Source organism: Weissella confusa, from assembly GCF_004766315.1.
In the GTDB taxonomy this organism is placed as follows: domain Bacteria; phylum Bacillota; class Bacilli; order Lactobacillales; family Lactobacillaceae; genus Weissella; species Weissella confusa_A.
Genome location: NZ_PVSN01000026.1, coordinates 1 through 57,671, shown reverse-complemented (window position 1 = coordinate 57,671; position 57,671 = coordinate 1). Strand labels below are relative to the sequence as shown.

The window sequence follows — 57,671 nt, the reverse complement described above, 5'->3', positions numbered from 1 at the left end:
AAATTGATGACAATAAAATACCATTATAATCGGCTGCGTTCGCGCCGTACGTATATACATAGAGCGAACCACTGACACTAAAATCATTCTTAGTATCCAGCGCCGTATTATAAACAACCAATCCTGTTTGCTGTTTTCCATTCGACAAGCTGTACCATGAATAATTATTATTACTGTTCGTAGACTGATAGCTTGCACTTCCCTTAACGATATAATCGGCGGTCTCTTTTCCAGTTGACGTCGTTGATCGACTTGGCACCGCCGTCGCCTTATCAATCGTCGTACCAGAAACCGTTGCCGCAGCTGCCGGCTTAATCGCCATGTGAACAGCTGCTTCAAACATTTCGTCAACTTTGTCAGTAACACCACTTGCGTCACTCGCCGCTGCAATTCCACCTAGCATCGCTAATGTTGCGATTCCTTTGACCAGCCATTTTTTCTGGCCACCATCTTCAGCTATTTTATGTAACTGGAGATCCCCCGTAACTTGAGATTTCATGTTCATTTCCTCATCAATACTCTAATATTCTTGTTATACCGCCAGTATAAAAAACGAATATGATGCTAACGCAATAAAACAACGCCAAAACGACACGAAAAGTCTGAACAGAATACGGTAAATATTTCATTTATGTGAACAAAAAATCGGTCGAGACACTCACTGCCCCGACCGATTTCATCTACTACTATTTTTGCTGACGTCGTCGCATCAACATGATGAGCCAAAGAATAATTATGAGCAATCCCCCGATAATGCCCAACATAATCTTTAGCCAAATTGGTAGCTGTGTCGCTTCAGCAACCGCCCCACCAACTTGCTGCTTAGCTGTCACAGTCAGCCCATCATTAAAATGCCATTTGCCTTGATTCGTCTTCACGTCCGTCACCACCCGATACCGACCGGCTGCTAATGACTGATCAAGCACTGTCATGTGGTGATACTGGCTATCTGGCGCAAAACGCAACCCCACTTGCGTTTTATCCAAAATCAACTTGTCGCCCCGATACAAGCGTGTCCGCACCTGCATGTCATGTTGAAATGCCGGCATCGGATTCACAAGCGTCGTTTGCAACACGTTTTCACCAGTAACCGTTTTGGTTTGCGCCCCCACAGAACGCATCTTAGCTGGTACATCCCCCTCGCGATTACAAACTAAGACCGCAACTGTATAAGCATATGACTGCTTAATTTGAACACCAGATTCCCCCGAATCATTTAGTGTTTTACGTTCAGCAAATGTTAAGCCCCCTGCTTTTATCCCATCAAATTGGTTTGCCGGCATATGAATGGTCGTTGCGACCAATTCTTGGCCATGCAGTGGTAGTGTAATGCTCTTTGGCACCGCAACAAGTTGTCGCCAAGCTTTTGATTGCGCCGTTTCATAATCGACGACCCCGTTACGATTGGTTGTCGCCTGGGCTGATTTGATATCAACCGTGAGTGGCTTCTCCGTTTCGTTCGTCAATAAAACCTGGACTTTCTTCACTTGATTAGGTGCCAAAATTAAATCGAAATACCCTGTCGTTTCTGGACGCTGTTCGGCAGCTGCCATGACGCGAACTGCAAACGGCATTTCATTCGCTGACGCTGGTGTTTCCCCGAACATCACCGTCAAGATCATTACAACTACTCCCCAAACCAATTTCATCTCATTTACGCTCCTGTTGGTGCTGCGAGGAGCTTATAAACTACCTCACTTGAATAATTACCGGCCAACTTTTTCGCCTGACCCGGTACCGTTAACTTAACATCCGCCATCGATAAAGATGATGTGCCATAGCCATCACCAGCTTTAGCACTGGCCAACCGGGCAAACTCCCCATTCAATGTGATTGCATTCTTTGATGGCATCACTAAAGTGCCTTCAACTGCTGACTTAACCGACATTTCGCCCACGTGTAGCTTAGCCCCCTTTAGCTCAGCGCCAGATGCATGCATGAATGGCGTTACTTGGCGGATTTGCAATTCCCAACCATCTAACTTTTCACGTTGGTCAGTCACCTGAACGTGATTGGCAACTGCCTGACCCGCAAACGTATCGCGCTTAGCCGAATAAGACCGATCCATCAAACTCACTTTTTGGATTTCAAAACGCCAAGGTGACGCGTAATCAATCGTCAATGGCATCCCCGTCTCACGCATATTCGCTGGTACCGCTGGATCTTTGGTTTTTGCATCAGTCGGATTTACCCGATCAATAACGATTGGTTCTTCAACCCCCGCAAAGCTTACCGTCGCTGGCACTGTGGCCGTCTCATCCTTTTCAGCTGAAAAAATCGAGCCACCAGTCAACATCGTTAAGCCAACCGTCAATACCGCCAAAGTCGCCCGGCACTTAAACATCATCATGTCAAATTCCCCCATCTTCTATCCCTATGGTCCTGCGACCAATTTAATCTCAAGCTCGGCTTCATAGTCACCGAGCGGTATAACCTCGTGGTCAGCAATTTGCATCTCAAAACGTGTTGCATGCGTTTGTCCCACTTGACCACTCAATATCTCTTGAAACGATTCCGTTATGTTTTGTTGATTCGCCATCAACTGCGGTGAAATGGCTTGTCCGGTTACCCGATTTGTAAACAGTCGCGCCAATCGAAGCTGCACTGCCCAGGATTTCAAAATACTCCCCTGTACTGTCAAAATACCTGTGCCAGGCAGTGCCGTCGTTCGAACTGATTGACCATATGGTTTAACCACGTTGCCAAACGAGACTGGTGTCATGACCACCTTCATCGGTTCTTCAGCCGGTAAAGGGTGCGCCGTTAGTCTATTCAAACTGTCCACCCATGCCGAAACAGCATAGGGTAAATCACTTACGGTTTGCCCGTTACCACGCCCTTTCACGCGCAGTGATTGGATTGAAAATTCTGTTGCGACTGAATTAGTCGTTGTACTGTGTGCGATAAGCTGTTGTAGTTCAAAAGTGCCACGATTCCGTTGATACACAAGTCCCCTCTCCTGTGTATTAACGAAAGCCAATTCAGCTGGTGCGACGATTTTTAGCACCGTCGGCTGACAAAATTCAATCAATGCGGTGGTGCTCGACCCTGTGACAGATAATCGTCCGGCCTTTTTCACCTGTAATCCGCCACCACTCACACCGTTTTGATTTTTATAAACGACGGTCTGTTGTTGCAACCCGGTCAATTGTAATTGGCCACCCGATTCTACCGTCACCATTGCAGCATCCGTGTTTTGCCAAAGCAATGCTGGCTGGATGCTCGCAATATCAACTTGGGCACCATCTTGAATAACGACTTGATCAAAACCCATATCAATCGGGCCGACGTTTGGACCATCACTTTGTTGGAGAACAGATACAGAAATATGCGCCCCCGATTCTACGGTTAACTGCCCACCACTGTCTGTCGCAAAAACGTGACCGCCCGTTTGACCAAAGGCTTCGACAAATCCTTCTGATGCAATTTGAATATTTGGTGCGGTAATCATGTCACCGTGTGATCTGTGTAATACCAATTGACCTTTGATAATGACCTCGTCAGCCACTACCATGCGACCCTGATAACCAGGACTCATGAACACATTACTGTCAGGCAATGCCTGGACCCGCCGTGCGTTAATTAAAGGTGTCTCATCGGCACCTGACAACCACAATTCCCCAGCTAACTTAATTTCTCCCAAACTCGTTAGGCTAACCGGTTGCTTGTTCTGTTCAGGCGCAAAAGCTAATTCATAGCCATCGCCTATTAATGTGACATCCTGTGTCCGTGGTTCTAATCCTGTCGCAAGGTCGTCAACAAAATCCGCTTCCAACCGGATTTTCTGATCCGGTTCGTCCAAATGCCAAGCTTGCTCGAATTCGCGCATCGTTTCCACTTGATGCTCAGCAGCGTGCAAATCATGACTAAACCACATACTTATGACACCCAGCATAACGCCGAATATCAGTCTTCCAATTCTCATCTCACTCCTCCCGTTCAACAAATAGGAATCGTTTACGTGCTTAACTTTATCGGATAGCAACAAACTTCACCACGTCGTTTTTTTCTGTTTTTTTCAAAAAAATCTACTTTTTCTTTGTAAGGTGTTGAAAATACTAAAAAGGCCAGTGAAATAATCACTGACCTTTAAATCTGTCTTTTGTAAGTAATACAGCTTGCTCGATGAATTGGGCAAACATTGTTTCATCAGGATAGCGGGTCCAAATGAAGCCTGGCGTTACACCAAATTGCGAAATTTCAACATCCGATATGTAGAAATCGGTATCTGGACGGAATTCATGCGCCACTATCACATTAATCATCGGCGAACGCTTCAACCGATCTTGAACCAATTCTTCAAGTGCCGGCAAATTCGTCATATCAATCACCACGATAATCGCCGGTAAGATGGATTGTTTTGATAAATTCCGAATCATCGCATCTAAATATTCTTCGAATAAAGAATTAACCAGTACCTGCTCATCAAACCCAATTTTCTCCGCCAGGTTATGGAGTACCCGCAAAACAAATGCTGTATGAATTGGAAAGTCACGTTGTGCAATTTCCAATTCAGGCGTTGGGCGATACCCGTAAACGCTAAAATACGCTGTCCGCATATTGGTTGCTGAGAGTTGTAATGTCACGCGATTCAAGATGCGTTCCGAAAGTTCCTGGTTAAATAACGCTTGGTACTCCGTCTTAACAATGGTTTTAAATCGCGCCAATTTTTTCTGAGCCACTTCCGTCAATAACGATACTGGTACGCTCGATGCAAACCCAGTTGAATACAGGCTTGCTATCGCAAAGTCAGCTTCACGTTCCAAAACAGCTGTTGGTAAAGACACAAACGAGCACATTAACTCAATTAACCCAGCTCGTGTCGCCTGGTGCTCAGCGTCCCAATTGACTGAGTCCGTCAACAAGGCTGGAATTTCCTCAGGTAATAGATGATGATCGTTAATTAAGCGATAATACCAGATGGTAAATTGCATGCGCATTGCTTGTTTTGCCGTTTCACGTAACGGAATATTAAATATATTCGCAATTGCATGTACGGCTTGCTCAGTTCGATCGCGCATTTCTGGTGGAAATGGAATCTCATGGTTACCATAGGCTTGCCGCATCAACCCGAAGAAAAAGATGCGGATAGTTGTTTCATTACCGACTAATCCGTTATGCAACGTCAACTTGATATTTGCTTTTTTCAGAACGGCGGCAATTTTACTTTTGGCTGCCCGCGCAATCGGCACACTCGTGTGGTAAGTTTCGGCAAACTGTTCATACGAATCGAACGTTCCGGTAAAAATAACGCCGAGCAATTGCCAAACCACTGATTTTTGTCGGTAATCAAAAGCAACCGTTTTAATATCGACCAACACCGATCGATCAACGATAACCGCTTTTTGCTTTTCGTCATAAATATACGCGGTTGGTTCATTTGGAAAATACACCACTAAGTCATCGAATAGCATCGTAATCGTCGATAGCGTTCGATATCGCGACCACCCCAGCGATGTCACAATGCGCTTAATTGGTAAAAAACTATCTGTCCGCGTCGCTAAATAGGTCAGTAACGTTAATTTGTCTTGCTCTTTCTTTTCTAACACCCACGTTAATTCATCCATCCCCACACGCCCCCCAATCCTTGTATTTAGTGTACGGAACACACGAATTTAGTGCAAGGGGAGACACTTTTTGAAGAAAAGTCGACTTTTTTTGAAATTAGGTGTTGCATGATAAATATCCATCTGGTATATTATTATCTGTTGTTAAGAGCGGTAAGCAATTAACAAAGTTTCATGGCCCATTGGTCAAGCGGTTAAGACTCCGGTTTTTCACACCGGCATCCAGGGTTCGACTCCCTGATGGGCTATTACTTTTAACGAAGTAATCAATAAACAATTTCATGGCTCATTGGTCAAGCGGTTAAGACTCCGGTTTTTCACACCGGCATCCAGGGTTCGACTCCCTGATGGGCTATTGCCTTTGTCGATTAGGCATTCAACATTTTCATGGCCCATTGGTCAAGCGGTTAAGACTCCGGTTTTTCACACCGGCATCCAGGGTTCGACTCCCTGATGGGCTATCTTGATAGACATCCAGTTTACTGGGTGTCTTTTTTGTTTCATTTATTCAACTTGAAACAATCAAAAATCATGGTTTATAATATTAAATATTGTTATGGAGCTATGGCAGAGTGGTAATGCAGCGGACTCGAAATCCGCCGAACCGGTGTTGAGCCGGCGCACGGGTTCAAATCCCGTTGGCTCCTTCCTAAAAAAGCACGTTTCGAAATTACTTCGAAACGTGCTTTTTGTTTACTATTTTTCTGCTTATTTACTTCTCTTCGGTATCGTCGTTTACTTCAGCAACTTGCGCTTGCTTTGCCCAGCGCATACCAAGATAAACTAAGCCAACAAATACCAAGACCGCGACTGACCAAATAGCTACTACTGCTTGCGTACTCAAGCCAGCAGCTCGCTTCAGGAAGTCATTCTTATGCTTTACTTCCTTAGCTGGCGCCTTGGCCGTCGTCTTCGACTTCACTGGCATGTCCACTTCCAATGGTCCGTGCAACGGATCATTAACGGCTCCGTGATGCAACGTTTCATTAGCAGCTGCCGGCACTTGCTTAGCTGGTGCTTGGGTTGCCGTTTGCGTAGCCGCCGGTGTTGTTGCCGTTGGCACGAACACGACCGTTGATACAGCTGGCGTCACAGTTGTTGCGGCTGGTGTCGTAGCTGCCGGTGTAATCGGTGTACTTGGCGCTGGTGTTGGTGTTGAGCCACCGCCATTATTTGGTGCTGGCGTTGGTGTCGTTTGGACGATCAATTGACCAGTAGCTTCACCACCAAATACACCCTTTTCTACGTCAGCCGGTTGACTAACCTTCACGCTATATTGACCAGCGGCCAACTCACCACCGTTAAAGGTCGTATAATCTGAACCGTTTTGGCTAAGTGATACCGTTACCGGTTGACCATTACCAGCGATGTACAAGTCGGTCGAGTTAATCTTCTCATTTGCTAACTTAGTAGCATTTACAACTGCCAAGTTATCATCCTTAAATGACAATGGCGTACTTGAAACTTCAATTCGCGTTGCCGTTTCACCGTTTGGCCCCTTCAATGACAATGGTCGCGTGCTGTAATTTGCGGCATCGCTCCAATCCGTATCATTCTGATCATAATCAACACGCCATGATGTCGCCCCGACAATCTTATCCAAATTGCCTGACAAAACACGTCCTGGATTGTAGATAGTCGCCTCCCCGCCAATTACACCATCCGTCGACTTACCTGCCAAAATCAATTGATTCAAACGGGTCGCGTCATCTTTTCCAAGGGTGATAGTTGGTACAGTCTTGCTACCATCCTTGTGCGTCAAGGTCACCGGCTTAGCAAAATCTCCTTCAAGTTGCATCTCGCTGGCCATACCCGGCGTGTCCTCTGCGTAGACAGCCAATGCGTCACGAGACCCGCCCAACAAGTTGGCAGTTCCAGCTACCGACGTAATACCTTGCAGGGCACCCTTTACCACTGAAGGCTTCTCACCTTGGAAGTAAAGATGCGTTTGTTGATTGGCAGTTGAAGCAATTGACGTCCCCTCGCCATTTGGATTCAAAGTCACGCCGTTCAAATAAAGATCGACCTGACCATCTGCTGTTTTCGTTTGTTTTACAGTCCCACCTGCAAAAGTCACCGTGTCATCAATATTTGAAAGCACCTGCGTTCCGTTTGAAATTTTCACCCCGTAGTCCGCCGCTGAAACACTTTGTGCCGCTGGTAATGTAAGTAGGCCTGCGAAGGGTACAATCACCGTCGCCAACATTGCCCCTCTAAACAACCTAGTCACTTTTTCCATTGTCCCCACCTCTTCTAAAAATTGCTTCGTAACTAATTTGTAACAATAGGATACGGCCATTTACTCTATATTTCACGTGACAACCCTTAAATTCATAAAACGTTCACATAATTCACAAAATAGTCGGAAGCATACAAAAAGACGACCTACACAGACCGGAAGTGATCTGTGTAGGTCGTCTTTTTTGTCGTTATAAACTCGAATCTTATCTCTATCTAATGTAGCAGATTTTTCAAGTTTTCGCTAATGTTTTAACAGTGATTAACGCTTAACACGGCGCCCATGGACTAAGAAGTACCAAACCAAGGCAATGATTGCAAAGGCAATCATCAACTCATACAACCCCACAAAGCCAATAGTTGGTTCAATCAAACCAAGCAAGTATGGTCCGACACCAAATGCCAAATCAAAGAAAATAAAGTACGTTGATGTGGCATATGACATACGCTCAGGTGGCACAATCTTCGCAATTGTTGCTTGGGCGGCTGATTGGAAGTTTCCAAACCCAACCCCGATGAAAATCGCAGCCAACACAAAGACCCAAACGTTTGTGACATGGCTCAATAGCACAAAACCAATGGCTAACAAAATCAATCCTGGGTAAATGATGTAGTTTTCGTTCTTTTCATCAGCCAGACGACCTGTAAATGGTCGACTAATGAAGATCACCGCCGCGTAAATCAAGAAGAAGCACTCAGTCACTGATGACATGTGTTGTGCCTTCATAAAGAAACTCAAGTAACTTTGGATGGCTGAGTACGTCAACGTGGCAATGAATAAGGCAATTGCCAATGGCACTGCCTTAGGCTCCAAAAACTTCTTAAGGCCGGTTGGCTTGTCAGCCGTTTCAACCTTTTTAACTGTGTGGGCCTTAATATCAACCGCCTGCTTGTGAATCAAAATCGTTGCCAAAAAGGCCAACGCAGCAATCACGGTTTCGACGTTAAACAAGAAACCATAGCCAATCTTGCTCAAGGCCAATCCCAAGAATGGACCCATTGCTGTGGCAATAACTGTACTCAATGAGAAATATGAAATTCCTTCACTGCGACGCTCTTCCGGTACAACAAACACAACTGCCGTATTTGTAACCGTCCCGATTAGTCCAATCATCATTCCTTGGACAAAACGTAGTACCAATAATGAAATCATTGACGTTGTGACGTGATAAGCCAGCATACTAGGAATCAATACAAAGGCCCCGACCATCATCATCGTCTTAGTTGAAAAGCGTGCGAGCACCGCACCAGACATCATACGCATGACGAGTGAGCCAATAACCACGATACCAACTAGCAAACCACTACTTGCTGTTGATAGATGGAGCACATCGACTGCATATGGTCCAACGGCAACAATCAAACTGTAAAACGTCATCAAAACTAGGAAGTTAATCAGCGCAATTTCAAGAAATGACTGGTTAAATATCTTGGTTTTTCCGGAATTCATAAAAACCTCTACTTTCGAAAATAAACAAATAAGTGCCCTTTTTGTTGTGATTAACAAAAAGCGTCGCCTTAGAAAGACGACTTATCTACTTTACGCTTATTTTTAGGAAGTAGCAAACTTAAGTGACCATTCCGTTTGACGCGTCCTTTTCAGAAGCAGATAATGAATTATAGTCTAATTAGAAAGAAGCACATTCATGTCAGCATCTACACCTATGTACCAAGTCATCAGTTATCTGAATGATTTGGGTGGGAGCTATGTCTCCCTATTTGCGCCAGACGCCATTGTCTCTGATGTTGCTTCAAAGCAAATCAGTGTCGGGTTGCCTGACATTCAAAGCTATTTTAAGCAATACTTCTTTTCGCATAACGTCCAAACGAGTATTCACTCCGTCGAACCTTTAAATGACGAAGTCCTAGCTCACGTCACCTTCCACGGTGATTTTTCTGACAAATTCGCCCCGGACGGCAATGTCGATGCCACCATTGAATTGGCCGCTACTGGTCACAAGATTCATAAGATGATTATCAAACTAGACGCTGCCTAATGTGGTATGCTTAGTTTACTAATTAATAGAGAGTGAGCAAACACATGGCCACGTATAATTTGACAGACATCCTCGACATCGTAAAGTTGTGGGGTGTTGATTACCCAAACAAGCAAAAGAACCGTGTTAAGTACGACGCGTTCAAGAAGGATCTCCGCAAGAAGATTGAGGAAACATTCGATACCGAGGCTGATGCTTTAGCAGCCGTCACGCCAGAACTAGCCGCACCGGTTAAGCCAAACCCAGTAACTGGTCAAACGACTACTTACTCAGCTCGTCACATCGTTTGGCTGTTCGAACAACCCCTTTTCTTGGTTTGGGTGATTAAGCACAGCGCTCGCCAAGAAGCTTTGCTACCTTTGTTGAAGGCTGAAAAGACGCGTTCTGAAGTTGGCGATACGGAAGAAAACGCCGAAGCAATCATTAATAACTGGCACTAAAAAATAGGATGGTATCTTGAGAAAATCGAGATACCATCCTATTTTGTTTAATCGATAATACGCAAATCCTTTGATGAGTGCGTGAATGAATCAGCACCTGTCTCTGTCATGACAACTGAGTCTTCGATACGAATTCCCAAGTCACCAGGAATGTAGATACCTGGCTCAATTGAGAAGGCCATACCTGGTTGCAAAATCAAATCATTGCCAGTCGCAATTTGAATTGACTCGTGGACTGATGACCCAATACCGTGTCCTAGACGGTGCACGAAGTACTCACCGTAACCAGCCTTGGTAATAATATCACGGGCAATTGCATCCAACTCACCGGCAGTCATACCAGGCTTCGCTTGTGATTGGGCAGCCAATTGGGCTTCCAAGACAACGTTATACACGTCGCGTTGGTGATCAGAAACTGACTTGTAGGCCACCGTACGCGTTGCGTCTGAAACGTAACCTTCGTAAATCGTTCCCAAGTCAAACAAAGCCAAATCGCCGGCCTTCAACAAGGTTGAACCAGTGTCACCGTGTGGTTCAGCTGCGTGCGCACCGAATTGAACCAACGTCTCAAATGACATCCCCACAACACCCATTGACTTCAAGTCATATTCCAACTTGGCCATCACTTGAAGCTCTGAAACGCCTTCTTGCAATGCAGCAAAGGCAAATTCAAAGGCACGATCCGCATCATCACCAGCCTTGTGCATCTTAGCAATTTCGTCTGGTGTCTTAATCAAGTGCATTTCAGTCATCAATGGTGACAAGTCAGCCACAAACTTGGCTTCTGGTACAGCCGTTTGCAACAACGCAGCACGGTCCAACGTCATTTGCGCCTTTTCAACGGCCCACTTCGTTGCGTGCGTCGTGTGTTGCTTAATGTAGTTCGCAATCATTTGGTATGGTTGCTCGTGGTCTTGGTAACCGTAAACAGGATGCGTCCAACCAGCACCCTTTACCGCCTCAACTTCTAGTGCTGGCGCAAAAATAAATGGCTCATCTTGTGGAAAGACAACCAACGCCAAAACACGTTCGATTGGGTCAGATTCAAAGCCTGTCAAATAGGCAATTGAATGAAAATCTGAGAAGTAGGCGACGTCCAATTCATTGTCGTTCAACCATGATTGGATTTTTGTAAGTTTTTCAGTCATCTGAATTCCCCTCTTGTTTCACTTTTCTATCATTGTACACTCATTTTCAGAAAATGACGCAATAGACCGATTATTTATGCTAAACTATTAACTTGTGATGTATCGAATGTTCTCATGAAAACATTTTATGAAAGCATGATACAATAACCTTGTAACCGTTTGCAGATATGCAATTCGGTAAATGACTGAAAAGTTATGAAAACGACAAAAATTCTGTATGAGAGATATTTAAAGGAGCATCAGCATGGAAAAGCAGACCATCACGATTTATGACGTGGCCCGCGAAGCGAAAGTCTCAATGGCGACCGTTTCACGTGTTGTCAATGGCAACGCCAACGTTAAGCAAGAAACGAAAGAAAAGGTTGAAGCCGTTATCGAACGACTTGGTTACCGTCCAAACGCCGTTGCCCGTGGCTTGGCCTCACGTCGTACGACGACAATTGGTGTCGTAATTCCTGACGTGACCGACCACTACTTCGCTGAATTGGCTCGTGGAATCGATGACGTCGCTGCCATGTACCACTACCAAATCATCTTGGCTAACTCAGATGAATCTGACACCAAGGAATTGCAAGTTTTGGAAAACCTATTGAGCAAGCAAGTTGACGGTATCATCTTCATGGGTAATTTGATTGACGATGATATCCGTAAGGAATTTGCTAAGGCTGATGTACCAATCGTTTTGGCGGGCTCAGTTGATGACGTAACTGATCAACCTTCTGTAAACATTGACTACACAAGTGCCATCGGCGAAGCAACGACCAAGTTGTTGAAGAACGGTCACAAGCGTGTTGCCTTTGTGACGGGAAGCTTGGATCACGGTATCAACCGCGAATACAAGCTTAAGGGTTACATGAACGCTTTGGCTGTTGCTGGTGTTGATTACGACGAATCACTTGTTATTCAAGGTGATTACGACTATCAATCTGGCTACCAAATGGCTGAAATGGTCCGTGACGCTAAGGCAACAGCCGCTGTTGTTGTTAACGACGAAATGGCTGCTGGCTTGTTGAACGCGATGACTGATGCTGGTGTTAAGATGCCTGAAGACTTTGAATTGATTACCAACAACTCAAAGTTGGCTGTTATGACGCGTCCACAAATGTCTTCAATTACGCAACCTATCTACGACCTTGGTGCCGTTGCTATGCGTATGTTGACGAAGTTGATGAACCGTGAAGAATTGGCTGTTAAGAACATTATCTTGCCACACGGTTACGTTGATCGCGACTCAACGAAGCAATAATGATAATGAAAAAGGAGTAACGACCGCAAAGTCGTTACTCCTTTTTTTGCACACAATTAAGCTTCTTCTGACAAGCCCTTCTTGTTCGTCTCAGACAAACCACCCTCGGGTTCCAAAACTTCAGCCGTTACTTGCTTTGCTTCTTCAACCGTAACTGGTTCTTCCAAGTCTTCAAATGCTTCTGACAATGAAGGTGCCGTTGGATCCAAGACGATATCAATGTCTTCATCTTCAAGCTCAGGTGCTACCTTAGCACGGACATGATCCTTCACTTCGCTAGCCTTTGACTTTGCTTGATCAGCCAAGTCTTGTGCTTGCGCCTTCAAATCATCAGCTTTCGCACGCAAACCGGCCGTCTTCTCGTCAGCTTGCGCCTTAAGTTCATCGGCCTTGGCACGCAAGCCAGCCGTCTTCTCATCAGCTTGCGCCTTCAAGTCAGCTACCTTACCATCCAAACCCTTCTCGGCAACGAAATCGTCAGCGCGATCACGAACAGATGCCACCGCATCAGTTGCTGCATATGTGTAATCAACAGCCTTGTCGCGAACGTCAACAACGATGTCGTCAACCTTAGCCTTCAACTTTTCTTGTTCTGCTGGTGACAAGCTCTTGAAGTAGGCGTATCCAGTCGCAGCTGCTACACCACTAAACAACAATCCTGCCAAAAATCCTTTTCCCTTAGACATGGTTAATACCCTCCTAATTTATATCTGATTACTTTGTCGTTGATGATTGTGCCTTGCGCGCCTTGCGGAATCCATTAACCGCTGAGAACGCTGAAGCAACACCAGCCCCACATGAAGCAGCCGTTGACTTAACCTTCCCCGTCAAGTTGTGCGTTGCCGCATTCAACTCAGACACAGATGTCCCCAAATCTGCCACCGCTTGGAAAGCCGGATCAATTGTCGCTACCTTGCCATTAACATCGTTCAACAATGTGTTTGCGTTAGCTAAAATGTCGTTTGCCTCACGTGCAATGATATCCACATCACGCGTAATGACCCCCAAAGTGCGTGTCAATCGAACCAAGAATAGCCCGATAAACAAGACCAACAACAATACCGCCACCGCAATGATAATCAACGCGATTTGACCTGCTGTCATAGTTATTCCTCCAAGTTTCTTTATAGGTCCTATTCTAACTGTTTAAGCGCTTCCTTTCAATGAAAGTGATTTTAATGATATACGGCTGTATTGTGTATGAATTACGCATCTTATCAAAATGTTTCGGTTTTCCTTCACAGACTCTGTCGCAAACGGCACAAAAACGTTACAAACGAGTTAAAAACCCTTAAAAAACATTGAACTGCTCACAATTTTTTGATAAATTGATAAGCGTTCGTTTGTGCACAGAAATGTGCAAACATTTGTTCTGGTTAAACAGTTAAAAATTATTTTCACATTTGGAGGAATTATGGACCACTCATTAGTCGTACGTTTGTTCGCCGAGTTCTTCGGAACAGCGTTCTTGGTTTTGTTGGGTAACGGATCAGTTGCCAATACCGAGTTGAAGAATACAAAGGGAGCTGAAACTGGTTGGTTGAACATCGCCGTTGGTTACGGAGCCGGTGTTGCCATCCCAGCTATGGCTTTCGGTGCTTTCTCAGCTCAAATCAACCCTGCCTTTACGTTGGCCTTGGCCGTTGTCGGTGACTTCCCATGGTCAGAAGTTTTGCCTTACATCATCGCGCAAGTTTTGGGTGCTATGTTCGGTCAACTTTTGGTTGTCGCTGCCTACAAGCCATACTTCGATTTGACGACAAACGTTGACGCGGTCTTCGCCCCATTCTCAACGACTGACGCTGCTAACTCACGCTTCAACGGATTCATCAACGAATTTGTTGGAACATTTGTTTTGGTATTCGCCGCTTTGGGAATCACGTCATCAACTGAATACAAGGGTATTGCCGGTTTGGCATTGGGTGTCCTTGTTGCAACGTTGGTTACGTCATTGGGTGGTGCAACCGGTCCTGGTTTGAACCCTGCGCGTGACTTCGGTCCACGTTTGGTTCACGCCTTGTTGCCATTGAAGTTTAAGGGATCATCACACTGGGAGTATGCATGGGTTGCCGTTTTGGCACCTATCGCTGGTGGTATCCTTGCCTCAACTTTGTGGTGGACATTGTTTAAGTAAGAACAGTTAATTTAAAAGACGCTGACTTCAGAAATTTGAAGTCAGCGTCTTTTTTAGTTCTTATGCCAATTCATTAACAAGTGCTTCGAACTCGTTCAAACGTTCCTCGAAGACCTTGAATGTATCTTGTAGGTAATCTGGCTTGGTCATATCCAAACCAGCCTTCTTCATCACATCAATTGGGAATGCTGATGATCCTGCTTGCAAGTATTCCTTGTAAGCAGCGACTGCAGGCTCACCTTCAGTCAAAATCTTATCAGCCATCGCCGTCGCAGCTGCGAAACCAGTTGCATATTGGAAGACATAGAAGTTGTAGTAGAAGTGTGGAATACGCTCCCATTCGTGGGCGATTTCCTCATCAAACGTCAATTCCGGGCCATAGTAACGACGGTTCATCTCACCATATGCTTCATCCAAAACATCAGCTGTCAAAGGTGTTCCTTCAGCATCTGTTATGTGCATCCATTGCTCAAATTCAGCAAATTGGGTTTGACGGAAGACCGTTCCCTTCACGCCATCCAAGTATTGATTCAAGATGTATGCGCGTAGCTTCTTATCATCAACCGTCTTCAACAAGTAATCCGTCAACAAGTTTTCGTTAGTTGTTGAGGCAATTTCAGCCAAGAAAATTGGGTAGTCACCGTAGTGGTATGGTTGGTTTTGACGCGTGTAGTATGAGTGCACTGAGTGACCCATTTCGTGAACAAGCGTGCTCAAGTTGTTCAAATTATCCACCCAGTTCAACAAAATGAATGGGTTCGTGTCATATGAACCACCTGAATAAGCACCTGAACGCTTACCCTTGTTTTCAATCACATCAATCCAACGACTGTCAAAGGCCTTGTTCACAATATCAAGGTAGTCATCCCCCAATGGTGCCAAAGCCTTCAACGCTTCAGCTTGGGCTGACTCATAATCAATGTCATAATCTGGTTCACCCAAAATTGGCGTGTAAAGATCGTATGAGTGTAGTTCATCCAAGCCCAACAACTTCTTACGCAAGCCAACATAACGGTGCAACAATGGCAACGCCTTGTTAACCTCAGCCACCAACGTATCATAAACGACTTCAGGCACGTGGTTACCAGCCAAGGCAGCTTCACGCGCATTGTCATAGTGGTGCGCAGCGGCCATGAAGTTCTGCCCCTTTACGTGGTTACCAATCAATGAGGCAAACGTGTTTTCCAAAGCCATGTATGACTTGTAGAATGTTTGGAACGCGTTCTTACGGATTTCAGGATTCGTTGACTCCAACAAACGTGAGTAGACACCGTTAGACAACGTCTCCATTTCACCGTTTTCGTTTTCAACAGCTTCGAATGAAATATCAGCGTTGTCCAATACGCCAAAGGTACGTTGTGAGGCACCAAAGACATCACCTGCGGCTGCCAACAGTGACTCTTGTTCAGTTGGCAAAACGTGACCTTGTTGCGTCAAAATACTGTCAAAGTAGTGCTTGTAGTCTTGCAACTTAGGTTCAGCCGCGAAGAATTCTGACAATTCCTCTTCTGACAAGCTCAAAACGGCAGGGTCAAAGAAGGCAATCGCAGCTGACACACGGGCAGCCAATGACTCAGCCATGTTGTTCAAGCCTTGGTAGTACGTGTTTACCGTGTCTTGGTCAGACTTCATTGAGGCATAAACGTACAACTTTTCCAAATTTTGCATCAAGCCCAAGCCGTATTGCAACGCATTGTACAAATCCGTTGCCGAATTCGTCACGTTCGCTGCAAAGAACTCAGCTGACTCAAGACGGTCTTCCAAATCTGCGAAGGCATCTTCCCACGCTTCGTCAGAGGCAAAGATTGTTGATAGATCCCAAGTCATTGACTCAGGCAACTCTTCGCGCAATGGTAATTCTTTTGCCATAATAGCTAACCTCATTTCAAGTTTATACCTGTTATTCTACACTTTGGGTTGCGAAGTTGCACGTGGTAACGGAGGTACTAATCTAATGCCGCTAATTTGTGTTGATAGTCCACGTACCATTCTGGTTCTTTGTTCAAACAAATGCGATTATCAAGTTGCGAAATCACATTTGCCACGCGCCACTCGTCTAATAAGCAGTCTAGCCATAACCTAACAGCATCGGCTTGTTTGGTCGCACCGAAATCAAACCATGCCTGCTGAATCACCACTTCCTGTAGTTGTTCAATAGTTTGCGGCCCTTTTTCCAGCGCCAACAAAACTGCTAATGACACCTCCCATTGCGTTGCACGCCCACCACCCGGCATGGCATTCAGACGATGACAAATCCACTGCATCCCCACTAAACTACGTCCTAAACGATATAATCGTTTCTGCCAACGTCGACTAATGTCTGCACGTTGCGTCGCTAACTGCTGCAATTTCAATAATTGGCGATATGGATCGCCGACATATTTTTGACCAACCCGATTACGACAATCAAGGCGCCACCATGACTGCCACTCAACACGATTGTTTTTTGGTCGCCAAAAGGCCACCTGTAAACTGTCACTACGAATCCGGGCAAACTTGGCCCAGGTGGCTTGTTGTAACTTTTTCTGCTGATAAGTTGGTCCCAATACCCAAACGACATCCATCCCCAACGACTCAAACCCACGTGACCGTTCAGAAACCCGTTGGGCAGTTATTGGGGCACATTGAAACTCAACCGCGATTTTTACATTATTGAAGGTCACTACTAAATCCGGGCGTTGTTGAATATCTGGTAGCCAAACTTCCAATTCAACCGTGCCACCAATATTTTCAAAAAAATCAGCCAATTGTAATTTACCCAACAAATGATCGCGTGATTCTCCCTCAGCCAGCGATTGGCAATCACGTAAGGTTACGTGTGAAAAATGAGGTGTCTTAATCGTTCCGTGTTTTAGTTGCACCTCACCCTCACAACCGGGGCAAACGTAAACAGCCGTTTTCACCGCTACATCGGCTTTCACCAGTTCCACTGACCCATGCTTCTTTGCTATAAACATATGCATCCTCCTAGTAATAAAGAGGTGCAGCCGGCCATATTTTCCAATCGACTTTTTGACAAAAGAAAAAGACTTATAAGTCATCTGACCTATAAGTCTTAATTCTTAATCAACTTGATTAGTTAGTTGCTTCTTCCAACTTTTCAATGTCTTCAGCTGATGGCTCTGCATCACCTTGCTCTTCAGCAAGCAAGACCTTGTCGTACTTACGAGCAAATGGCAAGTAAGTGAATCCAGTCATCACAAGCATCAAAGCTTGCCACAAAGCACCTTGCCATCCATCGACGATCAAACCAGAAATAATGGCTGGCGTCGTCCAAGGAACATACATTCCGTTAAATGGTGGGATGATACCGAAGTAAATTGCAAAGTAAGTAGCGAATCCTGAGATAAGCGGCGTCAAGATAAATGGTACGGCTAGCAATGGGTTCAATACCAATGGCAAACCGAACAAAATTGGCTCGTTGATGTTGAACAAAGCAGGAACGATTTCCAACTTACCCAACGTCTTCATTTGAACTGACTTGGCGCGTACCAACATGAACACAACCAAACCAATCGTCATACCTGAACCAGTAACCGTGATAAATTGGTCCATGAAGGCTTGCGTAACGATGTGACCACCGTTCTCCAACGTCAACTTTCCAGCCTTGTACAAAGCCAAGTTGTCGGCATTGTTAGCCAATAGCAATGGCGTCATGATACCACCAACGATGGTTGCACCGTGGACACTGAAGAACCACAAGAACACTAAGAACACTGGCAAGAAGGCAACAACGACAACACCCAAAGGTCCGTCAGTTGCGTGTTGCAAAGGTGTTTGGATCGTCGTGTAAATCCACTCTACCAAAGTCGTGTTGAATCCCAACTTGAAGATTCCGTAAACAGCAGTTGCAATCGTTACGATAGCGGCACCTGGCACCAAAGCCGTAAATGATGCTGCAACGTTAGCTGGCACTTGTTCAGGCAACTTGATTGTGAAGCCCTTCTTCATGAACCATGAGTAACCCCAACCAACAAGCAAACCAACGATGATGGCAACGATCATTCCCTTACCACCAAGCCAAGCCTTGTCGATAACACCTGACACTTGCCAAGCAGCCGACGTCTTGTCTGGGTCAGCAATGTTCGTTACAGACTTGATTGTGTCTGGTTGCAACAAGATGTCGACAACAACGGCCAACAAACCGGCTGACACACCTTCGTATCCTTCATCACGAACCCATGAGTAGGCGATTCCAAATACGGCGAACAAAGCCATGCTTCCAAATGATGCGTTGTTTGCTTGCAAGAAGATAGGTCCTAGGCCAATCTTATCCAAGTAATCCGCAATTGGTTGGTATGGGAATTGTCCCAAGATCAAGAAAATAGCTCCAATAACGATGAATGGAATTGGGTAAAGCATACCATTCTTAATCGCTGTAACCGCCTTCGTGTTAACGAATTTCATTACCGGCGGCAACAACTTTTCATTAATAAATGTATTCATGTTGTTATCCTCATTCTATGAATATATAGTATAAATTTTTAAAACCGATAGTTAACACCAATCCTCTATTAGAATTACCCCAAATCCTCTCCATTTGAGGCAATCACTTGTTGATACCACTTGAATGAATCCTTGCGGTAACGCTTACCTGATCCTTGACCCATGTCATCCAAATCAACGTAGATGAAGCCATAACGCTTCAACATTTCACCCGTTGAGGCTGACACGATATCAATTCCTGACCATGGCAAGTAACCAATCAATGGAATACCATCTAAGACAACAGCACGTTCCATTGATTCGATGTGACCTTGGAAGTATGCAATGCGGTAGTCGTCATGGACTTCGCCATTTTCTTCCAACTTGTCATAAGCACCAAAGCCGTTTTCAACGATGAACATTGGCTTTTTCCAACGATCCCACATCCAGTTCATGGCCCAACGGACACCAACTGGATCGATTTGCCAACCCCAATCTGACTTTTGCAAGAATGGGTTGTCGCCGTGGTTTGCTTCTTCATCGTATTCCAACCACTCGTCACCAGTATCTGAAACCGTCCATGACATGTAGTATGAGAATGCGACATAGTCGACTGTATTCTCTGCCAAAATCTTTTCATCTTCCGGCGTAATATCAATCTTGAAACCCTTGTGCGCCCAGAACTTCTTCAACCAGTTTGGATACTTACCGTTGGCGTGCACATCACCCCAGAAATAACGTGTTTGCATTGCACGCTCAGCCATCAAAATATCTTCTGGCTTTGATGACGCTGGATAAACTGGGTTCATGGCAATCATGTCCCCAACCAACAACTGGCAACCCTTTTCACGGGCGATTTCGTGGGCACGCTTCGTTACCAAAGCTGATGCCAACAATTCGTAGTGTGATGCTTGATACATCAACTCTTGCGCTTCATCTTCGCTGTAATCCTTCAACCCTGAGTTTTGCAACATCGGGTGTGGATCCATCCATGATGTTTGGTTGTTAATTTCGTTAAACGTCATCCAGTACTTAACACGGTCGCCGTAACGACGAATAACCGTGTCTGCAAACTTCACAAAGAAGTCGATTACTTGGCGGTTACGGAAACCACCGTACTCTGTTACCAAGTGAAGCGGCATTTCAAAGTGACTCAACGTCAAGACAGGTACGATATCATTTTCGATCATCGCATCAATCATCTTGTCGTAGTAACGCAATCCTTCTTCGCTAGGCAACACATCATCACCATTTGGGTAGATACGTGTCCAAGCAATTGAAGTACGGAATGCCTTAAGGCCAAGTTCCTTCATCAACTTAAAGTCTTCTGGGTAAGTGTGATAGAAATCAATCCCACGGTGGTTTGGATAGTTACCATCTGGCAATACTTCATCCGTCACCTCACGTGCCACACCGTGCTTACCAGCTAGCATGACGTCCGCGATTGAGACTCCTTTATCATCCACGTCCCAGGCACCTTCAAGTTGGTGAGCCGCAACAGCCGCTCCCCACAGGAACCCGTCAGGCATTTTATAGCCTTTGACCATTACTTACCCTCCAAAGCATCGACGCGCTTCATCAATTCAATCAACTCAACGGCCATGTCACGGAACGTAATTGCGTTCATCAAGTGGTCTTGTCCGTGAACCATGTACAAGTCAACTTCGGTGTGCTCCCCTTGTGCTTCCTTAGTCAACATGTCAGTTTGAACGTCGTGAGCAGCCTTCAATTCTTCGTTAGCTGCCTTCAAAGCTTCTTCAGCTTCGTCGTACTTGTGCTCCTTCGCAAATTGAATTGCTTGGTATGCTTGTCCCTTAGCGTTTCCACCGTGCATGATCAAGCCCATTACGACTTCCATACGTGCGTCATCCATAATTATTCCCCCATATGCTAATGACTGACTGGTCATTACGCTACCAGTCAGTCAAACCGTCATTTGTTACTGCTCAAATCGTGTTACATCATTGCTTCGGCTGCTGCCAAAACCTTGTCACCCTTCATCATGCCGTAGTCCATCATGTTGATAACATCCATTGGAATACCAGCTTCGTCAGTCTTCTTCTTAACATCGTTCTTCAAGTAACCGACTTGAGGTCCAAGCAACAATACGTCAGGCTTGTGATCTGATGCCAATTCTGCATCAATATCTGACGTTGACTTTGCAAAAATCTCGTAGTCCTTACCTTCAGCCTTAGCTGCATCTTGCATACGCTTAACCAACATTGAAGTTGACATTCCTGCCGCACATGCCAACATAATCGTCTTGTCTGCCATAATTATTTCCTCCAGAAATACCTTTAATAAAAATTTTTTAGAATTAAATTACAAGTCCACACCGTGTGAGGCGATTACTTGCTTATACCAATCAAATGAATCCTTGCGCAAACGTTCGCCTGAACCTTCGCCCATGTCATCCAAGTCAACATAAATGTAACCGTAACGCTTACTCATTTCACCAGTACCAGCTGACACAATGTCAATTGGTCCCCATGATAGGTAACCGATTACTGGGATACCATCCATCACAACTGCCTTTTCAACTTCAGCAACGTGCGCCTTCAAGTAATCGATACGGTATTGGTCATGAACCTTACCATCAACTACTTCGTCGTAAGCACCAAAGCCGTTTTCAACAATCATGATTGGCAAACCTGGGTACAAGTCGTTCAATTCGTTCAACGTGTAACGCAAACCTTGTGGGTCGATTGCCCAACCCCAATCTGAAACTTGTACTTCAGGATTTGGCACGATTTCATAACCATGTAGGTTATCGAATTCTGCATCATCATCTGACGTTGCCTTAATCACGAATGAGTTGTAATAAGAAATTGCCAAGTAATCAACCGTTCCGGCGCGAAGTGCTTCGCGATCTTCTTCAGTGATATCAGGGCGCATCCCTGTTCGCTTTGCAAAGGCTTCAAATTCTGCTGGATATTCACCACGAACGTGAACATCTGAGAACCAGTCACGTGCTTGACGGGCCTTTTGTACCGCCAACATGTCAGCTGGCTTTGATGAAGCTGGGTACAATGGCGCAACGTTCAACATGCCACCGATGACGAAATCAGGGTTGGTCGCATGTCCGATTTCAACGGCCTTAGCACTGGCTACCAATTCATAGTGACCAGCTTGGACCATCGCTGCCAACTTTTCTTCGGCTGGTGTACCCTCTGGGAACTTCAAACCTGAATTCGTCCAGATCATGAATTCGCCCATCGTTTCGTCAGTCAAGTTAGCTTGATTTGAAATTTCGTTGTGCGTCATCCAGTACTTCACCTTGTCCTTGTAACGAGTGAAAACTGTTTCAGCGTACTTTACGAAGAAATCAATCAAACGACGATCAGACCAACCACCATATTCAGTTACCAAATGGTATGGCATTTCAAAGTGGTTCAATGTGATAACTGGCTCAATTCCAAGACGATTCATTTCATCGAACATATCATCGCAGAATTGCAATCCTTCTTCATTTGGCGTTGCATCATCGCCATTTGGGAAGATACGCGTCCAAGCAATCGAAGTACGGAATGCCTTAAAGCCCATCTCGGCCATCAAAGCCAAGTCCGCCTTGTAAGTATCATAGAAGTAGATACCGTGATGGTTAGGATAATTCAATCCCTCGATCACACCATCTGTGATTTCACGTGGCTTCCCGTGAGCCCCGGCAGTCAAGATATCTGCAATTGAGACACCCTTACCACCAACGTTCCAAGCACCCTCGGCTTGGTGTGCTGCAATCGCACCACCCCACAAGAAATCATCATTCAACTTTAGTCCCATAATATCCCCCTATTCGGTTACGTAAAGTGAAAATCCAACGTCGCAAATAATTTAATGTAAGCGTTTACATTCACAATTTACTGCTTCGTTGTAACAACTATATTACAGATATATTTTGTAAAAGTTTCGAACAAAAAGACTAAAGTATGAATTCTGACGGTTATAGTCTGTGATTAAGTTGTAAGTTTTTTTATTAACAATCCCAAAATAGCAACAATGAAAGCGTTTACTGCCAAATACGGCACAGTCTCATCTGATACATTGCCCACCTTTTCATTTGTAAAACTTTTGCAACAAACAATGGTTTTTGGCGTAATTCTTTTTCTTTAATTTATAAGATTTGTATATGGTCAATGGTTTTGGTTTGTGGTGTTTTATTTGGTAGTAAGTGTCCGTCCTGACGGCCGGAGTGCTTGGCCCCTTCTAGGGCACGCTAACACGTGGCGGGGGTTCGGAGCTCCTGCGATATTAGCCGGTGACCAAGCAAGGACAGGAGCACCAGCAATCACTTAGCAGCAGTGGATTTCAAGGCGACAGGCGCAGAAACACGCTGAGGCTTAGTGAGAGCGGGACTCCGTTGCCACCAGCTTATATTGCAGGACGGAGAACCCCCGCCCCCATATCCACCATGCCTCGACGCAACGCGTCGACACAAACCCCAAACCCCCAGTGAACGACAAAAAAAGCACACAACCGAAAAATCGATTGTGTGCTTTTGGGCTTTATTCTAGTTAAAGTATGACAACACTTGCGTCAATGCGTTTTCAGCGAAGATCGTACGTCCGTGTTCTGCAAGCACTTCTGCTGCTACCGGCGTTACTTCACCATACTCACGTGCTACCGCGGTGATGTCTTGCAAACCAGTTTGTGATACTGAATCATCGAATGACAACTCAAGGTAGTAAGCCTTGTTGTACTCGATAATCTTTGAATCACCAACTTCTTCTTGCATCATCTTAGCGAATTGGATGATCGCTTCAAAGTCGTTGAACTTCAAGATAACTTGACGGCGACCTTGCTTGTCACGTGCCAACTCACGAGCTGCATTAACCATTTGGTTGGCAGCTTGTTCTTCAGCACGGGCACGGCTGTTAGCCTTTGGCTTACGATCGCTTGTACCGTCATTATCAAGTAGTTGCTCCAACAAACTATCTGAAACATCATCGTTGACGTCGCCCGCATCGCGATTTCCAAACATTGAGTTGATAACCCCATCCATCATGGCCTTATCACCAATGTTCTTTGAAATAAACAACTCCAAGCCATTTCGGTTTGGCAATACTTGGAAAGTGACAGCCTCATTGTTTTCAAAATCGTGCTCAACATCAACTTCTTCCAAGATATTGTAGAAGAAACGTTCAATTTCTTCCTGGTTGCCCAGCAAATCGATCACTGAGATACTGCGTTCTGCGAGATCGTCGTTAGTCACCACAACTCGAATTGTATCCTCATTAATGCGTTCCATTTCCATAATTGGGCACCCCTTCCCTTCCCGTTATTCGGGAACTTATCTTTGTTAACCATTATAACAAAGTTACTGATTAATAGTCGATATATTAGTGTTTTAACCACCAATTTGGGCTAAAAAAGAGGCCACACCCAGTAGCCTCATTTTATGTATGGGTTAGGATGTTACAAATCTACCATAAGCGTTGCACGCTTAAGCTCTTGTTGACGAACCTTGTGTGGCAAGAAGCGACGAATCTCATCTTCATTGTAACCAACCTGCATACGCTTTTCATCAATCATTAATGGGCGCTTCAATAGCGCAGGTTGCTGTTGAATCATTTCAATCAATTGACTCAATGACAAGTCATCTAGCTTCACATCTAATTCAGCAAACAGCTTTGATCGTGTTGAGATGATTTCTTCAGTCCCGTCTTCCGTCATGCGGAGGATGTTCTTAATCTCATCTCGGCTCAATGGCTCTTTGAAGACATTACGCTCAGTATAGGAAATGGCGTTTTCTTCGAGCCATGCACGCGCTTTGCGGCATGATGTGCAACTAGGTGATGTATATAACGTGACCATATGTGCCTCCTTCCGGCTTCTACGGTGCTACTGCTACCTATGGCTCCTATTATAACCGTCAATATGTGAAAATGTAACCCCCATTTTTACGAAAAATTGCGAATAAATTACAGAAACATGACAGTCAAACTGCCCTTTATCACCACAAATTATTAAAAAATAATTAAAGCCAAGTTTACTTGTTCGCTATTGTTTTAATGGGGTTCATGCACGAAATGAAACGGTTATCACATTCTTTTGTATATAATTCTTATCACGACAAGTTCAGCGTAAAACATGAATTTATCGTGATAAAAAACGCGGACATTGATAACAATGTCCGCGAAAAAATTTTTTAATTAATGTCTTTGCGACCTTGGTTTTCGGCCATCCCCCAACAACTTTTCCTTCAACTCAGTCTCCATTGCCTGCATTTGTTGCTCAGCATCGGCACGCTTAGCACGACCGTCACGTTGAATTTGCATCGTCTCTTGAATCGTTGCAATCAAGCTGTTTTGCGTTTCTTGAAGCGTTTCGATATCAACAACACCGCGCTCGTTTTCCTTCGCGGTTTCAACCGCACTTTGGTGAAGCATGTCGGCATTTGCACGCAAAAGTTCGTTGGTCGTATCAGCCACAGCACGCTGTGCAATAACAGCATTCTTTTGCTTCAACAACGTCAACGCAATTGCAACTTGATTCTTCCACAATGGAATAGCCGTTGAAACAGACGCTTGAATCTTTTCGGCCAACACTTGATTTGTTGATTGGATCAATCGAATTTGTGGCGCTTGTTGCAAGGCAATTTGACGCGTCAACTTCAAATCGTTAGTACGCTTTTCCAAACGTTGTTCAAACTGCACCAAATCTTGTACCTTTTGAACATCAAGTTGGTTGTTCGTTTGACGCGCCTTTTCTTGGGCAGCTGGCAATTCACGTTGGCGCACGTCGCTCAACTTCATCTCCGCCCCACCAATATAAACATTCAATTGGTTGAAGAAGTCGAGGTTTTCTTGGAACAACCCATCCAACATCTTGTTATCAGCCAACAAGGAATCCTTGTGACGATCCAAGCGGGCAGCCACGTTATCAACTTGCGCACCAATTCGTTGGTACTTCGCTGTCATTTCATAGACTGACTTTTGAACGCGGTTAAAGATACGGGCAAAGAACCCTTGCTTTTCCGGACGTAAATCGTCTGGGCTAGCTTGGTTCAATGTGTTCATCAACTCAGTTAGTGAGTCACCGATTGGGCCAACATCTTGATTTTGAACCTTATCCAATACACCTTGTGAGAAAGCTGAAAGGTTCTTTTGTGCATCTGCACCGTATGTTAACACTGAGTCGCTCGTTGAAACGTCCAACGTTTGTGCGAGTTGCAACGCCTTTGACTTCTCTTCAGAGGTCAACGTATCCGTTAACTCCGGTGTCGCCACCGTCTCTTGTGTCATTACTTCTTCTGTCATTTTTTATCCCCCATAGTTCGCTTCGCCACATCAATTTGATCGCGAAGTGAGTTTAAATCATCACGTGTGATTAAACGGTAGTCTTGTTGAATTTGATCAGCAAGTTGGCGCAATACTTCACGTGCCGCCTTCAAGTGCGCTTTGTCCGACTCGTCAATCATTTCATGGTTCGCAATTTCTTGATACGTGACCAGAATTTGTTCCATGTTTGGCAAATGCGTATAAACAAACTCATCTGCTTCCGTTAATTGGGTTGGATCATCAGCTAATTCTTTTAGAATACCGCGTGCAAACCGCATCACATCGGTTTCAACCGCAATTTTACGCAATCCCGTCGTCAACTGCAACAATTCTTCCACGTGATCAACACTGGCTAGCGTCCGATTGAATGTTGCTTTAAACACAGTGACATCACGCTTCGATAAGTTATCAGTATTAATGGTTAGTTTTTGCTTTGCTGTCGTAATCCGTTGCTTAGTTTGCTTCATCGGTGTAAATACGACTTGACGGGCGCCCAAAACAACGCCTGATAGCACAAGTTGCACTGGCCAACCAATTCCCGGAATGGCCCAGGCAACACCGATTAACATTAGTGGTAGTAGCCAACGGAACACAAAGGTCGGCTTTGTGACCATGCTTACCAAGAACGCGAAGACTAACACATTCGAAATACTGTCTAGATAGGCTGGTGTAAACCCAATTGCCAAGAACAGTATTAGAACCGTTATCCACTTACTTCGCCTTAACGTCTTTTTTGGAATTTTATCTAAATCCAGCATTTTTCTTATCCTCTCGAAAGCAACTATTCTTATTATACGTGCAATCGATAACTCTTGTCATGGTATAAAAAAAGCAGGTCATCGACCTACTTCGTTGCCTCAGGATGCTCTTCAGCAAACACCAGTTCTTCACGCTCCTCGCGATGCGCCAAATCTGCCAGATAACGGCGTGACCAGCGGTAGACAACTAGCACTAAAATCAAAATCGCAATGGCTGCTGCTTGAATCAAAATGCCAATCGTATCGTCGTGATAAACCAATAGATTTCGAAGCAATGCCGTAATCCCAATATACATAAAGTTCTGCAAAGAAATGCGATCTTGGATAAAGTACTCACGTGTTAGCACCACAAACTCGAAGAACAAGAACGTTTCCAAAATGCGTTCCGCCACCCCGAAGAAATCCGTTGCCAAATCCACATGTATCAGCATTGTGACCAATTCCCAGAGTTCTTTCACAAAGAACCCAATCATCACAATTCCCAACACCAACATCGCTAAATCGAGAATGATGGCGTAACCTTTTTCAATTATTTTACGATTCATATCCCGCCCTCACGCTTCTTTTCTCCATCATATCAAACCAAATGACCCGAAACAAACTTCGAGCCACCAGTAAATTCAATCTCATGTTCAAAAAAAGGATGACTTCCCGTGTGTGAGAAATCATCCTTTCCTGTATGCCGCCGACAGGAATCGAACCTGCACGAGATTGCTCTCACACCGACCTGAACGGTGCGCGTCTGCCAGTTCCGCCACGGCGGCATATCAATAACAGTATTAACTATATCAAATTATCCTGTTATTGAATAGATTATTTACATATTCTGCTTTGAGAACGCTGCGAAGCTGTATTGCTTACGCATCAAACCATATAAGCTGTTTGAACTCTCATATTGACGGAGTGGGAAGTCATTCTTGGCATGCCATAGCTCCCAATCAGACTTCATGTTCCACGTTGATAGCATCACAAGTTGATGTTGGTTATCGTTACGTTGCAACAAGAATGAGCTAATGAAACCATGCTCATCCATCCCCTCTTCATAGGCATTATAACGACGAATGAAGTTATCACGCTCTGCATCATTCAATGTGATGAACGTAAAATTCATCCAGCCACGAATATCACTCGTTTCCCCACGACTAGCAAGGATTTCATACGTTGTTGGCATTGCAAAAATTGACTTCTTATCCGTTGTCTTTTCAAGCAACTGGTAGCGAGACTTATCTTCGTCATCAACCATCATCAACAACTTGTGATCCAAGTGTTCATTACGCACATTTTGCAACACTGCCTTTGAACCAAAGGCGACATGTAAGTATTCAGTCATTATGTTTTCCTCCACATTATTCCCCAATTAGATTAAAAACATTATAACCAATTTATATCAAAAATGCCCGTCAAAACTATCCGCTTTACTTATATTCTGGTCCGTTTTGATTAGCATCGTATGCTGCAATATCAACCCCAGTGGCATCCTTTACAGCAACACTCTCAACCAAACGACCTTGTTCGTTGGAATCAAGTGCCAAGCCACCAAAATTGTTCTTCTTACGAAGTTGCATGTTTTCAGCTAGCAAAGACTTTGACGTACTCTTGATGTACCAAGTCCCCAAGCTCGTTTCCAAAGGCATATCAAACCAGCGTTGGTATGGGACATCCTTGTTAACAATGTTAATCGTAAAGCTTGTTTCCATCGTAACATCTAGCGGATCATTGTATGGGCTTATCCCATCTTCCACCGCAAACAAAATCACTTGGGTCTCAGGATCAAAGTTATTCATTACACGGTTCGTTGCGTAATCATAAAGTTCAATATACATCTTCATCACCTCATCTTTTGTTTTAACCTTAGAATAATTTCGGCTTTATTGGTCAAAAAAAGGACCGACAAATTTGTCGGTCCCTCTTCTATTAGTTGTTGCCTTCAGCTTCTTGACGGGCGATGTAACCGCGTGACGTCGTTTGAGCAAAAGGTCCTGATTGCATTTGCATACGCATACGCAAGTTTTGTTGAACGTTTTGGTTGATCGTTTGTGCTACCAATGGTGTAACATCGGCAGGCACTTCTGAGTCAACCTTCGTACGAATTTGGCGAATCAATTGGTAAAAGTCCTTACCCTTACGCATAACCAACTCGTTGTCAGCCTTATCAAACGCAAAGTGCGCGTCATCAGTGTCCTTGTTGTAAACAAAGTCCATGATTTGTGACGTTACAGCTTCGTTCTCGTAGTTGTCTTCTTCACCTTGCCAAAGGTTAGCGATTTCCGTCAAGTAAGCCTCAACTTCTGCTGGGTCGATGTAAACTTCCTTCAAGTTAACCATGAATGCCATGTGCCAAATCCTCTTTCCGTGCTTATTTATATTCGCATACTTACTAATTACAAGTATTAGTTTATCGAAAAACAAGCTAATATGCACTGATTAAGGGAGCTTCCATAACACCTTTTATGTTGCATTTTCGAAACACACGGTGTAACGATTAATGCAACGCCATCGAGATTAATGATAACGACGCAATCGCGTTATTCAACATGTGCGTCATCATTGAATATTGAATCTGTTTCGTCTTCTTATAAACAACCGCCAACGCAATTCCCATCAATGAATACTGAATAAGCGCGAAGATTTGGAAATCTTGGAAGACGTGGAAATAACCGAACAGCACCCCTGAAATGACCACATTTAGCCACCAAGGTCCATCCTTAAAGAAGTAGTTCAGCACAATACCACGGAAGATCAACTCTTCCACTAATGGTGCCACAACCACCGCCAACAAAATAACAAAGACTAGATTTGTCCCGCCTGTGCTGGCCATTTTTTCGAGCGCCTGTTGATTCGTCGCCGTCTGAACCCCGCCGGCAAAAATATATTGCAACAGGACGGTGACAATACCGGCACCGATAATCATCAAGTAGCCACGCCAAATCCAGTTTGCCTTATGTCCATTGAACTTGTGCAGACCAAGCTTTGGTGAGCGTTGCCGAACGCCATAACCGACCACCAGGACGGCAATTGTGGTAAACATTGCTAAGAACAGCACCATCGTGATGATTGGTTCAGCACTATTTGCTGACACATGTAGCAAGCTCGCCATACTGCGTGCACTGTACATGCCAGCAACCTGAATCGCAAAATCCAGTAGTACACCGATGATAATCCAAATCAGCCCGGTGATAATGTCACCAATCCAATTATGTTCCTTAGTCATGATTAGCCTCTTCCTCCTTCTTTTCCGCCTTTAATCGCAACGTTACCGTCAACCATGATATCACAACTGTCATCAAGACGAATAGGAGCAAGAATACTGGGATTGACACCCAGAGTGGCCACGCCATTATTTTCGCGACTGCTGCCAGTCCGACAAAAAGTAGCACCGTTATTATACTCGTGCCAATCTGCAACGCTAATCCCATTATTTACCTATCCTTACAGTACGTATTTTTCAAGAATTTCCGCAATCGCACCCTCGTTGTTCGTCTTTGACGTCACAACGTCAGCGGCTTCCTTGATTGCTGGAATACCATTCGCCACACTGACACCTAATCCAACAGCAGTCAGCATCTTTAAATCATTATTATTATCACCAGCTGCAATAATTTCATCACGTGCAATGCCTAGCTTCTCACCCAACAACAATGATGCTGATCCCTTATCAACACCCTTCTTGTTAAATTCAACATAACGTGAAGATGAGAATGTGGCTTCAACTTGGTCGGCCCCAACAGCAGCAATCACCGCATCACGAATTTGCTCACGGACAGCTTCATCAGGGTGCTCAAAAATCACCTTCATCACCGGCTGTTCGTTAGCCAAGAATGACAAGTCATCCGTTGCCATCAATTCATACGGCACACCACGCTCGGCCATGTATTGCTTATCAGTTGGTGAGATGTTGTAAATGAACAGTGTGTCTACCGTATATACGTGCACATCAACCGTCTCGTTCACCAAGCCAGCCTTAAAAATCTTTTCCGCAAGCGCAAGATCCATGCCACGCGTCAACAAGACTTGATTGTCTTTGTTTTCAACAATTGCTGCCCCATTGTAAGAGATAACATATTGTCCGGCTTGGTCGTAAAGTCCTAACGTCTTAAGCAATTCTTGGACTGACTTAAATGAACGACCAGTGTTGGGCACAAACTTAAATCCCGCCGCCACAGCTTGCTTAATCGCTGCCAAATTGGCTTCGTGAACGGTACCATCATCATTCAACAACGTCTCATCTAAGTCTGAAACTAGCATTTTATATACCATTTGTATTATCCCCCGTGTGTTTACCTTTATTGTAACAAATAAAGGCAACTGCTTATTACCAATTCATGAATAATTATTTGATTTTTACTTTGTTTTTCAAATGCTTTTGCTTGCTGTCACATTTCTGAAACAGTTATAAACAAGGTAACAAAAGGAATATAGGAGAGTATTCAGATGCGTAATTTTATTAATGAGTTCCGCGACTTTATTATGCGTGGAAACGTCATGGACCTAGCTGTCGCCTTCATCATGGGTTCTGCTTTCCAAACTGTTGTTAAATCAGTTGTTGACGATTTGATTATGCCACTAGTTGGTATCGTCACAGGTTCAATCTCATTTTCTGCTATTGTTTGGCATGTGGGATCTGCCGACATCAAGATTGGTGCTTTCATCTCAACGTTGATCACATTCTTGTTGACTAGTTTTGCGGTCTTCTTGATTTTGAAGGCAATCCGTAAGGCACAAGCTTTGACTTCTAAGGAAGTTGAAGAAGAGGAAGAAGCAACAATCGAAACGGAGCTTGGCGTTTTGCAAGAAATCCGTGATGCTTTGGCTGCTAAGAAGGACTAAAGCCGAACGATATTTTCGACATAAAATAGACATATTTTATTCACTTTCCGAAGAATGCCTAAGCGGTGGGGTTTATCCCCACTTGGCATTCTTTTTTTATTTGTCAAGACGTTGAATTAAATTCATATTTTGGCTAAGATAGTTATCAGTTATTCAACGCAGCTTATGCTGTAGTTGACGATTCTTGAAACAAAATTCTGAAGGAAGAAGGACTACCATGGTGATTATCACGGCAGGTATGATTGGTGTTGGTAAGACGACATTGACTGATTTGATTGCAAAGCATTTGGGGACGCAAGCATTCTTCGAGCCAGTTGGCGAAAACCCGGTTTTGCCCCTATACTACGCTGATCCCAAGCAATACGGTTTCCTATTGCAAATTTACTTCTTGAACAAGCGATTTGCGATGATTAAGAAGGCCTTGACCGACGACAACAATGTCCTTGATCGTTCAATTTATGAAGATGCCCTCTTCACTCAAGAGAACCACCGCGAAGGTAACATTTCAGACGCCGAACTTGATGTTTACATGACGTTGTTGAACAACATGATGGCGGAAATTCAAACGATGCAAAAGGGACGTCCTGACTTGATGGTCTTCGCCGATGCTGACTTTGACACGATCTTGTACCGTATCAAGAAGCGTGGTCGTGACTACGAACAATTCGAAGACAACGACGAATTGCGTAGCTACTACTTCAAGATGTGGAGCGCTTACCAAAAGTGGTACGAAGAATATGATGCTTCACCAAAGATTAAGATCGACTTGCAACAATTTGACCTTGAGGATGAAGCCAACCGTCAAGCAGTCCTAGAGACGATTGACGCCCGTTTGGCCGAACTTGATGCAACTGTTAAGTAACGATTGAAAAAGCCGTTAGCACTGTGCTAACGGCTTTTTTGGTGCACAAAAAAACACAGACGATTAAACATCATCTGTGTTTTTGAAATTATGCGTTATATGAACCAACAAAGGCAGGCATAAAGCCAGTCGTCACGTTTTCAACGCGGACATTGTAACCTGGTGCTGGTGCGGCAACATATTGACCATTACCGATATAAATAGCCACGTGCCATGAAGAACCATGATCACCCCAGAACAACAAATCTCCTGGTTGTGCAGTGGTGATAACATCAGCTGGTGTCTTAACATCAGTTGTTGAAACGTATGCTTCCTCTGATACCGTGTATGATGGCAAGCTTAGTCCCGCATCATTGAATACCCAAGCCGCCAAGCCTGAGCAATCGAAACCAGCTGGTGTCTTTCTACCCCATACGTATGGAATGTCTTGACCAGCATACTTCAACGCAGCGTTAACAATCGCCGTACGTTGTGATGCCGTCAAACCACCTTGAACAGTGCCGGTGCATTGACATAGTCAGAAGCTGGTGCCTCTGATGCAACCGACGCTGCTTCTGATGGTGCAACCGCTGTCTCTGAAGTCGCAACCGATGTGGCTGGTACTTCAGCCGGTGCTTCTGAGGCCATAACTGGCGTTTCACTGACAACGGATGATTCAGCTGGTGCGACTGGTGCTTCTGAAACGACAGATGCCTCTGACGCAACCGGTGCTTCCGAGGCCACTTCTGACGTTTGTGACACAACTGATGACTCAGCTACCACTGGCGCTTCTGACGGTGCCACACTAGCAACAGCTGGCGCTTCTGAGGCGGCTACTGATGCAGACGTGGCCGTCGCTGCTCCTGCAGCTGGAATGTAGACAATTTGCCCAATTTGCAACATTGTCACGTCAACGCCAGAATTCAAGGCTTGAATAGCTGCCACTGAAACCCCATATTGGGCTGCCAATTGGCCAAGCGTGTCGCCATCCTTAATTATGTACGTGATTGTATCAGCAGGCTTCTCTGTCGTTGCCTCAGCTTCTGATACGACTGCTTGCTCAGCCGGTGTCACCGCAGCACTTGTCGCAGCTGAAGACGCTGCTGGCGTGTAAACTGCCGTCGCGGAAGATGGTACTTCAGTCTCCGAGTTAGCTAGCAGCTCGACATCCCCCACGTTGTCAGTTGCTGGCGCCACTGGCGCAACGTTGGCAACGGCACGCAAAGAAATCTTTGGTGCGGCAGCCAATACCTTATCGCGAACAACATCTGACTTGGTTGTCACTTGCTTATCATCATTGTCCACCACTGCTGATGATTCATGCGTCGTCGCAACGTGCTCTGAATCAGTTGCGATGTTCGCTAATTGATCAACCGCTGCTTGTACCATTGGCACTTGCGTTGTTGCAACAACGCCCAGAGCGCCGGCAACACCAGCAACGATTGCTTTAGTTGATACTTGTCCCATACGAACTACTCCTCTCAGGATTTATATACTCTCGTCTACAGAAAAAGTGTTAAGAAAGTTTTAAATAATATCTCGACTACTCTATAATACCCTATTTTTTCGCTGAAATTTGGGGAACTTATGTTCGGATACAAAAATTCACACTTTAGCATGTCAAATACAAAATCTATGTTTTAGTAAAAATTAAGATAATCGTCGTGATCCAAAATATGTCACAGGCAAACCCGCACGAATACAAACAAAAATGACGATTGAAACATCACCTGTGTCACAGGTAGATTGTCTTAATCGTCATTTGCGTTATTTCATTTGTATTGCAACGCACATATACTTTGCAATTATTTATTTACAAACTTATCAAGTTTACGTTGCATATCGCCTAATCCAAGGGGAACATACGTGCGACTTTGACTGCTCGTTGCCACCCTGTATAAGCCTTAGCCATTTCAACTTGGCGTTCTGCAAGCGGTTCTTTCATCTCAGTTGCCGCTTGTTCGGGCAGTGCATCCATCGACTCCCAGTAACCAACACCCAAACCTGCAAGATATGCAGCTCCAAGAGCCGTCGTTTCAAGTTGCTTTGGACGACGAACCGGTACGTTAATTAAATCTGCTTGGAATTGTTGCAAGTAGTTATTCGCCGCTGCACCACCGTCAATAACCAAACTACCAACTGTCAAATCAGTATCAGTCTGCATGGCATCCAACACATCACGTGTTTGGTAGGCCAATGACTCCAACGTTGCACGAACAACGTCACCCTTTGTCGTGGCACGCGTCAAGCCAAACATCGCACCACGGACGTTTTGGTCCCAATAAGGCGCACCTAGGCCACTGAATGCTGGCACTAGATAAATTGGTTCAGGATGTTGTTTGCGGGCTACCTCGGCCAAATCAGCGGTCTCCTTGGCGCTCTTGATAAGCTCCAAACCATCACGAAGCCATTGAATAGCTGCACCAGCAATAAAGACTGATCCTTCCAAGGCGTACGTCACCTTGCCATCCAAGCCATACCCAATCGTCGTTAACAAACCATTCTTTGAAGTCGCGATATCATCCCCGGTATTCATCACGATAAATGAACCGGTTCCAAAAGTGTTCTTAACATCCCCAGCTTCAAACGCCTTATGACCGAACAAAGCCGCTTGTTGGTCACCAGCAATTCCAGCGATTGGCACTTGAATACCAAAGAACGCATAGTCAGCTGTGTAACCGAACACACCAGATGAATCCTTAACGTCAGGCAACATACTGGCTGGAATATTGAACTTGTCCAACAACTCTTGATCCCATGACAACGTGTGAATGTTAAATAGCATTGTACGTGAGGCGTTTGAGTAATCCGTCGCGTGGACCGCACCATTCGTCAACTTATACAATAGCCAGCTATCAATCGTACCAAACAACAATTCGCCACGTTCAGCACGCTCACGAGCACCTGGTACATTATCAAGCAACCACATAATCTTCGTTGCAGAGAAGTACGCATCAATCCAAAGACCAGTCTTCTCGTAGACCCAGTCCGTCAAACCGTCCGCCTTAAGTTGCTCAGCAATCGCGTCACTTTGCTTTGATTGCCAAACAACAGCTGGTGCAATTGGCTCACCGGTCAACCGATCCCAAATCACCGTTGTTTCACGTTGATTAGTTACACCAATTCCTGCGACCTTATAAGGTGGCACGTTAGCCTTAATGACAACTTCGGCCATCACTTGACGGGCATCATCCCAGATAGTCATTGCATCATGTTCAACCCAACCTGGTTGCTTAAAGATTTGTGGCAACTCTTTTTGTGCCGTTGCAATGGCCGTACCGGTTTCGTCAAACAAAATAGCACGCGTACTTGTGGTCCCTTGATCAAGGGCCATGATAAATTGATCAGCCATAAAAGCTCCTAATAATTCGTTTATTGTTTACGCATCCCCGTTGCGTAAAAAAGAGAGATGGTTTTTAAAACCACCTCTCTTATTGTACGCAATTACTTTTCAGAACGCAAAGTACCGCCGTCCATGAAACGGTCAGCGCGCATTTCGTTAACAATCACCTTGATTGCCTCACGTGGTGCCCCAGTGTTCTTTTCAACAGCTGCAGTGATGTCAGCCATCATTCCCTTCAATTGTTCGTCTGAACGACCTTCAACCAATTCTACGTGTACAAATGGCATTATTATGTCCTCTTTCTTTTCTACTTATTCATTAGCTTATCAGCCTCAGCATCTAAATTCAATGCCTCGGTAATTTGCGCTTGTGCCGCTAGTCGCTCACGGCGAATTTGGCTCTGCAAATTTTCATTCCAGAAGTTGTTTGAAACGTTAACGGTATTAACAATATTGATAAACGCATCTGGATCAACCGACTTCGTCAAACGCTCCATCTCAGTCAATTCATAACGTGACAAAACCATCATCAATGTTGTGTTTGGTTCACGTGTGTAAGCACCAACTGACGGCAAAATCGTAATACCACGAATCAAATCTTCTTGAAGTGCTTTGACCACTTCATCAGAACGCTTCGTGACAATGAATGCTGTCAACTTTTGGTGACGCGTGTGAATTGAATCAACCGCAACCGACGTCGCATAGATACCAATAATCGTGTACATCGCGTTTTGCCAACCAATAAATGAACCAGCAATGACAACAACAAACCCATTAATAAACAGGTTGATGAACCCAATTGACTTTCCAGTCGTCTTTTGGACAATCATCGCCACAATATCCATACCACCGGTTGAGAATCCCAACTTAAATGTGATACCGATCGCCACCCCTAGTAGCAGCCCCCCAAACAAACCAGCCAAAATTGGCTCATGTGCAACCAGCGTTTGCTTTGGCAACATAATTTGCATGAACGACGCAAAGAAGTTATTCAAAAATGATAGAATCGTAAATTCTCGCCCAGCGTAAATCCAACCAGCAATTGCTAGCGGGATGTTAACGGCCATGATAATGGCTCCAACTTCAACGTTGATACCAAACACTGCTTTGAAGAACAAACTAAGCAGCTGCGCAACTCCGTTAAATCCGCCGGAGAAGATATTATTTGGGATAAAGAAATTATTCATCGCGACAGCAACCAAAACTGATGCTGCTACAAAGACAATTGCCTTTAGTCCATACTCACGTACACGTGCAATGTTCACAAGTGCCGCCTCCTTACGTCGTTTTTTAATCGTCCCTATATTATCACACAGTTTTCACGGTTAGACCACACCAGATGTCAGGTTTGACAACATATTGAAACACTTCAAATTATCAAAAAACGGAACCTTGCATCAGCAAGATTCCGTCATTACTTTTAGTCGTTCATCGCTGCGACATAACGCAAGCTCTTTTCTTCATCAAAGTCCTTTTCTGACTTTGAAATAACGATTGATGCAGCTGAGTTACCAACAACGTTAACCACCGTACGACCCATGTCGACCAAACGATCAATACCAGCAATAAAGGCCAAACCTTGTACTGGCACACCAATGGTTGAAACAGTTGCCAACAACACCACGAATGATGCTCCTGGCACACCAGCCATTCCCTTTGAGGTAATCATCAACACGACCAACAACGTCAATTGGTGTTGAATAGACAAGTGAATACCATATGCTTGGGCCATAAACAATGCACCCAACGCTTGGTAGATGGCTGACCCATCCAAGTTAAACGTATAGCCAGTTGGCACAACGAATGAGACAACACCTTGGCTAACACCAAACTTCTCCATCTTTGACACGATACGTGGCAAAGTCGCTTCTGATGATGCAGTCGTGAAGGCCAAAATGATTTCTTCCTTCAACACCTTGATCAACGTCCAAATGTTGACGCCAAAGAAGTGCAAGACACCACCCAAAACAGCCAAGATGAAGAAAATCATTGTGACGTAGGCGATGAAGATAAAGAAACCAAGTGAGCCCAATGAGCTAACACCCATTTGGGCAACTGTCGCCCCAATCAAGGCACCCACACCAATTGGTGCAACTTGCATGACCCAGTTCGTCACCTTAAACATAACCTCGGCAACAGCGTCCAAGAAATCAATAATAATTTGACCCTTAGGACCGATAGCCGCTGTACCCAAACCAAAGAATACAGCGAAGAAGATAACTTGCAACATCTTGTCTTCAGCCAATGAGCCGAAGAAGTTCGTTGGAATAATATCCATCAACGTCGCCCAAATACCGTGTTCACCAGCTTCCTTAGCGGAACTCAAGTATGAACTGATGTTTGATGCTTGCAAGTTGTGGATATCAACATGGGCACCTGGTTGGAAAATATTTCCAGCCAACAAACCAATGACAATTGCCAACGTTGACAACACTTCGAAGTAGATAATTGTCTTACCACCGATACGACCTAGCTTGTGCATATCACCCATCTTGGCAATACCAACTGTCAAACTAGACAACACAATTGGCAACACAATCATTTGAATCAATCCAATAAACATTGATCCGATATTTTGCATGGCCGTAATCGCCGTCTTATTTTGGTAGAAAATAACTCCCAAGATAATTCCGACAACCAACCCTAACAAAATGCGCCAGCCAAGCCCAATGATTCGCTTTTGCTTCTTTGTTTTTTGCTCGCTCATTATATGAAAACCCAATCCTTATAGAAAATATCACTCGTTATAGTTTACCCTATTTCACGCCTTTTTCATAACAAATTATGAAATTAACCCTAATAAAATTATATTTTTGTCATTAAACGTTTTACTAATTAAATATCCGTAAGTGCAACAAAAAAAGCTGATTCCAAACGGAATCAGCTTTCTTATCGCTTAATGACGTAATGTCATTAGGCACGGCGTGCTTCGCGGATACGAGCAGCCTTACCGTGCAATGCACGCAAGTAGTACAACTTAGCGCGACGTACACGACCGTGACGAGTCACTTCGATCTTGTCAACACGTGGTGAGTGCAATGGGAACGTACGCTCCACACCAACACCGTTAGAAATCTTACGAACAGTGTACGTAGCTTGGATGCCAGTACCCTTACGCTTGATAACAACACCTTCGAACATTTGCACACGCTCACGTGAACCTTCAACGATTCGAGCGTGGACACGAACTGAATCACCGGCACGGAACTCAGGAATGTCCGTACGCAATTGATCAGCAACCAACTTTTCTAGCAAAGCGTTTTGACGCATAATCAAATCTCCTAGTCGACAATCATTTCACCACCTGGCCAGCGGATTATCGGGTTTATTTTTTGGTGAATAAAACACCAGAAATAATAATATCATCTCTGGTGTCCTTTAACAAGTCTTAATCCTACTTATTCGATTCTTCGTCCTTTACTTCGTTGAGCAATTGGCGCTCTTCCTTCGTAAAGTCGTAGTTTTCAAGCAAATCTGGGCGACGAAGGTACGTGCGGCGCAAGGCCTCCTTCTTCTTCCACTTTGCAATATTAGCGTGGTGACCTGACATCAACGCATCAGGTACTTTCATACCACGGAAATCAGCCGGACGCGTGTATTGTGGATACTCAAGCAAACCAGTTGAGAATGAATCATCAACGGCTGACATTTGATCGCCCAAGGCTTCATCCAGCAAACGAACTGTGGCATCGATAACCACCATCGCACCAAGTTCACCACCAGTCAACACAAAGTCACCAAGTGAAATTTCATCAGTCACCAAATCACGAATACGTTCATCGTACCCTTCGTAGTGACCAGCGATAAATGTTAAATGGTCTTCCTTAGCAAGTTCTTCAGCCATCTCTTGATTGAATGTCTTACCAGCTGGGTCCATCAAAATAACACGGCCACGTGAACCAGCTTCTGATTCAATGGCATCCATCGCGTCGAAAATCGGCTGTGGCATCAACAACATACCTTGGCCACCACCATAAATTTCGTCATCAACCTTGTTGTGTTTGTTGTCAGTATAGTCACGGAAGTCCGTCACCTTAAAATCCACCAAGCCGCGCTCAATCGTCTTACCGATAATTGATTCACGCATTGGCGTAAACATATTTGGGAATAAACTCAAAACATCAATGCGCATGATTAAATTTCCTCAAGCATGTTGACCTTGGCAACACCTGCATCAAGATCAATTTCAGTCACAACGTTTTCAATGTATGGCAAGAAAATATCATCTTGACCCTTGGCCTTCACAACCCAAACATCGTTAGCTGGTAGTTCCATGATTTCAGCTACCTTACCAAGTGTCTTACCGGTTGCGTTATCCACGACATCCAAACCAACGATTTCGTGGTAGTAATATTCATCATCTGCCAAATCTTGTAGCGCTTCTTCAGGCACCATCAAGTCGTGCGTCTTGTATTGCTCGACCAAGTTAATGTTTTGCAAATCCTTGAATGACAACAAGACAAATTGCTTGTGGTTACGAACCGTTGCAATCTCAACTTCAACTGGTGTCTTGCCATCAATGATTAGCTTGCTGCCCTTTTGGAAACGTTCTTCAGGAAAGTCAGTCGTTGCAATCACACGGACCTCACCACGGATACCGTGTGTATTAACGATTGTTCCTACTTTGTACAAAGCCATAATATCAGTCTTCCTCTTACTGTTAGTTTCATCTTTACTCATTACAGTAAAGTTTTCGGTTAATTTGCTAACTTCTAGTATACCTTAATTTTTGTCCCAACTAAACAAGAATTATCCCGCCATCTTTGCTAAACTAGAGGCATACAAACGGGGGATAATTATTTATGAGTATTAACGTCTATATGGTTCGTCACGGCCAAACTTATCTAAACAAGTATCGTCGTATGCAAGGCTGGACCAACGCACCGCTAACGGAAAAAGGGATTGCGGATGGTCAGGCAGCTGGGGAGCGTCTGCGTCACGTTCACTTTGACGGTGTCTACTCTTCAGACCTAGCCCGTGCCGCACAAACGGCGCGTTATGTGATGGATGCTAATCTTACTGGCGACCGCCAAGATTTGGTTGAATTACCTGATTTCCGTGAACAATTCTTCGGTTCTTTCGACGGCCTATCTGGTGTTGAAGCTGGTCATGAATTAGCCAACGTACTTGGTTTGCCTGCGGATACAACGTACGGCGATTTGATTCAAAGCATGGATAGCAACGAACTAATGAACGCTTTCCGTGAGGCTGACCCAGCTGGTGATGCTGAAGATGCTAATATGTTTTGGACACGTATTAACAATGGTCTTGATACGCTTCTCCAAACTCACAAAGATGGCGACAACGTTTTGCTAGTAGTTCATGGTATTTTGTTGATCAACCTAACCAACCGTTTCGCCGGTCCTGAATACAAGGGTGTCGAACCTGAAAATGGTTCCGTCACCACTTGGCAACTTGACGAAGACGGACTTCGCATTGATACGTTTAATGACACGACAACTGAATGGTAAACAAAAGCCCCGATGGCAAAAAATTGCATCGGGGCTTTTACTATATGTCATCTTCGTGATGGTGCTTATCTTGTTGGTTTTGATCATGCTTGTATGCTTCATAGGCCCTGTAACCCATATAGGCTGCCGCAATAATCGCAATCGCTAAAATAATCCTGAAAATAAAGAATCCCATCGTTAGTTACCTGTTGCATCAACCATGGCATCGTTCGTTTGAACCGTGACCCATCCGTGCTTCAAGCGGGCTTGTGCCTCCATGTACGCAATCGTTTGGTCGTTGATTGACGCGTTAATCTTGTTATTCGCTTCGGCTTCAGCGTTCGCAGCTGTAATCTTAGCATCCGCTTCTGCCTTAGCTTGCGTTTCCTTCGTCTTGGCTTCCAGTTCAGCCTTCTTGTTGTCTTGACCAGCCTTGATAATGTCATCAATTGACTTTTGCGTTTGCTCATCGATTGATGGCGTTCCGAATGACAAGTCTTCAATCACAAAGCCATAAGGTTCCGCTGACTTTTGGAAGCCCTTCAAGATACCTGCTTGTGCCTTAGTTGAATCCGTTCCGACGACTTCCAACAACGTGAATTGTGCCATTGACTCACGAGCTGCCTTTTGCAACTTTTGTGCCAACCAGCCAGTTTCAATTGTGTGAATGTTAGCTGACCCAAACTTCTTATAGATCGAAACTGCCTTAGATGGATCTACGTGGTATGAATAGCTAATCTTCACATCCGTCTTCTTTCCATCAGAAGTGGCAACCGCAACCTTTTGCTTGATAGATTGTGTCTTAATTGGATATTGTGTCACATAATCCAACCCAGCAAAGCGAATCCCTTGTGACAACGCCTTATCACGCACACCCCCTGAAATGGCGTAACGAATACCGACGTTACCATTATCAACACGTTCAAAAAACTTGAACCCACCAACAACAGCTAGCAATACCACCACAACTGCCCATGCAATAACCTTAATCTGCTTACCCATATATCCCCAGATATTATCTTAAAAAAGATATTTTTTTAGTTCCAATAAACAGTCTACGGAAATAGCAGACGCTGAACAGAGGTTGCCAAACATTTTTAAGATATGAAAAAAGAGCTGACCCAAATGGATCAGCTCTTTTAAGAAGTTCAAAACTGAACTCTCAAATTACTTTGAGAACTTAGCTTCGTGGAACTTCTTCATGATGCCTGCGTTAGACAACAAGTTCTTAACAGTATCTGATGGTTGAGCACCGTTGTTCAACCATGACAATACCAATTCTTCGTTCAACTTAACTTCGGCAGGCTCAACCAATGGGTTGTACGTACCAACAGTTTCGATGAATCGACCATCACGTGGTGAACGTGAGTCAGCAACTACCACACGGTAGAATGGGCGCTTCTTTGAACCCATGCGCTTCAAACGAATCTTAACAGCCATGTTTATTTTCCTCCAGTTGTTTTTCTACAAGAATTATAATAACAGTTTCTCGAGTGCCTGTAAAGTGTTTTTCCTTTACACGTTGAAATTTCTTCAAAAATCAACGTTTTAGCGGGCTCGAGGCGCTACTTCACTTGCAATAAGTTAATATTTTAGCGCACTCTGTGAAAAATTTAAATAGAAAACAACCACTTTCGGCTATTCAACGATAATATTATCAGTTAAATCACGATACGCCTGTGTCGCATGTAACGACGCATAGGCTTGATTCAAGTCGACATTCACCGTACGACCATCCATAAAGGTTACTGTTCGTTTCGTACCATCAACAAACTTTAAGACAATGAGTTTATTGCCGTCACTATCAAGCAGCCATGTTTCACCATTCCCCTGCGGTGATGCATATAGCTTGGTATCATCGGCCACGGTTGCGCCCGCAGATAGCATCATTAGCGCAATACGTTGTTCCATCGTCAAATGCTGGACGTTTGGATCAACTTTAACAGCCGTATCTGCCAACTTTAGCGGTTGCGCTGAACCAACCTTAATCGGCAAGGTCTTTTTTTCGTCATGGGCGACAGTTACTCGTTGTGCCTCTGCGCGACGTTCTTTGATTTCAATCCCGCCAATCGTCAGTCCAACGCCTACTATCCCCAAAAGTAGCCCCATACTAAACCACTTACTCGCTTCTTTCAATTGCATCTTTTGTTTCATACGCACGTACCATTTCAAAAAAATAAGCTCAGTCGCCTGAGCTTATCTAGCTTTTATTTTGCAACAACTGGTTCAGCTGTTACTTCTGAGGTCGACACAGTCGTTAATACTTCAGATGTAACCAAATCACTACTTTGTTGTGCAGCGATCGCAGTTGTTTCCAACGCTGTTACAACACCAGCAAATAGCAACAAACCAAACAACAAGACTAGCGCCGTAGCAATTGTTCGCGTACGCCGAGCATGTGTGACACGTGTTTCCATAATCGTATTCCCCCTAGATATGTCCTAACTTTATTTATTACAGTTAGTTTACAACTAGATAACGACGATTGCTTTTCTAAAGCGTTAATGTAAATCACTTAATTTATGAATTTTTGAAAACGTTTTCAAAAAATAAAAGACTTACCAGCAATCCGTACCAAAAGTATCGTTGATTGCTGATAAATCTCTTTAAAACAAAAGACCCGATTATCACCGTCGCGACAATTGAGCCTTTTGCAAATTGTGATCACAATAAGTGAAACAAACCCATGCGCATGAGTTTATTTCGTCGCTAGCGGGTGATCGATGTTTATAGTATCGCTGATAGGTGCGATATTTTCAGGATGAAACTGTAACGAATCTCTGAACAAAACGCCGACAAAAAAGGTCAGAGACGGAATCTCTGACCTAATTGATTACTTCTTATTCTTCTTAGCTAGCATTTGCTCACGCAACATTGCTACCTTATCAGCCTTTGAAACGGCACCCTTCTTTTCAGATTGGTACTTTACGTTCATGGCTTTCGTCTTATCATCTAGTAAATAACGACCCATAATTAACGACGCTTCTTCTTGTTCTTTTGAATACGACGAGCCATTTGCTTCATCGCCATGTTTGCCATCTTGCCCTTTAGGCCACCGCCCATACCAGGCATTCCACCTGGCATTCCTGGCATGCCGCCACCCATGGCACCCATCATTTGTTCCATGCCGGCCATGTTACCGTTCATCATACCGCTCATCATCTTCTTCATCTCATTGAATTGCTTGATCAAACGGTTAACTTCAACAACTGGACGTCCAGCCCCAGCCGCCAAACGACGACGACGTGATGGGTTCAACAAATCTGGGTTCTCACGCTCAGCAGGCGTCATTGACATCACAATGGCCTTAATGTGCGCCATATCCTTAGGGTCAACCTTCACGTTTGCCAAAGCTGGATTGTTAGCCATACCTGGAATCATCTTCAACAAGTCTTCGATTGGTCCCATGTTTTGCACTTGATCCATTTGGGCAATGAAGTCGTTAAAGTCAAACGTGTTTGACTTCATCTTTTCCATTGTCTCGGCTGCTTGCTTTTCGTCAAAGTCCTTTTGGGCCTTTTCAATCAACGTCAACAAGTCACCCATACCAAGGATACGGCTAGCCATACGATCTGGATAGAAGACATCCAAATCAGCCATCTTCTCACCTTGACCGACGAACTTGATTGGCTTACCCGTAACGGCACGAATTGACAAAGCCGCTCCACCACGTGTATCACCATCCAACTTAGTCAAAACAACACCAGTAACGTCCAAACGCTCGTTAAAGCCTTCAGCCGTTTCCACTGCGTTTTGTCCAGTCATGGCATCGACAACCAACAAGATTTCATCTGGGTTAGCGATTTCCTTAACGTCAGCCAACTCTTGCATCAACGCTTCGTCGATTTGCAAACGACCAGCCGCGTCAATGAAGACGTAATCTGACTTCAATTCAGCCGCCTTGGCCAAACCTTGGCGCACGATGTCACGTGGATCAGCGTCTGTTCCCATTTCAAAAACAGGCACATCAATTTGCTCACCCAACGTCTTCAATTGATCAATGGCAGCGGGACGGTAAACGTCGGCTGCAATCATCAATGGACGTGCGTTCTTCTCGTTCTTCAACTTCAAAGCTAGCTTTCCGGCCGTAGTCGTCTTACCAGCTCCTTGCAAACCAACCATCATGATAACCGTTGGAATCTTGTCAGATACGTTCAATGGCACATCTGACTCACCCATCATGGCAGTCAATTCATCATTAACAATTGATACAATTTGTTGGGCAGGGTTCAACCCTTCCAACACCTTAGCACCAGCCGCCTTCTCACGGACGTTACGAACAAAGTCCTTAACAACCGTGAAGTTAACGTCGGCTTCCAACAATGCTAGACGAATCTCGCGCATTGTCTCGCGCAAGTCCGCATCTGTCACCTTTCCCTTGCGACGCAATCCGCTCAAGGCGTTTTGCAATCGCTCCGTCAAACCTTCAAAGGCCATGGTTTACTCCTCTTCTAATGTCACCAAACGCTCAGCTAAATGAGTTAGCTCAGCATCATTGGGATACTTTTCTTGAATATAGCCGTTTAATTGCTCGGCCGCAGCTTGGCGCTGAAGATAATCGGCAAACAAGTGTAGCTTGGCTTCATAATCTTCCAGCAATTGTGTGCTGCGCTTTAGATTATCATACACGGCTTGACGTGAGACCTCAAATTCTTCAGCAATCTCACCCAGCGAATAATCGTCAGCGTAGTACAACTGCAAATAGTCGTTTTGCTTAGACGTCAGCAATGGTTGATAGAAATCAAACAAGGCATTCAAGCGCGTGTTTTTTTCTAGCTCCATTACTTCTCATCCTCCAACAAACTACCAAACAAGCTCTTCGCAAAGTCATCGGCGTCGAATGGTTGCAAGTCACCAACTTGTTCACCAAGTCCAACCCACTTAACTGGCAAGTGCAATTCGTTTCGAATTGGCAAGATAATACCACCCTTGGCAGTACCATCCAACTTAGTCAAAACAATTCCCGTCACGTCAGTTGAATCCTTGAACAAGCGTGCTTGTTGCAAAGCGTTTTGACCCGTCGTGGCATCCAAAGCCAACAAGACTTCTTGTGGCTCGTTTGGCAACTCACGCGTGATAATACGCTTCATCTTAGCCAACTCTTGCATCAAGTTCACGTTATTTTGCAAACGACCAGCCGTGTCGACGAATAGCACATCGGCATTCGTTTCAATGGCCGTCTTCACACCATCGTACACAACTGAAGCCGGATCAGCATTCGGCTCACCAGCGACAACCGGAATGTCGTTACGCTCACCCCAGGCTTGCAATTGTTGTGTTGCTCCCGCACGGAACGTATCCGCTGCTGCCAACAACACCTTCTTGCCTTCAGCCTTGTAGCGAGCTGACATCTTACCAATCGTCGTCGTCTTACCAACACCGTTAACACCAACGAACAAAATAACCGTTGGACCTTCAGGTGCAAAGTGCATTGATGCATCTTCATTAACACCTTGTGAACGATAATGCTCGACCAACTTATCAACGATAACACGTGAGATATCAGCCTTGCTCTTAGCGTTCTTCAACTTAACTTCATCGCGCAACTCATCGGTCAATTGCAATGCCGTCGCGGCACCGACGTCAGCGCCAATCAACGTTTCTTCCAAATCTTCGAAGAAATCCTCGTCGACTGAACGGAAGTTGGCCATAAAGGCATTCCAACGCTCTGACCAAGTCTTACGCGTCTTCGTCAATCCTTCGTCCAAGTTCGTTTCAGAAGTTACTTCGGCAACTGGTGCTTCAGATTCAGCGACAACTTCTTCTTCCGGTTCTACAACCGGTTCAACTGTTTCCGTTTCAGCTTCTGGTTCAGCCACAACAGGTGCGACCTTCTCATGCGTCGGCAACACAATCTCAACCGCTTGACCAGCAGTTGGTTGCAACACTTCCGCCGCTAGTGATGTTGGTTCAGCTGGTGCTTCCCCATTTTCCCATGTGTTTGGGTACAACACTTCAACTTTGACAGTTGGGGTTTCAGGCTTTTTCTTAAAAAAATCAAACAATCCCATTGTTCATTTCCCCATTAATTTTCTGCTAGCGTATTGTCTAGCTCTTGCAAGTTAACCGATACCATCGTTGAGACACCCGGCTCTTGCATAGTAACACCGTAAAGTACGTCAGCGTTCGTCATCGTACCCTTACGGTGAGTAATCACGATAAATTGGGTACGATCGTTAACTTCATGCAAATAACGTGCAAAACGGTCAACGTTGGCTTCATCAAGCGCTGCTTCTGTTTCATCCAAAACCGCAAACGGCACAGGACGAACTTCAAGAATTGCAAACAGCAAACTAAGCGCCGTTAGCGCCTTCTCACCGCCAGACAAAAGACTCATTTGCTGGAATTTCTTACCAGGTGGCTGAGCCTTAATATCAACACCTGTTGTCAACAGGTGTTCTGGGTCAGTGAGTTCGAGCTTGGCTTGACCACCACCAAACATCTTTACAAAGATTTCTGAGAAGTGCGCTGCAATCGCATCAAATGTGTCCTTGAAGCGCGTTTCAACTTCTTCATCCATCTCTGACATCGTTTGACGGAGATTGTCTTGTGCGTCAATCAAATCAGTTTGTTGTTGCGTCAAGAAGTCATAACGCTCCTTAACCTCAGCATACTCTTCGATAGCGTTTAAGTTAACGTTTCCGATTTCAGCCAAGCCTTGCTTCAACAACTTCAATTGTGTACGAATACTGTCAATTGGCATGTCAGACATCTCAGCCTTGGCAAACTCAAATGACGTGTCATGCGTTTCTTCCAACGTGCGCTCACCATTTTGAACGGCGGCACGCAACTCTCCTTGACGACCACTCAACTTGCTTAGCGTTGACATGGCATCCGTCTGCGCTTCTTGCGCTTGGACAAGCATCCCCTCCGCAACGTTAATGCGGTCATTCAAGTCAGCCAATTGCTCCGTCAACTCAGCCAACAAATTAGTGGTTGCGTCTTTATCAGCATTGGCCGTCGCCAATTCAGATGACAAACGTTGTTGTACGTCACTTTGATCAGACGTCAAATCGGTCATTTGTTGTTGATAGTTGTTCAAACGAGCTTGTTCAGCTTCAATTTGTTCAACGATATCTTCGTGACGTACTTGCGCAGCTTGCACGTTGGCTTGAGCCGTTGCCAATTCAGCGCGCAATTCTGTCAACTCTGTATCAGCATCTGAAATGCGAGCTAACAATTCCGTACGCTCATCAGTCAATTCAGTTAATTGTGCTTGCAACTTAGCTTGCTTAGCCGTCAAATTAGTGACTTCAGAAGCATTCTCTGCAACCATCGTTTCATGATCAGCTGTGCCTGAGCTTGAAACATTAAATTCATAACTTAATGCCATCTTCTCTTTTTGCACTTGTGCCAAACGTTCTTCAGCAACTTGCAACTTGGCCGTTGCTTGTTGTGCACGTTCGTTAGCTGCTAGCACCTTAGCTTGTTGCTCATTGAATGACGCCGTCACGTTTTGCAACTCAGCATCAATTTCACGAACCTGGCGTTCCAAAACAGCCGTTTCATCATGTAACGTCGCAACTTGCGCCGTCAACGTTTCCACTTCGTTCTGCTGTGAAAGCAAACCGTTACCTTGGTTACGATTTGCCCCACCAGTCATTGATCCACCGGCATTCATTACTTGACCATCAAGGGTTACAATGCGAACACGTTGTTGCAATGCGCGGGCCATTGGTACCGCCTCATCCATCGACTTGGCAATCACCGTCGTGCCCAACAAGTTTTTCACAACCGTGTTATAAGTGACATCCGTCTTCACCAAGTCAGCCGCAATGCCGATAAACCCAGGTTGGTTTTGGGCAGTCTCAATTTGTCCCTGTTGCAATTCACGTGAACGAATCGTTGACAATGGCAAGAACGTGACACGTCCTAAACGGTGTTCCGTCAAGTAGCGAATGGCTTGCTTACCAACTTGTTCATCAGTCACGACCACGTTTTGCAACGCACCACCAAGAGCTGCTTCAATCGCCGTTTGGTGAGGTGCTTCAACTGAAATCAATTCAGCCAAAACCCCATGAATGCCTTGGAAATTATCTTTGGCCTTCATCAAGTTACGCACACCCTGGAAATAGCCATCATAGTTTTCTGACAAGCGACTCAACGATTGCAAACGCGTTGACAATCGTTGATCCTCTTCCATCTTGCTAAACCATTCTTGGCGTTGGGCCTGACTTTTCGCTTCAAGCTCCTTACCAGCGGTTTGCAAACGGACAAACTCAGCTTGGGCATCTGCCAAAACGGTCGTCGCCTCGTCAACCTCGGCTTGCGCAGTTTTCACATTCGCCGTTGCTGTAGCAATTTGCTCGTCCAGCAACGTACTACGTTGTTGTAAACGGGCAGACTCAGCATCATTTCGTTCATGTTCTTGCGCCAAGTATGACTGTTGATTCTTAGCTGTCGTCAATGCTTGCATCGCATCAACTAAGTTTGCACGAACTTGTTCGATTTCCTCACTAACCGCCGCTTCTTGTTGACGTGGATGTGAGGCCGTCAATTCAGTAATCTGCAAACGCAATTCGTCTGCAGATTCTTTCTGACTAGCCACCTTCTTTTGACGTGTTGCTTCCGTCACCTTCAAATCAGCCAGACGTGATTCAACCTGCGCAATTTGCGCCTTTAATTCACGCGTCGCATTTGAACGATTTGCTGAACGCTCTGCTTGCAACTTTTGCTCACCGCTCAATTGCTCAACAGCAGTCGTCAACGCCAATAACTTGTCTTGTGCTTCTTGACGAGCTGTTTCTGCTTGGGTTCGCTCATCCTTCATCGCCGTCAAAGAGTCCGTCTGTTGCTTCACAACTTTTGCTTGTTCATCACTAGCTTGCTCAGCACCAGCCAATTCACGGGCAATTTCAGTTTGCTCATTGTACCAATCAGTCAATTCCAAAACCAAACGTGATTGGTCAAGCTTGTCAAATTGCTTCTTGGTTTCAAGATAATCTTGTGCCTTCGCTGACTGCTCAGCCAATGGCTCAACGCGTCCTTCCAATTCATACAAAATATCTTGGACACGGTTCAAGTTTTCTTGGACACCCGTCAATTCTTTCTCAGCTTTGTCCTTGTTTTGCTTGTACTTATAAACACCTGCGACATCTTCGATAATCGTTCGTCGATCTTCAGGCTTAGCACTAAAAATGCTTTCCACACGGCCCTGCGAAATGATTGAGAAACTTTCGCGTCCCAATCCAGAATCCATAAACAACTCATGGATATCCTTCAAGCGTACCGTCGTACCGTTAATTTGGTAACGTGAATCACCATTACGGTACAGCGTACGGGTAATTCGAATTTCAGAATACTCTGAATTCAAATAATGGTCAGTGTTGTCGAACGTAATCGACACTTCCGCACGATTAAGTGGCGCGCGTTGTGCCGTTCCACCAAAGATGACGTCCGACATTTTGTCACCACGCAATCCTTTGGCAGACTGTTCACCCATAACCCAGCGAATCGATTCGATGATGTTTGATTTACCAGAACCATTCGGTCCAACAACCCCTGTGATTCCTGGCATAAATTCAATCTTGGTACGATCGGCGAATGATTTAAATCCACCAATCTCCAATGTTTTTAATTTCATACCGATTCCCTAGTTCTTCGTCAAAGTTTGATAAGCTGCACGAGCGGCCGCCTTTTCAGCTTCCTTCGTTGACTTTCCCTCTCCAGTCGCCAACGCTTGCTCGTTGACCGATACCTCAACCGTAAAGATTTGTTCATTGTTCTCAACCGGGCGTTCAGATAGCTTCGTGTAAGCAATCTTTACGCTACCATGACGTTGCAAGTGTTCTTGCAACTTAGACTTGTAATCAACGAATTGATCGTAGAATCCTTCATCAATCTTCGTGAACATAATTTCACCCAGGAAGTTCATGACAACCTCTTGACCCTGGTCCAGGTACAAGGCGCCAATAAAGGCTTCCCACAAATCTTCGAGCAATGAATCACGGTTTCGTGCGCCGGACAATTCTTCACCACGTCCCAGTTGGACATATTGATCAAGATGCAACTCACGTGACAAAGCTGCAAAAGCGCGAGTTTGGACCATAGAAATTCGCAACTCTGTCAATCGACCTTCATCCCAATCTGGATAACGCTTAAACAAGTACACCGCCGTTGATTGTTGCATAACCGCATCCCCAAGGAATTCTAGGCGTTGGTAATCGCGACCAGTGTAATTTGTATGTTCGTTAATATAGTTTGCTTGTGTTAATGCCTCCTCCAATAATGACACGTCATTAAAATGGATATTATGGGCAAGTGCTAATTCTGCTTGAAGTTGTTTAAACATAAGCCGTCCTTTCTAGATATACTACTCAATTATACCAGAGAAACCGTTGGTATAACGACGTTTTTTGTTGTGTCACAAGATTGAAAAAAGGCAAGGAGCACTCAAAGTGTCCTTGCCTTTAGTTTACAAATATTAAACGCGTGCTGCGATGTAATCAACAGTGTCGTTGATCGTAATCAACTTTTCAGCGTCTTCGTCAGAGATTTCTGCACCAAATTCGTCTTCCATCTCCAAAACCAATTCAACAAAGTCGATTGAATCAGCATCAATATCAGTCAAAAAGTTCAATTCACCGGTTACCTTAGCTGGGTCCAACTCAAAGTGGTCCGCAACCAATTCGATAACCTTATCCATGATTTCTTGTCGTTCCATTATTCCGTTTCCTATTCGAATATTTAACGTTATTTAGTGTAACGCTATTCGGCCGAACCGTCCACTTCATTCTCTGGACGAGCAGACAAATCTTCCTTATGGTCAGCAACGAATTGTTGGACCTTACCTACCAAATCAGCTTCCAACATCGTGTGAATTTGCTTCATTGTGTTGGCAACGGCATCAGGACCAGCTGAACCGTGCGTCTTAACAACCGGTGCGTTAACACCGATAACAACGGCACCACCATGTTGTGAGTAGTCCAAACGTGATTGAATACCCTTCAACGCTGGCTTCAACATGGCACCAGCCATCTTCGTCTTCAAGCTACCATTCATGATAGTATCCTTGATCAACTTCAACATTGACAAGGCCGTACCTTCGATTGACTTCAACGTTGCGTTTCCTGAGAATCCATCAGCAATCACAACATCAGCAGGTCCTTGCAAAACATCACGTGCTTCAACGTTTCCAACGAAGTTCAACAAGTTCTTGTCTGAACCGTAACGCAACAATTGGTGCGCTTCCTTGTGGACTTGGTCACCCTTGTCTTCTTCAGTTCCGTTGTTCAACAAACCAACACGTGGTTGGTCGTAGCCCAAGATTTCGTGAGCGTAGAATGAACCCAACACACCGTATTGGTACAAGTGAGCAGGACGGTTTTCAGCATTAGCACCCATGTCCATCATCACGAAGGCATCGTGAGGACCATCAAAGGCTGGCAAAGCCGTCATCAAAGCTGGACGATCAATTCCCTTGATACGACCAACGATAAAGATACCGGCTGCCAACAATGCACCAGTGTTACCAGCTGAGAAGACAGCATCAGCATCACCATTCTTAACGGCTTGCGCAGCCAAAACCAACGAGCTTTTCTTCTTACGACGAATTGACTTAACTGGCTCATCCGCCATGGCAATCACTTCATCAGCTTGGACCAACGTCAAACGCTCTTCGTTCTTAACGAAAGGCTTTACCTTATCCAATTGACCAAACAACAAAAACTCTGTGTCAGGCATTTGGTCACGTGCTAGTTCAACACCAGCAACGATTGCTTCAGGGGCGTTGTCGCCACCCATTGCGTCAATGGCAATCTTAAACATCATTAAATCCCTCTCGAATTCAAAAAATAATAACTAAATAAATAAATGCTAGAACAAATCTAACACACTTTTAGGAGTGGGTAAAAGTAAAAGGCGTATCTTTTTTAATCAAAATTACGATATCGCGCCATTGTTTCTGACAACATGTCAGCTAATGGTGCCAGTTCCGGATCTTTATCCCAATCAGGCTTAGAAACAATCTCAATTGCTTCCTCTTGCGCAACGGTCATCATCGCCAAATCCGCAACGGGATCACCGACACGGAATTCAGGCACACCAGATTGACGATTACCAAGAATATCACCGGCACCACGAAGTTCCAAATCCTTTTGGGCGAGCACGAAACCATCAGTCGTTCCCACCATCGCTTCCATGCGATCAATCCCGTATTGCGTTTTGGGATCACTAATTAGGAACGTGTATGACTGACGGCTACCTCGTCCAACACGACCACGCAATTGGTGTAGCTGCGATAGACCGAATCGATCAGCGTCCAAAATCAGCATGACTGTTGAATTTGGCACGTCAACGCCAACTTCGATAACCGTCGTTGAAACCAACACTTGGAACTCATTGGCCTTAAAGGCGGCCATCACATCTTCTTTTTCTTGATTTGATAAACGACCATGTAACAACCCAACCTTATACGTTGGCGCAAAGTACTCAGACAATTCGGCATAAACAGCCTCGGCATTTTGCACATCTAACGTTTCTGATTCTTCAATCAACGGTGTGACAACATAAGCCTGAGCCCCTTCTTGCAGCTGTGACTTTATAAACGCGATGGTTTTCTCCATCTCGTTACTACGTAGCCAGTACGTCTTAATTTGCTTACGACCGGCTGGTAATTGGTCAATGATAGAAACATCCATTTCACCATACGCGGTAATCGCCAGCGTTCGTGGAATTGGCGTCGCTGTCATTGCCAGAATATCTGGATTCATCCCGATTTCACGTAGCGTCGCACGTTGTTGTACACCGAAACGGTGTTGCTCATCGATAACCGCCAAGCCAAGATTTCTAAACGCGATGTCCGGTTGAATCAAAGCGTGGGTTCCAATCAAAATATCGATATCGCCATTTTCCAAATCTTCCAAAATTTGACGTCGGGCGGCAGCCTTAGTTGACCCCGTTAGCAGTTCGACGCGCACCTTTTCTGGATCGAAAAAGTTACCAATAGTTTTCGCGTGTTGTTGCGCCAAGATTTCGGTTGGTGCCATCAAAGTTGCTTGCATACCAGCGGTAATCGCCGCGTACATTGCCAACGCAGCCACGACCGTTTTACCAGAACCAACATCTCCTTGTAGCAAACGATTCATGTGAATTGGACGCTTCATATCACGCACAATTTCATTCACCACGCGCTTTTGAGCATCTGTCAGTTCAAACGGTAGCGTCGCAATAAACGCCTTTAGTTCATCGTTATTAAACGCAATCGCCCGACCACGGTTATCGCGATCCATTGACTTGATCACTTGCAAACGCATTTGAAAGACAAAAAACTCTTCAAATGACGCACTGCGACGTGCTTCGGTCGCAACCTGACCATCAGTTGGCGCATGCATGCCAAATACCGTGTCATGATGATTCATGAGCTTATAGCGGGTGCGCAAATTACTTGGCACAATATCCGTTCGCAGTAATTCACCATACTTGCCCAAGGCTTGAATAATCAAATCCTTGATGGTCTTCGCCTTGATTTCCTTTGATGATGGATAAACGGCTTCCATTTCGTCATCGCCATTGCGTGACATTAATTTAATACCAGATAGGCTTTGACGTGTTTTGTCATATGTCCCATGCACCGCAACTTCTTGGCCGATTTCAAGATTCTTACCAATCCATGGTTGATTGAAAAATGACACCATGATTGTGTCATGTTCGACCGTCAAACGGAAGCTTGTGCGTGTCTTCTTATACCCGAAGCGGTTAACCACGGGTGGCGATGTCACAACGCCTTTGAACGTTACTTTTTCGCCATCTTGCGTTTCGGCAGGCGTTTTCATCGCTAAGTCGTTATAGCGCATTGGATAGTAGCCGAGTAAGTCGTCGATTGTGAAGATGCCCAATTTATTCAGCGCTTGCACACGCTTTGGGCCAACACCATCAAGCTCATCAACTAAATCTAATAAACTAGCCATGCTTAACACCTTCCTTTCTGATGTACCATTATACCGCAAAATTAGGTTTTACTGAATATCAGGTTTGATTCATGCGCAAACACAAAAAGACAGCAACCCAAGTGTATGAGTTGCTGTCTTAATTGTTATTAACGCTTAACTGACTTGATTGAAAGAATCAAGATACCACCGATCATGGCAAATACGAATGACATGATGAAGATAGCTGAGTAACCGAAGAATGAAATGACAACGGCTGCCAAAACTGGTGCCAATGCTTGCGTCACCGTGTTTCCTAGGTTGTAAACACCCAAGAAGAAGGCAACACGGTTGCGATCGGGCACAACTTCCAAATTTAGCAAGTTATCCAATGAGTTCCAAAGTCCCATTCCCAAACCAGCCATCAAGGCGTAAATCATGATCCCCATGTCGTTGCGCAAGATGAACATTGCCAACGCACCAATTGCCAAGAAGATCGTTGAGAAACCAACTGGCAACTTCAACAACTTGAACTTGTCAGCAAATGGTCCAGCCAAGAATCCCATTGCAATACCGAAGACCAACATAATCAAGTTAATCAATTGAATTGATGATTGCGTTGCGCTAGTGCCCTTGTGCATGAAGTCCGTCATGATGTACAACAAGTACCGTGTGATGGCGAAGTTTCCAACACCTTGGAACAACTTACCCATCAAAGCCAAGTAGTAGTCACGACCAACGCGCCAAGCTGGGAAAATTGCCAAAGCTTCCTTCAATGACTTCTTTTCTTCAACTTCTGGTGTAGCAGCCTCATCGTCCGCATCCAAGTTAGATGGCTCGCGAACGATTGCAGCAGCAATCAACGTTCCGATGAATGTGATAATTCCGAATACGACAAATCCCAAACGGAATGATCCCAACATCATGGCTCCGAAGATTGTGAATCCGTTGTTACCCAACGCCATTCCCAAACCACCGTAAGCTGATGATGCTGTGGCACGACCTGAATCAGGCGCCATGTCCAACCAAGCCACCATTGGTGCAACGATGAAGTTCAATGCAACTTGACCGAACATCCAAGCGGCCAACAACGTCCAAACGTTTGGTGCTAGTGATGACCCAATCATGGCTAGCATGAAGGCAAAGGCACCCCCGACAAGCCATGGCGTACGACGACCGAAGCGTGACTTCGTCTTGTCTGACAAGGCACCGGCAACCATGTTTGAAATCGCTGCGACAATCATCGCAAGCGTTGAAAACATCGCAACCAATTGCACCTTGTGCGCACTATCAAGTTGTTGCAACATCGCTGGCAAGAACAAACTTGACGCTACGATGTATGGGCCAAGCCAAGTTGCTGGTCCGATAATTAGTCCCGGCACCAATCGGCGCAATGGAATTTCTTTAACCCGGATTATTCATCAAGACAAACAAAAAACCGCTGAAACAGCAAGTTAATACCGTTTCAGCGGGTTTTGCGCTTTCACCCGTTGGGTGAAAACCATAGGAGCTCTTTTTTATGATATTTTGTTAGTGGAAAACAAACCAAATACTCAAAAATTGGAGCGTCTAAAATTATGACTCAAAAAGTATTACCTAGCAACCATTTAGTTGCAGTTTCAGACAATGGGGCACCAATTACCTCGGATGGTGGCAGCGTGCTGCTTAGTATTTTTCTGAATTCGCCTGTAATTTCCAGGCTCTTTAATAACGTTGAATTCAACGATAATCGCAAAAATCCACGCTATGCTAAGGTAGAATTGTTATTGCAAATGCTCATTCAAGTTATCGAAGGTTATCGCAACGACGACGTTGCAGATTACTTGACCCAAGATATCGAACATCGACTTGTTTATGCGCAAAACATGGCATCTCAACCAACTATTTCCAGATTTCTATCACATCTCACGAACGAAGACATTGATGAGCTACAAGAATTAAATCGTCGTATTGTCTCTTTAATTGATGAAAGATCAGCCAATACTGAACTGGTGCTAGATTTGGATTCAACCTACTTTGAGACCTTTGGTCATCAAGAAAAAATTGGTTTTAATTATCACTACTTGAACGTCGGTTACCATCCGCTTATCATGACCGATGCTTTAACTGGAACCGT

The 57,671-nt window shown here is 44.7% G+C and carries 59 protein-coding genes and 5 tRNA genes (1 of these 64 running past the window's edge); 12 read left to right on the top strand and 52 right to left on the bottom strand.

Going from position 1 to position 57,671, the window contains the following annotated elements:
• The 5 genes from C6P11_RS04365 to C6P11_RS04345 form a co-directional block, all read right to left on the bottom strand.
• Nucleotides 1–499 carry the start of a lectin-like domain-containing protein gene (locus C6P11_RS04365; protein WP_135518873.1) on the bottom strand. It extends 7,274 nt beyond the left edge of the window, so the window shows 499 of its 7,773 coding nt (coding positions 1–499); its start codon is at nucleotides 497–499; its stop codon lies off the left edge, out of view.
• Nucleotides 500–686: 187 nt separating this feature from the next.
• Nucleotides 687–1,649, bottom strand: coding sequence for a DUF916 domain-containing protein (locus C6P11_RS04360; protein ID WP_135518871.1), 963 nt, complete (start codon nucleotides 1,647–1,649; stop codon nucleotides 687–689).
• A 5-nt stretch (nucleotides 1,650–1,654) separates the two neighbouring features.
• On the bottom strand, nucleotides 1,655–2,350 hold the full coding sequence (locus C6P11_RS04355; protein ID WP_135518869.1) for a WxL domain-containing protein: 696 nt from the start codon (nucleotides 2,348–2,350) through the stop codon (nucleotides 1,655–1,657).
• A gap of 24 nt (nucleotides 2,351–2,374) precedes the next feature.
• Entirely contained in the window at nucleotides 2,375–3,925 is a 1,551-nt protein-coding gene (locus tag C6P11_RS04350) for a hypothetical protein (RefSeq protein WP_135518867.1), read from the bottom strand.
• 154 nt (nucleotides 3,926–4,079) lie between these two features.
• Nucleotides 4,080–5,567, bottom strand: coding sequence for a helix-turn-helix domain-containing protein (locus tag C6P11_RS04345; RefSeq protein WP_135518865.1), 1,488 nt, complete (start codon nucleotides 5,565–5,567; stop codon nucleotides 4,080–4,082).
• Nucleotides 5,568–5,743: 176 nt separating this feature from the next.
• Between C6P11_RS04345 and C6P11_RS04340 the strand changes: the two genes are divergently transcribed.
• The 4 genes from C6P11_RS04340 to C6P11_RS04325 all read left to right on the top strand — a co-directional run bounded on the left by C6P11_RS04340 (nucleotide 5,744) and on the right by C6P11_RS04325 (nucleotide 6,214).
• Nucleotides 5,744–5,815 (top strand) — tRNA-Glu (locus C6P11_RS04340).
• Nucleotides 5,816–5,850: 35 nt separating this feature from the next.
• Nucleotides 5,851–5,922 (top strand) — tRNA-Glu (locus tag C6P11_RS04335).
• Nucleotides 5,923–5,956: 34 nt separating this feature from the next.
• Nucleotides 5,957–6,028 (top strand) — tRNA-Glu (locus C6P11_RS04330).
• A 97-nt stretch (nucleotides 6,029–6,125) separates the two neighbouring features.
• A tRNA-Ser gene (locus C6P11_RS04325) sits at nucleotides 6,126–6,214 on the top strand.
• Nucleotides 6,215–6,279: 65 nt separating this feature from the next.
• Here the strand turns inward: C6P11_RS04325 and C6P11_RS04320 are convergent.
• Nucleotides 6,280–7,806, bottom strand: coding sequence for a hypothetical protein (locus tag C6P11_RS04320; RefSeq protein ID WP_135518863.1), 1,527 nt, complete (start codon nucleotides 7,804–7,806; stop codon nucleotides 6,280–6,282).
• Between the two features lie 261 nt (nucleotides 7,807–8,067).
• Nucleotides 8,068–9,255: an MFS transporter gene (locus C6P11_RS04315; protein WP_135518861.1), complete on the bottom strand. Its 1,188-nt coding sequence runs from the start codon at nucleotides 9,253–9,255 to the stop codon at nucleotides 8,068–8,070.
• A 196-nt stretch (nucleotides 9,256–9,451) separates the two neighbouring features.
• Here C6P11_RS04315 and C6P11_RS04310 point away from each other — a divergent pair, with 196 nt between their 5' ends.
• Both C6P11_RS04310 and C6P11_RS04305 read left to right on the top strand, forming a co-directional pair.
• Nucleotides 9,452–9,802, top strand: coding sequence for a hypothetical protein (locus C6P11_RS04310; RefSeq protein WP_135518859.1), 351 nt, complete (start codon nucleotides 9,452–9,454; stop codon nucleotides 9,800–9,802).
• A gap of 44 nt (nucleotides 9,803–9,846) precedes the next feature.
• Nucleotides 9,847–10,242, top strand: coding sequence for a hypothetical protein (locus tag C6P11_RS04305; RefSeq protein WP_135518857.1), 396 nt, complete (start codon nucleotides 9,847–9,849; stop codon nucleotides 10,240–10,242).
• Nucleotides 10,243–10,289: 47 nt separating this feature from the next.
• Here the strand turns inward: C6P11_RS04305 and C6P11_RS04300 are convergent, their stop codons facing one another.
• The gene (locus C6P11_RS04300) at nucleotides 10,290–11,390 is read right to left on the bottom strand and encodes a M24 family metallopeptidase (protein ID WP_135518855.1); all 1,101 of its coding nucleotides are present in this window, start codon (nucleotides 11,388–11,390) and stop codon (nucleotides 10,290–10,292) included.
• Nucleotides 11,391–11,634: 244 nt separating this feature from the next.
• Between C6P11_RS04300 and ccpA the strand changes: the two genes are divergently transcribed.
• Nucleotides 11,635–12,636 (top strand): catabolite control protein A, encoded by a 1,002-nt coding sequence (ccpA, locus tag C6P11_RS04295; RefSeq protein WP_135518853.1) that lies wholly within the window; start codon nucleotides 11,635–11,637, stop codon nucleotides 12,634–12,636.
• A 56-nt stretch (nucleotides 12,637–12,692) separates the two neighbouring features.
• Here the strand turns inward: ccpA and C6P11_RS04290 are convergent, their stop codons facing one another.
• Nucleotides 12,693–13,322, bottom strand: coding sequence for a hypothetical protein (locus C6P11_RS04290; RefSeq protein ID WP_135518851.1), 630 nt, complete (start codon nucleotides 13,320–13,322; stop codon nucleotides 12,693–12,695).
• A 28-nt stretch (nucleotides 13,323–13,350) separates the two neighbouring features.
• Complete coding sequence (locus C6P11_RS04285) at nucleotides 13,351–13,740, bottom strand: DUF948 domain-containing protein (protein WP_135518849.1); 390 nt, start codon at nucleotides 13,738–13,740, stop codon at nucleotides 13,351–13,353.
• 310 nt (nucleotides 13,741–14,050) lie between these two features.
• Here C6P11_RS04285 and C6P11_RS04280 point away from each other — a divergent pair, with 310 nt between their 5' ends.
• Nucleotides 14,051–14,770, top strand: coding sequence for an MIP/aquaporin family protein (locus C6P11_RS04280; protein ID WP_135518847.1), 720 nt, complete (start codon nucleotides 14,051–14,053; stop codon nucleotides 14,768–14,770).
• A 60-nt stretch (nucleotides 14,771–14,830) separates the two neighbouring features.
• On the opposite strand, the gene pepF is transcribed toward C6P11_RS04280, so the two are convergent.
• The 19 genes from pepF to C6P11_RS04185 all read right to left on the bottom strand — a co-directional run bounded on the left by pepF (nucleotide 14,831) and on the right by C6P11_RS04185 (nucleotide 31,487).
• Nucleotides 14,831–16,639 (bottom strand): oligoendopeptidase F, encoded by a 1,809-nt coding sequence (pepF, locus tag C6P11_RS04275; RefSeq protein WP_135518845.1) that lies wholly within the window; start codon nucleotides 16,637–16,639, stop codon nucleotides 14,831–14,833.
• Nucleotides 16,640–16,716: 77 nt separating this feature from the next.
• Complete coding sequence (locus tag C6P11_RS04270; protein ID WP_167849527.1) at nucleotides 16,717–17,727, bottom strand: competence protein CoiA; 1,011 nt, start codon at nucleotides 17,725–17,727, stop codon at nucleotides 16,717–16,719.
• 118 nt (nucleotides 17,728–17,845) lie between these two features.
• The gene (locus C6P11_RS04265) at nucleotides 17,846–19,216 is read right to left on the bottom strand and encodes a PTS sugar transporter subunit IIC (RefSeq protein WP_135518841.1); all 1,371 of its coding nucleotides are present in this window, start codon (nucleotides 19,214–19,216) and stop codon (nucleotides 17,846–17,848) included.
• A 74-nt stretch (nucleotides 19,217–19,290) separates the two neighbouring features.
• Complete coding sequence (locus C6P11_RS04260) at nucleotides 19,291–20,742, bottom strand: 6-phospho-beta-glucosidase (protein WP_135518839.1); 1,452 nt, start codon at nucleotides 20,740–20,742, stop codon at nucleotides 19,291–19,293.
• On the bottom strand, nucleotides 20,742–21,068 hold the full coding sequence (locus C6P11_RS04255; protein WP_003610161.1) for a PTS lactose/cellobiose transporter subunit IIA: 327 nt from the start codon (nucleotides 21,066–21,068) through the stop codon (nucleotides 20,742–20,744). The genes C6P11_RS04260 and C6P11_RS04255 overlap by 1 nt, the downstream gene beginning before the upstream one ends.
• Before the next feature lie 83 nt (nucleotides 21,069–21,151).
• On the bottom strand, nucleotides 21,152–21,469 hold the full coding sequence (locus C6P11_RS04250) for a PTS sugar transporter subunit IIB (protein ID WP_003610163.1): 318 nt from the start codon (nucleotides 21,467–21,469) through the stop codon (nucleotides 21,152–21,154).
• A gap of 48 nt (nucleotides 21,470–21,517) precedes the next feature.
• Nucleotides 21,518–22,975: a 6-phospho-beta-glucosidase gene (locus C6P11_RS04245; RefSeq protein WP_135518837.1), complete on the bottom strand. Its 1,458-nt coding sequence runs from the start codon at nucleotides 22,973–22,975 to the stop codon at nucleotides 21,518–21,520.
• 727 nt (nucleotides 22,976–23,702) lie between these two features.
• Nucleotides 23,703–24,446, bottom strand: a complete 744-nt coding sequence (locus C6P11_RS04240) for an adaptor protein MecA (protein WP_135518835.1) — start codon at nucleotides 24,444–24,446, stop codon at nucleotides 23,703–23,705.
• A gap of 161 nt (nucleotides 24,447–24,607) precedes the next feature.
• Nucleotides 24,608–25,006, bottom strand: coding sequence for a transcriptional regulator SpxA (gene spxA / locus C6P11_RS04235; RefSeq protein WP_135518833.1), 399 nt, complete (start codon nucleotides 25,004–25,006; stop codon nucleotides 24,608–24,610).
• A gap of 338 nt (nucleotides 25,007–25,344) precedes the next feature.
• Nucleotides 25,345–26,451: a toxic anion resistance protein gene (locus tag C6P11_RS04230; protein WP_135518831.1), complete on the bottom strand. Its 1,107-nt coding sequence runs from the start codon at nucleotides 26,449–26,451 to the stop codon at nucleotides 25,345–25,347.
• Nucleotides 26,448–27,230, bottom strand: coding sequence for a 5-bromo-4-chloroindolyl phosphate hydrolysis family protein (locus C6P11_RS04225; protein ID WP_135518829.1), 783 nt, complete (start codon nucleotides 27,228–27,230; stop codon nucleotides 26,448–26,450). Before C6P11_RS04225 ends, C6P11_RS04230 begins: the two co-directional genes overlap by 4 nt.
• A gap of 86 nt (nucleotides 27,231–27,316) precedes the next feature.
• Nucleotides 27,317–27,775, bottom strand: a complete 459-nt coding sequence (locus tag C6P11_RS04220; protein ID WP_135518827.1) for a phosphate-starvation-inducible PsiE family protein — start codon at nucleotides 27,773–27,775, stop codon at nucleotides 27,317–27,319.
• Nucleotides 27,776–27,910: 135 nt separating this feature from the next.
• A tRNA-Leu gene (locus tag C6P11_RS04215) sits at nucleotides 27,911–27,994 on the bottom strand.
• A 53-nt stretch (nucleotides 27,995–28,047) separates the two neighbouring features.
• Nucleotides 28,048–28,560 carry an antibiotic biosynthesis monooxygenase gene (locus tag C6P11_RS04210; protein WP_135518825.1) on the bottom strand — a complete coding sequence of 171 codons (513 nt, stop codon included), beginning with the start codon at nucleotides 28,558–28,560 and terminating at the stop codon, nucleotides 28,048–28,050.
• A gap of 85 nt (nucleotides 28,561–28,645) precedes the next feature.
• Complete coding sequence (locus C6P11_RS04205) at nucleotides 28,646–29,053, bottom strand: iron-sulfur cluster biosynthesis family protein (protein WP_135518823.1); 408 nt, start codon at nucleotides 29,051–29,053, stop codon at nucleotides 28,646–28,648.
• A 91-nt stretch (nucleotides 29,054–29,144) separates the two neighbouring features.
• Entirely contained in the window at nucleotides 29,145–29,564 is a 420-nt protein-coding gene (locus C6P11_RS04200; protein WP_135518821.1) for a hypothetical protein, read from the bottom strand.
• A gap of 148 nt (nucleotides 29,565–29,712) precedes the next feature.
• On the bottom strand, nucleotides 29,713–30,441 hold the full coding sequence (locus C6P11_RS04195; RefSeq protein WP_135518819.1) for a CPBP family intramembrane glutamic endopeptidase: 729 nt from the start codon (nucleotides 30,439–30,441) through the stop codon (nucleotides 29,713–29,715).
• Entirely contained in the window at nucleotides 30,434–30,646 is a 213-nt protein-coding gene (locus C6P11_RS04190) for a hypothetical protein (protein WP_135518817.1), read from the bottom strand. Before C6P11_RS04190 ends, C6P11_RS04195 begins: the two co-directional genes overlap by 8 nt.
• Nucleotides 30,647–30,659: 13 nt before the next feature.
• A complete protein-coding gene (locus tag C6P11_RS04185) occupies nucleotides 30,660–31,487 on the bottom strand; it encodes a Cof-type HAD-IIB family hydrolase (protein WP_135518815.1) in 828 nt (275 codons plus the stop codon).
• Nucleotides 31,488–31,661: 174 nt separating this feature from the next.
• Here C6P11_RS04185 and mscL point away from each other — a divergent pair, with 174 nt between their 5' ends.
• On the top strand, nucleotides 31,662–32,057 hold the full coding sequence (gene mscL / locus C6P11_RS04180; protein ID WP_135518813.1) for a large conductance mechanosensitive channel protein MscL: 396 nt from the start codon (nucleotides 31,662–31,664) through the stop codon (nucleotides 32,055–32,057).
• Between the two features lie 217 nt (nucleotides 32,058–32,274).
• Entirely contained in the window at nucleotides 32,275–32,919 is a 645-nt protein-coding gene (locus C6P11_RS04175) for a deoxynucleoside kinase (RefSeq protein ID WP_003609045.1), read from the top strand.
• A gap of 88 nt (nucleotides 32,920–33,007) precedes the next feature.
• On the opposite strand, the gene C6P11_RS04170 is transcribed toward C6P11_RS04175, so the two are convergent.
• The 9 genes from C6P11_RS04170 to rimM form a co-directional block, all read right to left on the bottom strand.
• A complete protein-coding gene (locus C6P11_RS04170; RefSeq protein ID WP_135518811.1) occupies nucleotides 33,008–33,403 on the bottom strand; it encodes a C40 family peptidase in 396 nt (131 codons plus the stop codon).
• Nucleotides 33,400–34,365, bottom strand: a complete 966-nt coding sequence (locus tag C6P11_RS04165) for a LysM peptidoglycan-binding domain-containing protein (RefSeq protein WP_135518809.1) — start codon at nucleotides 34,363–34,365, stop codon at nucleotides 33,400–33,402. Before C6P11_RS04165 ends, C6P11_RS04170 begins: the two co-directional genes overlap by 4 nt.
• A gap of 379 nt (nucleotides 34,366–34,744) precedes the next feature.
• A complete protein-coding gene (glpK, locus tag C6P11_RS04160; protein ID WP_135518807.1) occupies nucleotides 34,745–36,250 on the bottom strand; it encodes a glycerol kinase GlpK in 1,506 nt (501 codons plus the stop codon).
• A 92-nt stretch (nucleotides 36,251–36,342) separates the two neighbouring features.
• The gene (locus C6P11_RS04155; RefSeq protein ID WP_003609051.1) at nucleotides 36,343–36,528 is read right to left on the bottom strand and encodes a 2-hydroxymuconate tautomerase; all 186 of its coding nucleotides are present in this window, start codon (nucleotides 36,526–36,528) and stop codon (nucleotides 36,343–36,345) included.
• 20 nt (nucleotides 36,529–36,548) lie between these two features.
• The gene (locus C6P11_RS04150) at nucleotides 36,549–37,505 is read right to left on the bottom strand and encodes a YitT family protein (protein ID WP_135518805.1); all 957 of its coding nucleotides are present in this window, start codon (nucleotides 37,503–37,505) and stop codon (nucleotides 36,549–36,551) included.
• Nucleotides 37,506–37,660: 155 nt separating this feature from the next.
• Complete coding sequence (locus C6P11_RS04145) at nucleotides 37,661–38,947, bottom strand: dicarboxylate/amino acid:cation symporter (RefSeq protein ID WP_135518803.1); 1,287 nt, start codon at nucleotides 38,945–38,947, stop codon at nucleotides 37,661–37,663.
• 206 nt (nucleotides 38,948–39,153) lie between these two features.
• Nucleotides 39,154–39,510, bottom strand: coding sequence for a 50S ribosomal protein L19 (gene rplS, locus C6P11_RS04140; protein ID WP_003609058.1), 357 nt, complete (start codon nucleotides 39,508–39,510; stop codon nucleotides 39,154–39,156).
• A gap of 124 nt (nucleotides 39,511–39,634) precedes the next feature.
• Nucleotides 39,635–40,372 (bottom strand): tRNA (guanosine(37)-N1)-methyltransferase TrmD, encoded by a 738-nt coding sequence (gene trmD / locus C6P11_RS04135; RefSeq protein ID WP_135518802.1) that lies wholly within the window; start codon nucleotides 40,370–40,372, stop codon nucleotides 39,635–39,637.
• 2 nt (nucleotides 40,373–40,374) lie between these two features.
• Nucleotides 40,375–40,878, bottom strand: coding sequence for a ribosome maturation factor RimM (gene rimM / locus C6P11_RS04130; RefSeq protein ID WP_003609063.1), 504 nt, complete (start codon nucleotides 40,876–40,878; stop codon nucleotides 40,375–40,377).
• A gap of 164 nt (nucleotides 40,879–41,042) precedes the next feature.
• Between rimM and C6P11_RS04125 the strand changes: the two genes are divergently transcribed.
• Nucleotides 41,043–41,711 (top strand): histidine phosphatase family protein, encoded by a 669-nt coding sequence (locus C6P11_RS04125; RefSeq protein WP_135518800.1) that lies wholly within the window; start codon nucleotides 41,043–41,045, stop codon nucleotides 41,709–41,711.
• A gap of 177 nt (nucleotides 41,712–41,888) precedes the next feature.
• Here the strand turns inward: C6P11_RS04125 and C6P11_RS04120 are convergent, their stop codons facing one another.
• The 14 genes from C6P11_RS04120 to C6P11_RS04060 form a co-directional block, all read right to left on the bottom strand.
• Nucleotides 41,889–42,692 carry an SPFH domain-containing protein gene (locus C6P11_RS04120; protein ID WP_135518798.1) on the bottom strand — a complete coding sequence of 268 codons (804 nt, stop codon included), beginning with the start codon at nucleotides 42,690–42,692 and terminating at the stop codon, nucleotides 41,889–41,891.
• 165 nt (nucleotides 42,693–42,857) lie between these two features.
• Nucleotides 42,858–43,130 carry a 30S ribosomal protein S16 gene (gene rpsP / locus C6P11_RS04115; RefSeq protein WP_003609072.1) on the bottom strand — a complete coding sequence of 91 codons (273 nt, stop codon included), beginning with the start codon at nucleotides 43,128–43,130 and terminating at the stop codon, nucleotides 42,858–42,860.
• 198 nt (nucleotides 43,131–43,328) lie between these two features.
• On the bottom strand, nucleotides 43,329–43,844 hold the full coding sequence (locus tag C6P11_RS04110) for a hypothetical protein (protein ID WP_135518796.1): 516 nt from the start codon (nucleotides 43,842–43,844) through the stop codon (nucleotides 43,329–43,331).
• A 53-nt stretch (nucleotides 43,845–43,897) separates the two neighbouring features.
• Nucleotides 43,898–44,107 (bottom strand): hypothetical protein, encoded by a 210-nt coding sequence (locus C6P11_RS04105; RefSeq protein WP_135518794.1) that lies wholly within the window; start codon nucleotides 44,105–44,107, stop codon nucleotides 43,898–43,900.
• Between the two features lie 416 nt (nucleotides 44,108–44,523).
• The gene (locus C6P11_RS10925) at nucleotides 44,524–44,661 is read right to left on the bottom strand and encodes a hypothetical protein (RefSeq protein WP_003609076.1); all 138 of its coding nucleotides are present in this window, start codon (nucleotides 44,659–44,661) and stop codon (nucleotides 44,524–44,526) included.
• 2 nt (nucleotides 44,662–44,663) lie between these two features.
• Nucleotides 44,664–46,127 (bottom strand): signal recognition particle protein, encoded by a 1,464-nt coding sequence (gene ffh / locus C6P11_RS04100; protein ID WP_003609079.1) that lies wholly within the window; start codon nucleotides 46,125–46,127, stop codon nucleotides 44,664–44,666.
• Between the two features lie 3 nt (nucleotides 46,128–46,130).
• Nucleotides 46,131–46,472, bottom strand: coding sequence for a putative DNA-binding protein (locus C6P11_RS04095; RefSeq protein WP_135518792.1), 342 nt, complete (start codon nucleotides 46,470–46,472; stop codon nucleotides 46,131–46,133).
• Nucleotides 46,472–47,701: a signal recognition particle-docking protein FtsY gene (ftsY, locus tag C6P11_RS04090; protein ID WP_135518790.1), complete on the bottom strand. Its 1,230-nt coding sequence runs from the start codon at nucleotides 47,699–47,701 to the stop codon at nucleotides 46,472–46,474. Before ftsY ends, C6P11_RS04095 begins: the two co-directional genes overlap by 1 nt.
• A 14-nt stretch (nucleotides 47,702–47,715) precedes the next feature.
• Entirely contained in the window at nucleotides 47,716–51,273 is a 3,558-nt protein-coding gene (smc, locus tag C6P11_RS04085) for a chromosome segregation protein SMC (RefSeq protein WP_135518788.1), read from the bottom strand.
• 9 nt (nucleotides 51,274–51,282) lie between these two features.
• The gene (gene rnc, locus C6P11_RS04080) at nucleotides 51,283–51,981 is read right to left on the bottom strand and encodes a ribonuclease III (protein ID WP_135518786.1); all 699 of its coding nucleotides are present in this window, start codon (nucleotides 51,979–51,981) and stop codon (nucleotides 51,283–51,285) included.
• Between the two features lie 132 nt (nucleotides 51,982–52,113).
• Nucleotides 52,114–52,353, bottom strand: a complete 240-nt coding sequence (gene acpP / locus C6P11_RS04075; protein ID WP_135518784.1) for an acyl carrier protein — start codon at nucleotides 52,351–52,353, stop codon at nucleotides 52,114–52,116.
• Nucleotides 52,354–52,397: 44 nt separating this feature from the next.
• Nucleotides 52,398–53,456 (bottom strand): phosphate acyltransferase PlsX, encoded by a 1,059-nt coding sequence (plsX, locus tag C6P11_RS04070; protein ID WP_135518962.1) that lies wholly within the window; start codon nucleotides 53,454–53,456, stop codon nucleotides 52,398–52,400.
• A 104-nt stretch (nucleotides 53,457–53,560) separates the two neighbouring features.
• Nucleotides 53,561–55,597, bottom strand: coding sequence for an ATP-dependent DNA helicase RecG (recG, locus tag C6P11_RS04065; RefSeq protein ID WP_135518782.1), 2,037 nt, complete (start codon nucleotides 55,595–55,597; stop codon nucleotides 53,561–53,563).
• Between the two features lie 128 nt (nucleotides 55,598–55,725).
• Nucleotides 55,726–56,937 (bottom strand): MFS transporter, encoded by a 1,212-nt coding sequence (locus C6P11_RS04060; protein ID WP_245299771.1) that lies wholly within the window; start codon nucleotides 56,935–56,937, stop codon nucleotides 55,726–55,728.
• 195 nt (nucleotides 56,938–57,132) lie between these two features.
• Between C6P11_RS04060 and C6P11_RS04055 the strand changes: the two genes are divergently transcribed.
• A partial coding sequence (locus tag C6P11_RS04055; RefSeq protein WP_210114221.1) for a transposase occupies nucleotides 57,133–57,671 on the top strand: 539 nt, incomplete at its 3' end.

Bases quoted from the DNA above. Each gene is read 5' to 3' on its own strand.
- C6P11_RS04360 (WP_135518871.1), bottom strand. From the start codon at position 1,649: ATGAAATTGGTTTGGGGAGTAGTTGTAATGATCTTGACGGTGATGTTC.
- C6P11_RS04355 (WP_135518869.1), bottom strand. From the start codon at position 2,350: ATGATGATGTTTAAGTGCCGGGCGACTTTGGCGGTATTGACGGTTGGC.
- C6P11_RS04350 (WP_135518867.1), bottom strand. From the start codon at position 3,925: ATGAGAATTGGAAGACTGATATTCGGCGTTATGCTGGGTGTCATAAGT.
- C6P11_RS04345 (WP_135518865.1), bottom strand. From the start codon at position 5,567: ATGGATGAATTAACGTGGGTGTTAGAAAAGAAAGAGCAAGACAAATTA.
- C6P11_RS04320 (WP_135518863.1), bottom strand. From the start codon at position 7,806: ATGGAAAAAGTGACTAGGTTGTTTAGAGGGGCAATGTTGGCGACGGTG.
- C6P11_RS04315 (WP_135518861.1), bottom strand. From the start codon at position 9,255: ATGAATTCCGGAAAAACCAAGATATTTAACCAGTCATTTCTTGAAATT.
- C6P11_RS04310 (WP_135518859.1), top strand. From the start codon at position 9,452: ATGTCAGCATCTACACCTATGTACCAAGTCATCAGTTATCTGAATGAT.
- C6P11_RS04305 (WP_135518857.1), top strand. From the start codon at position 9,847: ATGGCCACGTATAATTTGACAGACATCCTCGACATCGTAAAGTTGTGG.
- C6P11_RS04300 (WP_135518855.1), bottom strand. From the start codon at position 11,390: ATGACTGAAAAACTTACAAAAATCCAATCATGGTTGAACGACAATGAA.
- ccpA (WP_135518853.1), top strand. From the start codon at position 11,635: ATGGAAAAGCAGACCATCACGATTTATGACGTGGCCCGCGAAGCGAAA.
- C6P11_RS04290 (WP_135518851.1), bottom strand. From the start codon at position 13,322: ATGTCTAAGGGAAAAGGATTTTTGGCAGGATTGTTGTTTAGTGGTGTA.
- C6P11_RS04285 (WP_135518849.1), bottom strand. From the start codon at position 13,740: ATGACAGCAGGTCAAATCGCGTTGATTATCATTGCGGTGGCGGTATTG.
- C6P11_RS04280 (WP_135518847.1), top strand. From the start codon at position 14,051: ATGGACCACTCATTAGTCGTACGTTTGTTCGCCGAGTTCTTCGGAACA.
- pepF (WP_135518845.1), bottom strand. From the start codon at position 16,639: ATGGCAAAAGAATTACCATTGCGCGAAGAGTTGCCTGAGTCAATGACT.
- C6P11_RS04270 (WP_167849527.1), bottom strand. From the start codon at position 17,727: ATGTTTATAGCAAAGAAGCATGGGTCAGTGGAACTGGTGAAAGCCGAT.
- C6P11_RS04265 (WP_135518841.1), bottom strand. From the start codon at position 19,216: ATGAATACATTTATTAATGAAAAGTTGTTGCCGCCGGTAATGAAATTC.
- C6P11_RS04260 (WP_135518839.1), bottom strand. From the start codon at position 20,742: ATGGTCAAAGGCTATAAAATGCCTGACGGGTTCCTGTGGGGAGCGGCT.
- C6P11_RS04255 (WP_003610161.1), bottom strand. From the start codon at position 21,068: ATGGATGACGCACGTATGGAAGTCGTAATGGGCTTGATCATGCACGGT.
- C6P11_RS04250 (WP_003610163.1), bottom strand. From the start codon at position 21,469: ATGGCAGACAAGACGATTATGTTGGCATGTGCGGCAGGAATGTCAACT.
- C6P11_RS04245 (WP_135518837.1), bottom strand. From the start codon at position 22,975: ATGGGACTAAAGTTGAATGATGATTTCTTGTGGGGTGGTGCGATTGCA.
- C6P11_RS04240 (WP_135518835.1), bottom strand. From the start codon at position 24,446: ATGGAAATGGAACGCATTAATGAGGATACAATTCGAGTTGTGGTGACT.
- spxA (WP_135518833.1), bottom strand. From the start codon at position 25,006: ATGGTCACGTTATATACATCACCTAGTTGCACATCATGCCGCAAAGCG.
- C6P11_RS04230 (WP_135518831.1), bottom strand. From the start codon at position 26,451: ATGACAGAAGAAGTAATGACACAAGAGACGGTGGCGACACCGGAGTTA.
- C6P11_RS04225 (WP_135518829.1), bottom strand. From the start codon at position 27,230: ATGCTGGATTTAGATAAAATTCCAAAAAAGACGTTAAGGCGAAGTAAG.
- C6P11_RS04220 (WP_135518827.1), bottom strand. From the start codon at position 27,775: ATGAATCGTAAAATAATTGAAAAAGGTTACGCCATCATTCTCGATTTA.
- C6P11_RS04210 (WP_135518825.1), bottom strand. From the start codon at position 28,560: ATGACTGAATACTTACATGTCGCCTTTGGTTCAAAGGCAGTGTTGCAA.
- C6P11_RS04205 (WP_135518823.1), bottom strand. From the start codon at position 29,053: ATGTATATTGAACTTTATGATTACGCAACGAACCGTGTAATGAATAAC.
- C6P11_RS04200 (WP_135518821.1), bottom strand. From the start codon at position 29,564: ATGGCATTCATGGTTAACTTGAAGGAAGTTTACATCGACCCAGCAGAA.
- C6P11_RS04195 (WP_135518819.1), bottom strand. From the start codon at position 30,441: ATGACTAAGGAACATAATTGGATTGGTGACATTATCACCGGGCTGATT.
- C6P11_RS04190 (WP_135518817.1), bottom strand. From the start codon at position 30,646: ATGGGATTAGCGTTGCAGATTGGCACGAGTATAATAACGGTGCTACTT.
- C6P11_RS04185 (WP_135518815.1), bottom strand. From the start codon at position 31,487: ATGGTATATAAAATGCTAGTTTCAGACTTAGATGAGACGTTGTTGAAT.
- mscL (WP_135518813.1), top strand. From the start codon at position 31,662: ATGCGTAATTTTATTAATGAGTTCCGCGACTTTATTATGCGTGGAAAC.
- C6P11_RS04175 (WP_003609045.1), top strand. From the start codon at position 32,275: ATGGTGATTATCACGGCAGGTATGATTGGTGTTGGTAAGACGACATTG.
- C6P11_RS04165 (WP_135518809.1), bottom strand. From the start codon at position 34,365: ATGGGACAAGTATCAACTAAAGCAATCGTTGCTGGTGTTGCCGGCGCT.
- glpK (WP_135518807.1), bottom strand. From the start codon at position 36,250: ATGGCTGATCAATTTATCATGGCCCTTGATCAAGGGACCACAAGTACG.
- C6P11_RS04155 (WP_003609051.1), bottom strand. From the start codon at position 36,528: ATGCCATTTGTACACGTAGAATTGGTTGAAGGTCGTTCAGACGAACAA.
- C6P11_RS04145 (WP_135518803.1), bottom strand. From the start codon at position 38,947: ATGAGCGAGCAAAAAACAAAGAAGCAAAAGCGAATCATTGGGCTTGGC.
- rplS (WP_003609058.1), bottom strand. From the start codon at position 39,510: ATGCGTCAAAACGCTTTGCTAGAAAAGTTGGTTGCTGATCAATTGCGT.
- trmD (WP_135518802.1), bottom strand. From the start codon at position 40,372: ATGCGCATTGATGTTTTGAGTTTATTCCCAAATATGTTTACGCCAATG.
- rimM (WP_003609063.1), bottom strand. From the start codon at position 40,878: ATGGCTTTGTACAAAGTAGGAACAATCGTTAATACACACGGTATCCGT.
- C6P11_RS04125 (WP_135518800.1), top strand. From the start codon at position 41,043: ATGAGTATTAACGTCTATATGGTTCGTCACGGCCAAACTTATCTAAAC.
- C6P11_RS04120 (WP_135518798.1), bottom strand. From the start codon at position 42,692: ATGGGTAAGCAGATTAAGGTTATTGCATGGGCAGTTGTGGTGGTATTG.
- rpsP (WP_003609072.1), bottom strand. From the start codon at position 43,130: ATGGCTGTTAAGATTCGTTTGAAGCGCATGGGTTCAAAGAAGCGCCCA.
- C6P11_RS04110 (WP_135518796.1), bottom strand. From the start codon at position 43,844: ATGAAACAAAAGATGCAATTGAAAGAAGCGAGTAAGTGGTTTAGTATG.
- C6P11_RS04105 (WP_135518794.1), bottom strand. From the start codon at position 44,107: ATGGAAACACGTGTCACACATGCTCGGCGTACGCGAACAATTGCTACG.
- C6P11_RS10925 (WP_003609076.1), bottom strand. From the start codon at position 44,661: ATGGGTCGTTATTTACTAGATGATAAGACGAAAGCCATGAACGTAAAG.
- ffh (WP_003609079.1), bottom strand. From the start codon at position 46,127: ATGGCCTTTGAAGGTTTGACGGAGCGATTGCAAAACGCCTTGAGCGGA.
- C6P11_RS04095 (WP_135518792.1), bottom strand. From the start codon at position 46,472: ATGGAGCTAGAAAAAAACACGCGCTTGAATGCCTTGTTTGATTTCTAT.
- ftsY (WP_135518790.1), bottom strand. From the start codon at position 47,701: ATGGGATTGTTTGATTTTTTTAAGAAAAAGCCTGAAACCCCAACTGTC.
- smc (WP_135518788.1), bottom strand. From the start codon at position 51,273: ATGAAATTAAAAACATTGGAGATTGGTGGATTTAAATCATTCGCCGAT.
- rnc (WP_135518786.1), bottom strand. From the start codon at position 51,981: ATGTTTAAACAACTTCAAGCAGAATTAGCACTTGCCCATAATATCCAT.
- acpP (WP_135518784.1), bottom strand. From the start codon at position 52,353: ATGGAACGACAAGAAATCATGGATAAGGTTATCGAATTGGTTGCGGAC.
- plsX (WP_135518962.1), bottom strand. From the start codon at position 53,456: ATGTTTAAGATTGCCATTGACGCAATGGGTGGCGACAACGCCCCTGAA.
- recG (WP_135518782.1), bottom strand. From the start codon at position 55,597: ATGGCTAGTTTATTAGATTTAGTTGATGAGCTTGATGGTGTTGGCCCA.